The sequence below is a fragment of the Mangrovicoccus ximenensis genome (assembly GCF_003056725.1).
GTDB classification, from domain to species: Bacteria; Pseudomonadota; Alphaproteobacteria; order Rhodobacterales; family Rhodobacteraceae; genus Mangrovicoccus; species Mangrovicoccus ximenensis.
In genome coordinates, this window is sequence record NZ_QBKZ01000013.1 from 53,725 (window position 1) to 108,844 (window position 55,120).

The 55,120-nt window shown below is 68.7% G+C and carries 50 protein-coding genes and 6 pseudogenes (2 of these 56 running past the window's edge); 31 read left to right on the forward strand and 25 right to left on the reverse strand.

The features are described from left to right. Positions 1-182, forward strand: partial view of a ketosteroid isomerase-related protein gene (locus tag C7T91_RS13675; RefSeq protein ID WP_108259724.1) — the 3' end only. 211 nt of this gene lie to the left of the window's left edge; the window shows 182 of its 393 coding nt (coding positions 212-393); its start codon lies off the left edge, out of view; the stop codon is at positions 180-182. A 65-nt stretch (positions 183-247) separates the two neighbouring features. Here C7T91_RS13675 and C7T91_RS13680 read toward each other — a convergent pair. Beyond that, positions 248-1,423: pseudogene (locus tag C7T91_RS13680) on the reverse strand (carboxypeptidase M32); the annotation flags it as partial. Between the two features lie 91 nt (positions 1,424-1,514). On the opposite strand from C7T91_RS13680, the gene C7T91_RS13685 reads away from it, so the two are divergent. Continuing rightward, positions 1,515-2,633 carry a hypothetical protein gene (locus C7T91_RS13685; RefSeq protein ID WP_108259726.1) on the forward strand — a complete coding sequence of 373 codons (1,119 nt, stop codon included), beginning with the start codon at positions 1,515-1,517 and terminating at the stop codon, positions 2,631-2,633. On the opposite strand, the gene C7T91_RS13690 is transcribed toward C7T91_RS13685, so the two are convergent. After that, positions 2,612-3,358 (reverse strand): cache domain-containing protein, encoded by a 747-nt coding sequence (locus C7T91_RS13690; protein WP_108259727.1) that lies wholly within the window; start codon positions 3,356-3,358, stop codon positions 2,612-2,614. The genes C7T91_RS13685 and C7T91_RS13690 overlap by 22 nt on opposite strands. A 77-nt stretch (positions 3,359-3,435) precedes the next feature. On the opposite strand from C7T91_RS13690, the gene C7T91_RS13695 reads away from it, so the two are divergent. Then, entirely contained in the window at positions 3,436-4,626 is a 1,191-nt protein-coding gene (locus C7T91_RS13695; protein WP_108259728.1) for a cytochrome P450, read from the forward strand. 165 nt (positions 4,627-4,791) lie between these two features. Here the strand turns inward: C7T91_RS13695 and C7T91_RS13700 are convergent. The 4 genes and pseudogenes from C7T91_RS13700 to C7T91_RS13715 form a co-directional block, all read right to left on the reverse strand. Then, positions 4,792-6,238, reverse strand: a pseudogene (locus C7T91_RS13700) (replicative DNA helicase). Then, a pseudogene (locus C7T91_RS13705) lies at positions 6,231-6,551 on the reverse strand (cytochrome b); the annotation flags it as partial. The pseudogenes C7T91_RS13700 and C7T91_RS13705, both read right to left, overlap by 8 nt. Positions 6,552-6,646: 95 nt before the next feature. Beyond that, positions 6,647-7,588, reverse strand: coding sequence for an AEC family transporter (locus tag C7T91_RS13710; RefSeq protein WP_108259730.1), 942 nt, complete (start codon positions 7,586-7,588; stop codon positions 6,647-6,649). A gap of 51 nt (positions 7,589-7,639) precedes the next feature. Beyond that, entirely contained in the window at positions 7,640-8,620 is a 981-nt protein-coding gene (locus C7T91_RS13715) for a LacI family DNA-binding transcriptional regulator (RefSeq protein WP_161555890.1), read from the reverse strand. 237 nt (positions 8,621-8,857) lie between these two features. Here C7T91_RS13715 and C7T91_RS13720 point away from each other — a divergent pair, with 237 nt between their 5' ends. Genes C7T91_RS13720 through C7T91_RS13740 form a run of 5 tightly spaced genes read left to right on the forward strand, consistent with a single transcriptional unit; the run spans position 8,858 to position 15,173 of the window. Next, the gene (locus C7T91_RS13720) at positions 8,858-10,207 is read left to right on the forward strand and encodes an ABC transporter substrate-binding protein (RefSeq protein WP_108259732.1); all 1,350 of its coding nucleotides are present in this window, start codon (positions 8,858-8,860) and stop codon (positions 10,205-10,207) included. Between the two features lie 60 nt (positions 10,208-10,267). Further along, entirely contained in the window at positions 10,268-11,260 is a 993-nt protein-coding gene (locus C7T91_RS13725) for a carbohydrate ABC transporter permease (RefSeq protein ID WP_108259733.1), read from the forward strand. Then, positions 11,260-12,390: a carbohydrate ABC transporter permease gene (locus C7T91_RS13730; protein ID WP_108259734.1), complete on the forward strand. Its 1,131-nt coding sequence runs from the start codon at positions 11,260-11,262 to the stop codon at positions 12,388-12,390. The genes C7T91_RS13725 and C7T91_RS13730 overlap by 1 nt, the downstream gene beginning before the upstream one ends. Positions 12,391-12,408: 18 nt before the next feature. Then, complete coding sequence (locus tag C7T91_RS13735) at positions 12,409-14,055, forward strand: alpha-amylase family glycosyl hydrolase (RefSeq protein WP_108259735.1); 1,647 nt, start codon at positions 12,409-12,411, stop codon at positions 14,053-14,055. A gap of 23 nt (positions 14,056-14,078) precedes the next feature. Further along, positions 14,079-15,173, forward strand: a complete 1,095-nt coding sequence (locus tag C7T91_RS13740) for an ABC transporter ATP-binding protein (protein ID WP_108259736.1) — start codon at positions 14,079-14,081, stop codon at positions 15,171-15,173. Between the two features lie 15 nt (positions 15,174-15,188). Here C7T91_RS13740 and C7T91_RS13745 read toward each other — a convergent pair whose 3' ends face one another. Further along, positions 15,189-15,692 (reverse strand): hypothetical protein, encoded by a 504-nt coding sequence (locus C7T91_RS13745; RefSeq protein ID WP_108259737.1) that lies wholly within the window; start codon positions 15,690-15,692, stop codon positions 15,189-15,191. A 229-nt stretch (positions 15,693-15,921) separates the two neighbouring features. Here C7T91_RS13745 and guaB point away from each other — a divergent pair, with 229 nt between their 5' ends. Then, complete coding sequence (gene guaB / locus C7T91_RS13750; protein ID WP_108259738.1) at positions 15,922-17,373, forward strand: IMP dehydrogenase; 1,452 nt, start codon at positions 15,922-15,924, stop codon at positions 17,371-17,373. 57 nt (positions 17,374-17,430) lie between these two features. Here guaB and C7T91_RS13755 read toward each other — a convergent pair whose 3' ends face one another. Then, positions 17,431-18,174: a LysR substrate-binding domain-containing protein gene (locus C7T91_RS13755; protein ID WP_145962880.1), complete on the reverse strand. Its 744-nt coding sequence runs from the start codon at positions 18,172-18,174 to the stop codon at positions 17,431-17,433. Next, positions 18,069-18,317, reverse strand: coding sequence for a hypothetical protein (locus tag C7T91_RS32575; protein ID WP_161555891.1), 249 nt, complete (start codon positions 18,315-18,317; stop codon positions 18,069-18,071). Before C7T91_RS32575 ends, C7T91_RS13755 begins: the two co-directional genes overlap by 106 nt. 111 nt (positions 18,318-18,428) lie before the next feature. Here C7T91_RS32575 and C7T91_RS13765 point away from each other — a divergent pair, with 111 nt between their 5' ends. Further along, positions 18,429-19,649, forward strand: a complete 1,221-nt coding sequence (locus C7T91_RS13765; protein ID WP_236638228.1) for a PA0069 family radical SAM protein — start codon at positions 18,429-18,431, stop codon at positions 19,647-19,649. Next, positions 19,646-21,673, forward strand: a complete 2,028-nt coding sequence (locus C7T91_RS35700) for a mechanosensitive ion channel domain-containing protein (RefSeq protein ID WP_108259741.1) — start codon at positions 19,646-19,648, stop codon at positions 21,671-21,673. Before C7T91_RS13765 ends, C7T91_RS35700 begins: the two co-directional genes overlap by 4 nt. Before the next feature lie 25 nt (positions 21,674-21,698). Here the strand turns inward: C7T91_RS35700 and C7T91_RS37885 are convergent. From C7T91_RS37885 to C7T91_RS13800, 6 genes and pseudogenes are all read right to left on the reverse strand, one after another. After that, positions 21,699-21,995 (reverse strand): annotated as a pseudogene (locus C7T91_RS37885) (sensor histidine kinase N-terminal domain-containing protein); the annotation flags it as partial. Then, entirely contained in the window at positions 21,982-22,236 is a 255-nt protein-coding gene (locus C7T91_RS13780; protein ID WP_108259809.1) for a helix-turn-helix domain-containing protein, read from the reverse strand. The pseudogene C7T91_RS37885 and the gene C7T91_RS13780, both read right to left, overlap by 14 nt. A gap of 16 nt (positions 22,237-22,252) precedes the next feature. Then, a complete protein-coding gene (locus tag C7T91_RS13785; RefSeq protein ID WP_108259743.1) occupies positions 22,253-22,837 on the reverse strand; it encodes a ribonuclease T2 family protein in 585 nt (194 codons plus the stop codon). Between the two features lie 47 nt (positions 22,838-22,884). Then, complete coding sequence (locus tag C7T91_RS13790) at positions 22,885-24,153, reverse strand: bifunctional folylpolyglutamate synthase/dihydrofolate synthase (protein ID WP_108259744.1); 1,269 nt, start codon at positions 24,151-24,153, stop codon at positions 22,885-22,887. After that, the gene (gene accD / locus C7T91_RS13795) at positions 24,150-25,064 is read right to left on the reverse strand and encodes an acetyl-CoA carboxylase, carboxyltransferase subunit beta (protein WP_108259745.1); all 915 of its coding nucleotides are present in this window, start codon (positions 25,062-25,064) and stop codon (positions 24,150-24,152) included. Before accD ends, C7T91_RS13790 begins: the two co-directional genes overlap by 4 nt. A 67-nt stretch (positions 25,065-25,131) precedes the next feature. Further along, complete coding sequence (locus tag C7T91_RS13800; RefSeq protein ID WP_108259746.1) at positions 25,132-25,725, reverse strand: CPBP family intramembrane glutamic endopeptidase; 594 nt, start codon at positions 25,723-25,725, stop codon at positions 25,132-25,134. Positions 25,726-26,017: 292 nt separating this feature from the next. Here C7T91_RS13800 and C7T91_RS13805 point away from each other — a divergent pair, with 292 nt between their 5' ends. From C7T91_RS13805 to C7T91_RS13835, 7 genes are all read left to right on the forward strand, one after another. Further along, positions 26,018-26,689, forward strand: a complete 672-nt coding sequence (locus C7T91_RS13805; protein ID WP_108259747.1) for a GntR family transcriptional regulator — start codon at positions 26,018-26,020, stop codon at positions 26,687-26,689. 255 nt (positions 26,690-26,944) lie between these two features. Further along, positions 26,945-27,295 (forward strand): antitoxin Xre/MbcA/ParS toxin-binding domain-containing protein, encoded by a 351-nt coding sequence (locus C7T91_RS13810; RefSeq protein WP_108259748.1) that lies wholly within the window; start codon positions 26,945-26,947, stop codon positions 27,293-27,295. Beyond that, positions 27,292-27,828, forward strand: coding sequence for an RES family NAD+ phosphorylase (locus C7T91_RS13815; protein WP_108259749.1), 537 nt, complete (start codon positions 27,292-27,294; stop codon positions 27,826-27,828). The genes C7T91_RS13810 and C7T91_RS13815 overlap by 4 nt, the downstream gene beginning before the upstream one ends. 130 nt (positions 27,829-27,958) lie before the next feature. Further along, the gene (locus C7T91_RS13820) at positions 27,959-28,813 is read left to right on the forward strand and encodes a MaoC family dehydratase (RefSeq protein WP_161555893.1); all 855 of its coding nucleotides are present in this window, start codon (positions 27,959-27,961) and stop codon (positions 28,811-28,813) included. A gap of 284 nt (positions 28,814-29,097) precedes the next feature. Next, on the forward strand, positions 29,098-29,550 hold the full coding sequence (locus tag C7T91_RS13825; protein WP_161555894.1) for a tripartite tricarboxylate transporter TctB family protein: 453 nt from the start codon (positions 29,098-29,100) through the stop codon (positions 29,548-29,550). Further along, a complete protein-coding gene (locus tag C7T91_RS13830) occupies positions 29,550-31,052 on the forward strand; it encodes a tripartite tricarboxylate transporter permease (protein ID WP_108259752.1) in 1,503 nt (500 codons plus the stop codon). The genes C7T91_RS13825 and C7T91_RS13830 overlap by 1 nt, the downstream gene beginning before the upstream one ends. A gap of 92 nt (positions 31,053-31,144) precedes the next feature. Then, a complete protein-coding gene (locus tag C7T91_RS13835; RefSeq protein ID WP_161555895.1) occupies positions 31,145-32,122 on the forward strand; it encodes a Bug family tripartite tricarboxylate transporter substrate binding protein in 978 nt (325 codons plus the stop codon). A gap of 293 nt (positions 32,123-32,415) precedes the next feature. Here the strand turns inward: C7T91_RS13835 and C7T91_RS37890 are convergent, their stop codons facing one another. From C7T91_RS37890 to C7T91_RS13850, 3 genes are all read right to left on the reverse strand, one after another. Then, a complete protein-coding gene (locus C7T91_RS37890) occupies positions 32,416-32,733 on the reverse strand; it encodes a M10 family metallopeptidase C-terminal domain-containing protein (protein WP_108259754.1) in 318 nt (105 codons plus the stop codon). A gap of 91 nt (positions 32,734-32,824) precedes the next feature. Then, positions 32,825-33,022, reverse strand: a complete 198-nt coding sequence (locus C7T91_RS13845) for a DUF1127 domain-containing protein (protein WP_108259755.1) — start codon at positions 33,020-33,022, stop codon at positions 32,825-32,827. A gap of 137 nt (positions 33,023-33,159) precedes the next feature. Further along, positions 33,160-33,372, reverse strand: a complete 213-nt coding sequence (locus C7T91_RS13850; protein ID WP_108259756.1) for a hypothetical protein — start codon at positions 33,370-33,372, stop codon at positions 33,160-33,162. A 97-nt stretch (positions 33,373-33,469) separates the two neighbouring features. Here C7T91_RS13850 and C7T91_RS13855 point away from each other — a divergent pair, with 97 nt between their 5' ends. The 3 genes from C7T91_RS13855 (at position 33,470) to C7T91_RS13865 (ending at position 36,878) form a co-directional block, all read left to right on the forward strand. Then, positions 33,470-33,769: a CcdB family protein gene (locus C7T91_RS13855; RefSeq protein WP_108259757.1), complete on the forward strand. Its 300-nt coding sequence runs from the start codon at positions 33,470-33,472 to the stop codon at positions 33,767-33,769. A gap of 1,259 nt (positions 33,770-35,028) precedes the next feature. Then, entirely contained in the window at positions 35,029-35,757 is a 729-nt protein-coding gene (locus C7T91_RS13860; protein ID WP_108259758.1) for an ABC transporter ATP-binding protein, read from the forward strand. A 50-nt stretch (positions 35,758-35,807) separates the two neighbouring features. Next, positions 35,808-36,878, forward strand: a complete 1,071-nt coding sequence (locus C7T91_RS13865) for a type I restriction endonuclease (RefSeq protein WP_108259759.1) — start codon at positions 35,808-35,810, stop codon at positions 36,876-36,878. 69 nt (positions 36,879-36,947) lie between these two features. Here C7T91_RS13865 and parE read toward each other — a convergent pair whose 3' ends face one another. The 4 genes and pseudogenes from parE to C7T91_RS13895 form a co-directional block, all read right to left on the reverse strand. Next, on the reverse strand, positions 36,948-38,906 hold the full coding sequence (gene parE / locus C7T91_RS13870) for a DNA topoisomerase IV subunit B (RefSeq protein ID WP_108259760.1): 1,959 nt from the start codon (positions 38,904-38,906) through the stop codon (positions 36,948-36,950). Between the two features lie 669 nt (positions 38,907-39,575). Continuing rightward, positions 39,576-39,759, reverse strand: a pseudogene (locus C7T91_RS35715) (hypothetical protein); the annotation flags it as partial. Positions 39,760-41,346: 1,587 nt separating this feature from the next. Then, positions 41,347-42,981 (reverse strand): hypothetical protein, encoded by a 1,635-nt coding sequence (locus tag C7T91_RS13885; protein ID WP_108259762.1) that lies wholly within the window; start codon positions 42,979-42,981, stop codon positions 41,347-41,349. A gap of 830 nt (positions 42,982-43,811) precedes the next feature. Beyond that, the gene (locus C7T91_RS13895; RefSeq protein ID WP_108259764.1) at positions 43,812-44,021 is read right to left on the reverse strand and encodes a zinc-finger domain-containing protein; all 210 of its coding nucleotides are present in this window, start codon (positions 44,019-44,021) and stop codon (positions 43,812-43,814) included. A 107-nt stretch (positions 44,022-44,128) separates the two neighbouring features. On the opposite strand from C7T91_RS13895, the gene C7T91_RS13900 reads away from it, so the two are divergent. The 3 genes from C7T91_RS13900 (at position 44,129) to C7T91_RS13910 (ending at position 46,444) form a co-directional block, all read left to right on the forward strand. After that, positions 44,129-45,067, forward strand: coding sequence for an ABC transporter ATP-binding protein (locus C7T91_RS13900; protein WP_108259765.1), 939 nt, complete (start codon positions 44,129-44,131; stop codon positions 45,065-45,067). 175 nt (positions 45,068-45,242) lie between these two features. Further along, on the forward strand, positions 45,243-45,779 hold the full coding sequence (locus C7T91_RS13905) for a hypothetical protein (protein WP_108259766.1): 537 nt from the start codon (positions 45,243-45,245) through the stop codon (positions 45,777-45,779). 122 nt (positions 45,780-45,901) lie between these two features. Then, positions 45,902-46,444, forward strand: a complete 543-nt coding sequence (locus C7T91_RS13910; protein WP_108259767.1) for a hypothetical protein — start codon at positions 45,902-45,904, stop codon at positions 46,442-46,444. A 7-nt stretch (positions 46,445-46,451) separates the two neighbouring features. On the opposite strand, the gene C7T91_RS13915 is transcribed toward C7T91_RS13910, so the two are convergent. The 3 genes from C7T91_RS13915 to C7T91_RS13925 all read right to left on the reverse strand — a co-directional run bounded on the left by C7T91_RS13915 (position 46,452) and on the right by C7T91_RS13925 (position 50,267). Next, positions 46,452-47,519, reverse strand: coding sequence for a linear amide C-N hydrolase (locus C7T91_RS13915; protein ID WP_108259768.1), 1,068 nt, complete (start codon positions 47,517-47,519; stop codon positions 46,452-46,454). Between the two features lie 129 nt (positions 47,520-47,648). Further along, on the reverse strand, positions 47,649-48,026 hold the full coding sequence (locus tag C7T91_RS13920; protein ID WP_108259769.1) for an HIT domain-containing protein: 378 nt from the start codon (positions 48,024-48,026) through the stop codon (positions 47,649-47,651). A 1,506-nt stretch (positions 48,027-49,532) separates the two neighbouring features. Then, positions 49,533-50,267, reverse strand: a complete 735-nt coding sequence (locus tag C7T91_RS13925) for an NYN domain-containing protein (protein WP_108259770.1) — start codon at positions 50,265-50,267, stop codon at positions 49,533-49,535. Positions 50,268-50,441: 174 nt separating this feature from the next. Between C7T91_RS13925 and C7T91_RS13930 the strand changes: the two genes are divergently transcribed. The 7 genes and pseudogenes from C7T91_RS13930 to C7T91_RS13955 all read left to right on the forward strand — a co-directional run. Then, on the forward strand, positions 50,442-50,753 hold the full coding sequence (locus tag C7T91_RS13930) for a hypothetical protein (protein WP_108259771.1): 312 nt from the start codon (positions 50,442-50,444) through the stop codon (positions 50,751-50,753). Between the two features lie 106 nt (positions 50,754-50,859). Beyond that, positions 50,860-51,111: a GlsB/YeaQ/YmgE family stress response membrane protein gene (locus C7T91_RS13935; RefSeq protein ID WP_108259772.1), complete on the forward strand. Its 252-nt coding sequence runs from the start codon at positions 50,860-50,862 to the stop codon at positions 51,109-51,111. Between the two features lie 292 nt (positions 51,112-51,403). Continuing rightward, a complete protein-coding gene (locus C7T91_RS13940; protein WP_201742103.1) occupies positions 51,404-52,372 on the forward strand; it encodes a TRAP transporter substrate-binding protein in 969 nt (322 codons plus the stop codon). A 140-nt stretch (positions 52,373-52,512) separates the two neighbouring features. After that, positions 52,513-52,956: pseudogene (locus C7T91_RS35720) on the forward strand (TRAP transporter small permease); the annotation flags it as partial. Between the two features lie 138 nt (positions 52,957-53,094). After that, entirely contained in the window at positions 53,095-54,420 is a 1,326-nt protein-coding gene (locus C7T91_RS13945) for a TRAP transporter large permease (RefSeq protein ID WP_236638236.1), read from the forward strand. Next, complete coding sequence (locus tag C7T91_RS13950) at positions 54,417-54,596, forward strand: hypothetical protein (protein ID WP_108259775.1); 180 nt, start codon at positions 54,417-54,419, stop codon at positions 54,594-54,596. Before C7T91_RS13945 ends, C7T91_RS13950 begins: the two co-directional genes overlap by 4 nt. A 172-nt stretch (positions 54,597-54,768) precedes the next feature. Further along, positions 54,769-55,120, forward strand: partial view of a YfdX family protein gene (locus tag C7T91_RS13955; protein WP_108259776.1) — the 5' end (the start) only. The gene runs 437 nt beyond the window's last position; the window shows 352 of its 789 coding nt (coding positions 1-352); its start codon is at positions 54,769-54,771; the stop codon falls past the right edge of the window.

Here is a 55,120-nt window from a genome sequence, read left to right on the forward strand (position 1 = left end):
ACCGCGCCGCTGCGGAATTCACCGTCAACGGCACCTACAAGGCCGATGACGAGGGGCTGCCGCCTGCCAAGGGCCAGACCTACCGTCTGCCCGCGGGCACGTTCTTCACCCTGCGCGACGGCAAGATTTCGCGGGTGACGACCTATTACAATCTCGAGGACTGGATCGCCCAGGTCTCCTGAGACCGTCCTTCTCCGCCTGGCGCGGGGGAGGGGCCGGGAGGGGGCGCGCCCCCTCCCGGCCTTGTTCAAAGCGCGTAGATCGCGCCGAATTTTCCTTCCAGATAGTCCAGAAGCGGCCCGGCATCCGGCTCGAAGCCGCAGGCGCGGGCGATGGTCTCGCGCGGCAGGTAGCGGCTGCCATGCTGCTGCAGGTTCTCCGCCAGCCAGCCGAGCGCCGCCGACAGATCGCCCTCGGCCATCTGCGCATCCAGATCCGGCACCGCCGCGCGCAGCGCCTTGTGCAGGCAGCCGGCATAGACATTCCCCAGCGCATAGGTCGGGAAATAGCCGAACAGCCCCACCGGCCAGTGCACGTCCTGCAGCACGCCGTTCGAGGCCCGGTCGACCGCCACGCCGAAATCCCGGGCGAAGCGCTCGTTCCAGGCGCCGGGCAGGTCGTCGACGGCCAGCTCGCCCTCGATCAGCGCACGCTCCAGATCGAAGCGCAGCATGACATGCAGGTTGTAGTGCACCTCGTCCGCCTCGGTGCGGATATAGCCCGAATGCACGCGGTTGACGGCGGCGTGGAAATCTTCCGGCCCGCCGACCCGCAGGTCGCCGAAGCTCTCCTGCATCCGGTGGAACAGCCAGGAGGTGAAGGCCTGGCTGCGGCCCAGCTGGTTCTCGTAGATGCGGCTCTGGCTCTCATGCACGCCCATCGAGGCGCCCGAGCCCAGCGGCGTCAGCAGATAGGCCGGATCGACCTTCTGCTCGTAGGTGGCGTGGCCGACCTCGTGGATGGTCGAGTAGAAGCAGTTGAACGGATCGGCCGGATCGGTGCGGGTGGTGATCCGCACATCCGTGCCCGAGCCCGAGGAGAACGGATGCACCGCCTTGTCGATGCGGCCGCGGGTCAGGTCGTAGCCGAAGGTCACCGCGAGCGTTTCCGACAGGGCAAGCTGCGCCGCCTCGGCGAATTCGCCGGACAGCCTGGGCGGCGTCACCTCGCTGCCGAGGATGCGCTCGCGCAGGGCGACGAGCCGCGGGCGCAGCCCGTCGAAGAGCGCCGCGATTTCGGCGCCGGTGCTGCCCGGCTCGTAATCCTGCAGCAGCGCGTCATAGACATCGCCGCCCCGGGCCAGCGCCTGGCCCTCTTCCTGCTTCAGCGCCACAACCTGGGCAAAGCGGTCGCGGAAGGCGGACCAGTCATCGGCACGCCGCCCCGGCCCGCCGCACGGAACGCCTGCCGCGGCCAGGCGCGCCCGGCCGCCCCGCGGCAGAAGCGCTTCGACATTCCCCCCGGGCCCGTGGTATCGCCCGGGATGCAGTCCCCTTACTCCGACTGGCCATGACATGACCCAGACCGACGTCACCATCGTTCCGCTCGCAGGCTTCCGGCTGCCCGAAACCGCCCCGCTGCGCCGCGACTACACCCGCCCGCCCGAACGGCGCAGCGACTACTACATCGCGGAATATGACGACCGGACGCTGTTCTACGACTGCGTCCGTCTCGCACGCGAGGGCGGCTACCTGTTCACCGCGCCGCGCTTCCTGAATCTCTGGAAACCGTTCCGCGACGGGCTGCGGCTGGACGGCAAGCCCGTCGGCCGACTGCGCCGGGTGAAATGGCTGCGCTGCGAACAGGTCTTCCTCAAGGCGCCCGAGGGCCGCCTGACGCTGGACATCGCGGGCGAGACCGTCGAGATCGCGGCGCGCAAAGGGCTGGCGGAGGACTTCGCCGGGATGAACGCGCTGGTGGCGGTGTCGAAGAACAACCGGCTCGACTGGATCGCCAACTGGGCCAGGTTCCACGCGACCGACCATGGCGCCCAGGCCATGGCGCTGTTCGACAACGGCTCGACCGACTACGCGCCCGAGGATATTGCCGCCGCCCTCCGCGGCAGCGGCCTGAAGCACGCGGTGATCTACTCGGCGCCCTTCCCCTACGGCCCCGCGGACAAGTCCGGGCGCTTCGATGTCAGCCCGCGCTTCTTCCAGTCGGCGATGCTGAACCTGGCACGGCGCGATGCGCTCGACCGGACCCGCGCGGTGCTGTCGATCGACATCGACGAGCTGGTGCTGGGTCCGGAAGGAAAATCCGTCTTCGACATGGCGGCGGCGCATCCCGCGGGGATGGTGACGATCCAGGGCTCCTGGGTCTATCCCGCCGAGACCACCGAAGGCCCGGCGCCGCAGCAGGCCCATGTCTGGCGCGCGGTTCCCGACCGCAAGTGCAACCGCAAATGGTGCATGGCGCCGCGCGGGCCGATGAGCCGCCTGTTCGGCTGGGCGGTCCACCAGATCGGCGGGATTTCCCAGAACCTCTTCACCATGCAAAGCACGTTCCGGCTTGCGCATTGCCGCGCCTGCTCCACCGGCTGGAAGAAGAACCGGTTCCGCTTCCCCGACGAAATGGAGAAGGACCCCGCGCTGGTCGCGCTCATGACCCGTCACTTCGGCGGCGCGGACTGAGCGTCACCGAGAGCGGCGGCTCCGAGCGCAGCGTCAGCCGCGCGAAGGGCCGCGGCCGCGCGCCTGCGGGCCTGAGCATCCAGTCGCGGCAGATCATCGCCGAGAGCAGCACCAGCTCGGCCATGGCAAGCCCCGCCCCCGGGCCACTCGGCCTCGATCGCCTCCAGATCGACCGCCACGACCAGAACGCCGGTCGGCGCCGCGCCGCGCTGGCCGAAGACCGGCGAGGCGAAGGCGAAGCTGCGCCGTCCGGCCTCGGGATCGACGCCGGTGACGAGGCCAAGCGCCCCCTGGAAGGCCCGCTCCGCCGCCTCCTGCCACAAGAGCGGCAGCGTTTCGCTGCGGTTCTGGTCGCTGCGCGCGGTGACATGGCCGTCCCGGCGGTAGACCCCGATCCTGAGCGCCCCGGTCTTGTCGGCGATGGATTGCAGCAGCTCTTCGGCCTCGCGCAGCGTGACCTCCTGCAGCGTCTGGCCGAGCGCGGCGAAGCCCGGGCGCAAGAGCGCCTCGACCTCCGGATGGTCCGACAGCAGGACCGCCAGTTCGCGGTAGCTCTGCAGCTGGGCGATCAGCCGTTCCGAGGTCTGGGTCAGATCGGTCTCGGCCCGGGCGGCGACGAGGCGCAGCGCGGCCGACCAGCTGAGCTGCCAGGCGGCGAGCCCGACCGCGGCCGAGCCGCAGAGCACGAGGAGGAACAGCAGCAGGCGGCGGCGGATCAGCGTCATGCCCGGACCATAGGCCGCCCCCGCCGCCGGGCCAAGGCCCGCTTGGCAAGCCGCTGAGCCTGGCCTATCGGAAGGACATGCAGACCTTCCGCCAGCCGCCCGCCGATCCCGCCTTCGTCCAGGACCCCTATCCCGCCTACGAGGCGATGCGCGCCCTCGGCAGCATCGTGATGTGGGAAGAGTACGGCATGGCCGCCGCCGTGTCGCATGACGCGGTGCAGGCGATCCTGCGCAGCCGCGATTTCGCCCGGCTGCCGCCCGCCGGGCACGAAGCGGCAACGCCCTGGGACAGCCTGCCCGCCTTCCGGCGGCTGGAGGAGGCCTCGATGCTGTCGAACGAGGCGCCGCGCCATCCGGTGCTGCGCCGGTCGGTCGTGACCGCCTTCACCAATGCCCGCGTGCAGGCGATGGCCGAACAGATCGAGGCGCTCTGCCACCGGCTGATCGACGGCTTCCCGGACGGGCCCTTCGACCTGATCGCGGCCTATTGCACGCCGATCCCGGTCACCGTCATTGCCGAGATGCTGGGCGAGCCGGTCTCGCTGGCGCCACGGCTCCTCGACTGGTCGCATGCGATGGTGCGGCTCTACACCCAGGCGCCGGGCGCGGAGGACTCCGCGGCGGCGGAACGCGCCTCGGCGGAGTTCGCGGCACATCTCGAGGCGTCGCTTGCGGCGAAGGCGGCACGTGCCGACGGCGATCTGGCCCAGGCGCTGAAAGCCGAGGCTGAAGCCGGGCGGCTAAGTGCGGACGAAGTTCTGGGGACCTGCGTACTGCTCCTGAATGCCGGGCACGAGGCAACGGTGCATTCGATCGGCAATGCGGTGAAGCTCCTGCTGGCCGAAGCGGACGCGGCATCGCTGGCGGGACCGGAGGCGGTGGCGGCCAGTGCCGAAGAGGCGCTGCGGCTCGACCCGCCGCTGCATCTCTTCACCCGCTACGCGCAGGTCGCGACCGAAGTGGCGGGCGAACGATTCGCCCCGGGCCAGCAGGTCGCCTGCCTTCTCGGCGCCGCCAACCGCGACCCGGCCGTGTTCCCGGACCCGGCCGCCTTCCGCCCCGGACGCGCCAGCAAGGCACTGACCTCCTTCGGCGCGGGCGTTCATTTCTGCCTCGGCGCGCCGCTGGCGCGGCTGGAACTGCAGATCGCGCTCAGGGTGCTCTTCGCCCGCTGTCCGGGACTCGCGCTGGCCGAACCGCCGGTTTTCGCGCCGACCTATCACTTCCGCGGGCTGGGGCGGCTGATGGTCACGCAGGGGACGGCATAAAGCCGCCCACAATCCCTTGTGGACAGAATCCGGCCAGCCCCCTAATCTGGACGCGAGCAGTTATACAATCTTATCCACAGGATATCCGCCTTGCGCCTCACAGGCGCATGGGGCTATCCCGCCCGGCACGGGTGACAATGAGGCAGGAACCATGAACGACATGGGTCAGATCGGCGCGCAAAGCGCCGAGGAAGTCAGCGACGCGCTACCGCGCCATGGTTTGATGAGGTTGCCGAAGCGGGTGAAGCGGCCCTCGAAGCTCAGCTCCACCGTGCCGATCGGCCCGTGGCGCTGCTTGCCGAGGATCACTTCGGCCTTGCCGTGGCAGCGCTCCATCGTCTCCTGCCACTTTGCCATGGCTTCGAGATTGTCGTCTGCCGGCTTCTCGCGTTCCTTGTAGTACTCCTCGCGGTACACGAACATCACGGCGTCGGCATCCTGTTCGATCGAGCCGGATTCCCGGAGGTCGGAAAGCTGCGGGCGCTTGTCCTCGCGGTTCTCCACCTGGCGCGACAGCTGCGACAGGGCGATCACCGGGATGTTCAGTTCCTTGGCGATCGCCTTCAGGCCCTGCGTGATCTCCGAGACCTCGTTCACCCTGCTGTCCTTGGCGGAGGCAGGGCGGACCAGCTGAAGGTAGTCGACGAAGAGCACGTCGAGCCCGTGGGTCCGCTTCAGCCGCCGCGCGCGGGCCGCGAGCTGCGAGATCGGCAGGGCGGGCGTGTCGTCGATATAGAGCGGGCAGGATTCCAGCGTCTTCGCGGCTTCGACGAAGCGGCGGAACTCGGCCTCGGTCATGTCGCCGCGGCGGATCTGTTCCGACGGCACCTCGGAGGCTTCCGAGAGGACCCGCGCCGCCAGCTGCTCGGCCGACATCTCGAGGCTGTAGAAGCCCACGACGCCGCCATTGACCGCGCCTTCGGAGCCGTCGGTCAGGGTGCCCTTCTTGTAGGCCTTGGCGACGTTGAAGGCGATGTTGGTCGCCAGCGAGGTCTTGCCCATCGACGGACGCCCGGCGAGGATCAGCAAGTCCGAGCGGTGCAGGCCGCCGAGCTTCTTGTCGAGATCGTCGAGCCCGGTGGAGATGCCCGCCAGCCCGCCGTCGCGCTGGTAGGCGGCATTGGCGACGTTCACCGCCTCGGTCACCGCGCGCAGGAACGACGTGAANGCCTTTCGAGGCCTGGCCCTGTTCGCCCATCGCATAGAGCGCCTGCTCGGCCTGGACGATCTGGTCCTTCGGTTCGCTGTCGGTATCGACGCGGCGCGCCCGTTCGGAAATGTCCCGGCCGAGCTGCATCAGCTGGCGGCGCATGTACATGTCGTGGATCAGCTGCGCATAGTCCGACGCCGCGAAAGTCGAGATCGCCGCGCCCGCCAGCCGCGCCAGATAGGCCGGTCCGCCGAGTTCGCGCAGCCCCGGATCGTCCTCCAGGAAGGCGCCCAGCGTCACCGGGCTGACCAGCGCGTTCTTGGCGAAGCGGCTGGCCGCCACCTCGAAGATCCGCCCGTGCACCGGGTCGTAGAAATGGTCCGATTTCAGGATCGACGCCACGCGGTCGAAGACCCGGTCATTGGTCAGGATCGCGCCCAGAAGCTGCTGTTCGGCTTCGATGGAATGCCCAGTGCACGGTTTCGGCGGCGAAGCTCTCGAGCTTGCGTCCCGGGTGCAGCAGCCCCGGCTTCGGCTGGGACAGGGCCCAGAGGATGCGGGCGAGCGCGACGAAGAACACGGCCACGCCCAACGTTTTGTGGACCGAGAACAGCACCGCCTTGACGGCCAGCTCGTCTGCCGTGCCATAGGGCCATTCATGGGCGATCAGGCCGAGCGGCCAGAGCGACAGGATCAAGAGCGCGGTCAGCCAGTGGAAGCTCTTGGCGACGCTGCCATAGCGGTCGCGCGTGTTGCGCAGCGGAGAATCGGACATGGGAGGGCTCCGGGAGGTCTGGGTACATCTCTGGGTAGCGCGGATCGGACGGCCGCCCAATCCGCGCTCTGCGCACGGGCAGTCTGCATTTCCGCTCAGAGAGAAGAAATCGCGAGGAAAAGCAGGAAGTTGATTGTCACGAGCGAGGCCGCCGTCGCCATCACCTGCGCCGCCGAAGCGAGGGTCTCGCCGCCATGGCGGGCGGCGAAGAGCGTGTAGATGGTGAACATCGGCACTCCGGCATAGAGCATGCCGCCGATCACCGTCGCATGGTCCAGCCCGGGCAGCGCCGACAGCACGAGATAGGCGGCCAGCGGGTGCAGGAGCAGCTTGGCGAAGGTGATCGCCGCGACCGGCACGCCGGCGCCGCGCACGCTTTCATGGGCGATGAAGCCGCCGACCAGCATCAGGGACAGCACGGGCGCCGCCGAGACGATCATCGCCATGGTCCGCGCGATCGGCGCTGGCGGCTCCAGCCCGGTCACGGACACGGCGAGCCCGGCGACCAGCGCGATCATCAGCGGCGAGCGCGCCATCCCCGCCAGCACGCCGCGCAGCGAGGCGAGGAAGCTGCCCTCGCGCTGGTCGGCGCTTTCGGCGAGCGAGACGCAGAACGGGATCACCACCATGTTCTCGGCCAGCAGGATCCAGGCGAAGATCGTCGCCGCCTGGTCGGGCCCCAGCGCGATCGCCGCGACCGGCAGGCCGAAGAAGGCGCTGTTCGAGCTGCCGCAGCCGAGCCCGAGGATGATCGACCGTCCCGGCGGGTGGCCGTAGATCCGGCGCATCACCTGGGTCATCGTGCCGATCACGAGGAAGGAGGCGGCGGAATAGCCCGCGACGAAGCTCCAGTTCAGCAGCCTCAGCTCGCCGGGTTTCGACACCGCGGCGAAGATCAGGACCGGCAGGCAGACCTTCAGCGCGAACTGCCCGACGCCGCCCAGGTTTTCGGGGGGCAGGTAGCCCGACCGCACCGCGGCGAAGCCGCCGGCGATCAGCAGGTAGAGGGGAACGGCCAGCAGGAAGACGTCCAGCATGTCAGGACGGCCTTTCCGGCCGGAGGCAGCGCGCCGCAGCGGGGGGCAGGGTCATCGGAACTCGTCAGGCAGGGCGGGGCCGCACCCCGTCATCGAGCCATCGGTAGCATCCCCCGGCGGGCGGCGTCGATGGCGGGGCGCGGCGGGCGGCGGCTCTGGGGGCGGATCGCCGTTCGGCACGAAGGACAGCACGTCGTCATGGGTGGCGATGGACACGTCGCCCGGCACCGACAGCCCGGCCTCCAGCACCGCGCGGTGGATGCCGATCGCCACCAGCATCGACCCGGCGAGGAAGGCGGTCGGCTGCACCGGCTGCGCGCAGAGCCGCCGCGCCGTGCGGTAGCCGCATTCCTCGGTCATCTCGCCGTCGAGCATCCACAGCCGGTTCGGCACCAGGCCCTGCGCTTCCATCACCGACAGGAAGCCCGCCTCGCGCTGCCGCGCAAAATTCAGCCCCTTGGGGGCGTTGAGGAAGGCGATGCGGGAATGGCCCAGCCCGGCCAGATGGCGCGTCGCCAGCTCCGCTGCGGCGCGGTTGTCCAGCTCGACGAAATTGTAGCCCTCGCGGCGGCCGCCCAGCATGCCGTGCACGCCCCAGACCAGCTCCAGCCCGGCCAGCGCCTCGGCCCGCTCGTCCGCCTCGCGCGGCGCATGCAGCACCACCGCATCGACCATCCGCTGCCGGGTCAGCCAGCGGTAGTGCTCGGCCTCCCGTCCCGGTTCGGAGAAGGACAGGTGCACGCCGTAGCCGCGCCGCGTATAGACCGCGCCCGCGCCCGCCAGGAAATCCGCGAAGACCGGATTCGCCATGTCGGAACTTTCCGCGATCGGCAGCACATGGCCGATCGCCATGGCGCGCCCCGTCGCCAGGCTGCGCGCCCGCGGATTGGGCATGTAGGCATGGCGCTGCGCGGCGTCGATGACCCGCTGCCTCGTGGCCTCGCTGACCTCCGGATAGCCGTTCAGCGCGCGGCTCACCGTGGTCTGCGACAACCCCAGGAGCAGCGACAGCTGCTTGAGGGATATGCTCATTTCCGCGTCTCTCCTCCCAAAGAGCGCAAGGTCGCGTCCGGGCTCCTCCGCCCGGACCGAGTCCATTTCTTCAGACCGTAAAAAAAATGCCCACCCCCCGCAAGCGCGGTTTGACATGCAAGGCGACTCATCTAAGTGTTGCATTGGCCAAGGCGTTTTGAAAGCCTTCGGACCATCGCGGCGCGGGGAGCGGACAGGATCGCAGCTGCGGAACAACCGACTTGGGAGGGTCGCCATATGTCACGGATTCTTGGCAGCAGCGCGCTTGCGCTGGTCTGTCTGTCGTCCATTGCTACTGCCCAGGACCTGCCGTTTCCGCCCGGCGAGGGCGGTTTCCACTGGGACGCCTACGAGGCACTGAAATCCACCGATCTGAGCGGCCAGGTGATCACCGTCGCCGGGCCCTGGCTGTCGCAGGAGCGCGACTATTTCGAGACCGTGGTGGCCTATTTCGAGGCCGCGACAGGGGCGGATGTCCAGTACAACGGTTCCGACAGCTTCGAGCAGCAGATCGTCATCGACACCGCCGCGGGCTCGCCGCCCGACATCGCCATCTTTCCGCAGCCGGGCCTCGCCGCCGATCTCGCCGCCAAGGGCTTCCTCGTGCCGCTGCCGCAGGCGACTGCCGACTGGGTGGCGGAAAACTATGCCGCCGGGCAGAGCTGGGTCGATCTCGCGACCTTCCCCGGCCAGGACGGCTCGGATGCGCTCTACGGCATCTTCTACCGCGTCGACCTTAAATCGCTGGTCTGGTACGTGCCCGAGAATTTCGAGGATCTGGGGCTCGAGATCCCCGGAACGATGGAAGACCTCAAGGCGATGACCCAGGAGATCGTCGACGAGGGCGAGACGCCCTGGTGCATCGGGCTGGGCTCGGGCGGCGCGACCGGCTGGCCCGCGACCGACTGGGTCGAGGATCTGATGCTGCGGATGTATCCGCCGGAGGTTTATGACGACTGGGTGGCCAACCAAATGCCCTTCGACGATCCGAAGGTGATCGCCGCGATCGAGGAATTCGGCTGGTTCGCGCGCAACGACGACTTCGTCGCGGGCGGCACCGGCGCGGTGGCCTCGACCGATTTCCGCGACAGTCCCAAGGGGCTCTTCGCCATTCCGCCGCAATGCTACCTGCACCGCCAGGCCTCCTTCATCCCGTCCTTCTTCCCCGAAGGCACGGTCGTGGGCGAGGACGCGGATTTCTTCTACTTCCCGTCCTATGCCGACAAGGATCTGGGCAATCCGGTGCTGGGCGCGGGCACGCTGGTGTCGATGACCAAGGACAGCCCCGGCGCGCGCGCCTTCGTAGAGTTCATCCAGAACCCGATCGCGCACGAGATCTGGATGGCGCAGCGCGCCTTCATCTCCGCCCATCTGGGCACCAATGCCGAGCTCTACGGCGATCCGACCATGGGCAAGATGGCCGAGATCCTGCGCGGCGCCGACACGTTCCGCTTCGACGGCTCCGACATCATGCCGGCCGCGGTCGGCGCGGGCGTGTTCTGGACCGGCATGGTGGATTATGCCGGCGGCGCCGATGCCGCCGAGGTCGCCTCCGCCATCCAGGCCACATGGGACGGCATCAAATGAGCCCTGTCCGGCCCCGGACCTGATCCGGGGCCTCCCCTTCACTGGAACGGAGCGCCAGCCATGGGCCAGATCCTCTATGCCGCCGCGACCATCGTCGTCGGGGTGTTCCTGTGCGTCGCCTATTTCTGGGGCTCGAATGCGCTGCTCGACCGCGCCCTGCCGATGAAAGGGCCGAAGGCGGCGGCCAATGTCCGCAAGGCCAACGCGATCCGGCCCTGGCTCTTCCTCGGCCCGTCGATGATCGTGCTCGGGCTCTACCTGGTCTATCCGGTCTTCAATTCGCTCTGGCTGTCGCTGCACGGCAGCGGCGGCCGGGACTTCGTCGGTCTCGACAATTACGTGTGGCTGTTCGGCGACGCGAAATTCCTCGAAAGCGTCCGCAACAACCTCCTGTGGCTGGTCTTCGTCCCCGCGATGGCGACCTTCTTCGGGCTGGTTGCCGCCGCGCTGACCGACCGGATCAGATGGGGCAACCTCGCCAAATCGCTGATCTTCATGCCGATGGCGATCAGCTTCGTCGGTGCCGCCGTGATCTGGAAGTTCGTCTATGACTACCGCGGCGCCGACCAGGAGCAGATCGGCCTGCTCAACGCCATCGTGGTGGGCTTGGGCGGCGATCCGGTCGCCTGGATCACCGTGCCTTTCTGGAACAACTTCTTCCTGATGATCATCCTCGTCTGGATCCAGACCGGCTTTGCCATGGTGATCCTCTCGGCGGCGCTGCGCGGCATTCCCGAAGAGACCATCGAGGCCGCGATCCTCGACGGCGCCTCGCCGCTCCAGATCTTCTGGCGCATCAAGATCCCGCAGATCTGGGGCACCATCGCCGTCGTCTGGACGACGATCACCATCCTGGTGCTGAAGATCTTCGACATTGTCTTCGCCATGACCAACGGCCAGTGGGGCAGCCAGGTGCTGGCCAACATGATGTATGACTGGTCGTTCCGGGCGGGCGATTTCGGCCGCGGCTCGGCGATTGCCGTCATCCTGATGCTGGCCGTCACGCCGATCATGGTCTGGAACATCCGCAACGCGCGCAAGGAGGGCAACTGATGGAAGGCCATGCCGGACAGAAGGCGGCGCTGACCTGGGCCGTGCATATCGCCGTGGTCGTGCTTGTCGTGCTCTGGACCGTGCCGACCTTCGGCCTGCTGGTTTCGTCCTTCCGCGACAAGGACCAGCTTGCCGCCACCGGCTGGTGGACTTCGCTCGCGGCCTCGGAACAGACGATCGCTGCCCGCACCGACAGCCCCGAGGCGCAGGCGCGCGAGGGCAATCTCTGGGTGATCCGCGGCAATGTCTTCGAAAGGGGCGAGGGCCGGGTTGCCTCCTGGGGCACCTCCTCGCGCGCGCCGGCCGCTTTCGGGCCGGGCGAAACGGCCGATCTCGGCGACGGCGAGACGCTGGCGGTCGAGGAAGACGGCAGCTACCTGCTGAGCGCCTCGGCCGAGATGACCGGCAGCCGCGGCCAGCGCATCTATGTCCAGTCGCTGGTGCCGCCGCGCTTCACCACCGACAACTACGCGACGGTGGTCGGCGCCGAGGGCATCGGCCGCGCCTTCCTCAACACCTTCACCGTGACCATCCCGGCGACGGTGATCCCGATCCTCGTCGCCGCCTTCGCCGCCTATGCGCTCGCCTGGATGCAGTTTCCCGGGCGCGCGCTGCTGATCGCCTGCGTGGTCGGCCTGCTGGTCGTGCCGCTTCAACTTTCCTTGATCCCGCTGCTGCGGTTCCACAATGCAATCGGCCTCGGCAAGGGCTATTTCGGCATTTGGCTGGCGCATACCGGCTTCGGCCTGCCGCTGGCGATCTACCTCTTGCGCAACTACATGGTCGGCCTGCCGAAGGACATCATCGAGGGCGCCCGCGTCGATGGCGCCACCGACTTCCAGATCTTCCGCAAGATCGTGCTGCCATTGAGTTTTCCCGCGCTGGCAAGCTTCGCGATCTTCCAGTTTCTCTGGACTTGGAACGACCTTCTGGTGGCCAAGGTCTTCCTCGGCACCTCCGACAGCCAGCTGGTGATGACCGGCCGCATCGTCGAGCTCCTGGGCTCGCGCGGCGGCAACTGGGAAATCCTGACAGCCGCGGCATTCCTGTCGATTGCCGTCCCCTTGGTGGTTTTCTTCGCCATGCAGAAATACCTTGTCCGCGGGCTGCTTGCCGGCTCGGTGAAGTAACGACAGGAGAGCGTAGCGATGGGAACGACCCTTCCGGTGGCCACCGGACAAAGCATCGACAAGGACTGGTGGCGCGGCGCGGTGATCTACCAGATCTATCCGCGCAGCTTCCAGGACTCGAACGGCGACGGCGTCGGCGACCTTCTCGGCATTGCCGAGCGCATGCCGCACATCGCCTCCCTGGGCGTCGATGCGGTGTGGATTTCGCCTTTCTTCCCGTCGCCGATGAAGGACTTCGGCTATGACGTCTCGCATTACTGCGATGTCGACCCGCTGTTCGGGACGCTCGCGGATTTCGACTGGCTGGTGGAGCGGGCGCATGAGCAGGGGGTGAAGGTCATCATCGACCTCGTGCTCAGCCACACCTCGGACCAGAACCCGTGGTTCGTGGAAAGCCGGTCCAGCCGCACCAATCCGATGGCCGACTGGTATGTCTGGGCCGATCCCAAGCCGGACGGCACCGCACCGAACAACTGGATGTCCTTCTTCGGCGGCTCGGCCTGGCAGTGGGATCCGCGGCGCTGCCAGTATTTCCTGCACAATTTCCTGGCCTCGCAGCCGGATCTGAACATGCACAATCCCGAGGTGCAGGAGGCCATCCTCGAGATGGCGCGGTTCTGGCTCGACCGCGGCGTCGACGGCTTCCGCCTCGACACGATCAATTTCTACTTCCACGATCAGGAGCTGCGCAACAACCCGCCGCTCGAACCCGAGGAGCGCAACGACATCTTCGCCCCCGCGGTGAACCCCTACAACTACCAGCGGCATGTCTACGACAAGAACCGGCCGGAAAACCTGGAGTTCCTCGCGCGGCTCCGGGCGCTGCTCGACACCTATCCGGCCGCCACCCTGGTCGGCGAGGTCGGCGAGGCGCAGGGCGCGATGGAGCTGCTCGGCGAATACACCAAGGGCAACGACCGGGTGCACATGTGCTACGCCTTCGAGTTCCTCTCGGGCGAGTTTCCCTCGGCGGACCGGGTCGCGGACATCATGGATCTGGTCGACCGCGTCGCGTCGCAGGGCTGGGCCTGCTGGGCCTTCTCGAACCATGACGTCGAGCGCCATGTCAGCCGCTGGGGGCTCGACCATGCGGCGTCGCGCGCCTATGCGCTGCTGCTGATGTGCCTGCGCGGATCGGTCTGCATCTATCAGGGCGAAGAGCTTGGCCTGCCCGAGGCCGACGTGCCCTTCGAGGCGCTGCAGGATCCTTACGGCATCGAGTTCTGGCCGGAATACAAGGGCCGCGACGGCTGCCGCACGCCGTTTCCCTGGGACGGAAAGCTGCAGAATGCCGGCTTCTCGCCGGTGCTGCCCTGGCTGCCGGTGCCCTACGAACATCACGGCCACGCGGTGGCGCAGCAGGAGCTCGATCCGGGCGCGCTGCTGCACCACTACCGCCGCGTGATCCAGCTCCGCCATGACCACCCCGCGCTGCGCAACGGCAAGCAGTCGAAGCTGCATGTCGAGGGCAACGTGGTGATCTTCGAGCGCGAGCAGAATGAAGAACGCCTCTTCCTGGCCTTCAACCTCTCCGAGGAGCCCGCCGATCTGGCGGTGCCCAAGGGCGAGTGGCAGGCGCTGGGACAGGATGTGAACGGGGCGATACCGCTGGACGGCTGGCTGCATCTGGGGCCATGGCAGCCCTGCATCCTGTCCGCCGTCTGACCGCAGGGAGGGAGGAGACGGCGATGGCCGACCTGAAGCTGACGAACGTGGCCAAGGCCTATGGCGCGGTGGAGGTGCTGCGCAACATCAACCTCGAGATCGATGCGGGCGAGCTGATCGTCTTCGTCGGACCCTCGGGCTGCGGCAAGTCCACGCTCCTGCGGATGATCGCCGGGCTGGAGAAGATCACCGGCGGCACGCTGGAGATCGGCGGCCAGGTCATGAACGACGTCCCTCCCGCCCAGCGGGGGATCGCCATGGTGTTCCAGAGCTATGCGCTCTATCCGCATATGACCGTGCGGGACAACATGAGCTTTTCCTTGCAGCTCGCTGGAAAGTCGAAGGATGAAATCAACCGCGCCGTCGAGGAGGCGGCGCGGAAGCTTCAGCTGGAAAACTATCTCGACCGCCTGCCCAAGGCGCTGTCGGGCGGCCAGCGCCAGCGCGTCGCGATCGGCCGCGCCATCGTGCGCGACCCGCAGGTCTATCTCTTCGACGAGCCGCTTTCCAATCTCGACGCGGCGCTGCGCGTCGCCACGAGGATCGAGATCGCCCAGCTGAAGCAGTCCATGCCCGACAGCACGATGATCTACGTGACCCATGACCAGGTGGAGGCGATGACGCTCGCCGACCGGATCGTGGTTCTGGCCGGGGGCGGCATCGCGCAGGTCGGGGCGCCGCTGGAGCTCTACGAGCGGCCCGCAAACACCTTCGTGGCGCAGTTCATCGGCTCGCCCGCGATGAATCTCTTCGAGGCGGAGATCGCCGCAACTGGGCAGGAGACCCGGTTGCGTCTTGCAACCGGCACCGAGATCTCGGCCGCCGTGCCGTCGCCTGGGCATCTCGCCGGAGCCAAGGTCCAGTTCGGCATCCGTCCCGAGGATCTGGTGATCGCGGAGAACGGCGCCATGCCCTTCATCGAGTTCCGCACCGACATCGTCGAGAAGCTGGGCGATACCACCGTGCTCTACAGCAATGATCCCAGCCAGAATGACGGCCAGATGATCGCCAAGCAGCCGGGCATCGTGAATGTCGAGCCGGGTTCGGTGCTGCAGATGACGGCTGTGCCGCAGAAGATCCATGTCTTCCACAAGGGCAAGTCGCTTCGCTACCTGTGACCCGGGCCGCTGCGCTCAGCGCGCCATCCAGATGATCCTGTCGCCATCGACCGGCCCGGTGGGGCGCATCTTCTGCGGGTCATGCACCGATTTGTTCCGGCCGCCCGCATCCGCGCGAAGCCAGATCGCATGCCACAGGATCTCGTCGAAATCCGGATCGGTGAACATCCGCCGGGCATCGAACCCCTTCGAGAAATCATAGGAATAGGCCGCGCCGGCACGGCTCGTTGCCGGGATCATGGAGCCGCCCATGCCGGTGCAGACCAGGACGATGAATTCGGTTGCCTCCTCGAGGCCGGCGACCATCGCCTTGAAGGCCTTTCCGGTGCAGCCGCGCGGTGTCTGGGCGAAGCCGTGGCGTTTCGCCAGGATCAGGACCGCCTCGGTCTCGTCCGCGTCGATCCCGGCTGCATTCACCTCGCTGCCCAGATGCGCGCCCGCGATGCCGGTCGCCTTGGTGAAGCTGTCATAGATGCAGCGCTGCCTGGGGCCGAGCTCTGCGAAGGTGGTGGGCGGCATGGGCGGCACTCCTGTTCCTGCCGCTCCGGGGCCGGGCCCGCAGGCGGCGCATTCCCTCCTGACGCATGGGAATGCTGCCGGGGCGGGAGGCGGCCGTCAAGCCGCGCGTCGCCCGGCCGGTCGGCGACGATCACGCGGATGTTTCTTGCAAAGAGGCGATTATGCGGTTGCCCCGGTTCCGGGTCCATGCAAGAGGGACGTGCCAAACGCAAGCTCCAGGAGACCGAGCATGGAGATTCGTGAGGCACTGACCTTCGACGATGTTCTGCTGCAACCCGCCGCCAGTTCGGTGCTGCCCTCGACGGCAGACACCACCACTTTCGTGACGAAGTCGATCCGGCTCAATGTGCCGCTTCTGAGCTCCGCCATGGACACCGTGACCGAAGCCCGCATGGCGATCGCCATGGCGCAGACGGGCGGGATGGGCGTCATTCACCGCAACCTGACCGTGCAGGAGCAGGCCGACGAGGTCCGCCGCGTCAAGCGCTTCGAAAGCGGCGTGGTCTACAACCCCGTGACGCTGTCGCCGGACCAGACGCTGGCCGATGCCAATGCGCTCTGCGAGCGCTACAAGGTCACCGGCTTCCCGGTGGTGGATGCAGATGGCCGCGTCGTCGGCATCGTGACCAACCGCGACATGCGCTTCGCCGAAGACCCGCGCACCCCGGTCAAGGCGATGATGACCGCCGACAACCTGGCGATGCTGCGCGAACCGGCCGATCTGGAATCCGCCAAGAGCCTGATGAAGGCCCGCCGCATCGAGAAGCTGCTGGTGGTCGATGCCGCCGGCAAGCTGACCGGCCTGCTGACGCTGAAGGACACCGAGAAGGCGGTCCTCAACCCGCATGCCTGCAAGGACGAGCTGGGCCGCCTGCGCGTCGCCGCGGCGACCACCGTCGGCGATGCCGGCTTCGAGCGCGCCGAGGCGCTGATCGATGCCGGGGTCGACATGGTGGTGGTCGATACCGCCCATGGCCATTCCCGCTCCGTCGGCGAGGTCGTGGCGCGGATCAAGGGCCTGTCGAACTCCGTCCAGGTCGTGGCGGGCAACGTCGCGACCGGCGACGCGACCAAGGCGCTGATCGATTCCGGCGCGGATGCGATCAAGGTCGGCATCGGTCCGGGCTCGATCTGCACCACGCGGATCGTGGCGGGCGTGGGCGTGCCGCAGCTGACCGCGATCATGGATTGCGCCAACGCGGCCTCCGCTTCGGGCACGCCGATCATCGCCGATGGCGGGATCAAGTTCTCGGGCGATTTCGCCAAGGCGATCGCGGCCGGCGCAAGCTGCGCGATGGTCGGCTCGATGATCGCGGGCACCGACGAAAGCCCGGGCGAGCTGATCCTGTACCAGGGCCGCAGCTTCAAGTCCTATCGCGGCATGGGCTCGCTCGGCGCCATGGCGCGCGGCTCGGCCGACCGCTACTTCCAGAAGGACGCGGCCTCGGACAAGCTGGTGCCGGAAGGCATCGAGGGCCAGGTCCCCTACAAGGGCGCGGCCGGGGCGGTCATCCACCAGCTGGTCGGCGGCCTGCGCGCAGCGATGGGCTATACCGGCTGCGCGACCGTCGAGGAGATGCGCAAGAACTGCACCTTCGTGCGGATCACCGGCGCCGGGCTGAAGGAAAGCCATGTCCATGACGTGCAGATCACCCGCGAAAGCCCGAACTATTCGGGCTGATCCGCGGGGCTGACCCGACAAGATCCAAGCGCGCGCTTACACGACGTAAGCGCGTGCTTATGCGTTGCGGCAGGCCGCCTCCAGCAGCGCGACCTTGCGGCCGATGAGGCCGAAGACCCGCTCGGCCGCGGCCGACATATCCCGGTCGCGCCGCCGGATCAGCGAATAGGGCGCCACCGCCATGTCCGAGTCGATGTCGAGGATCTCGATATTGCCGCCCAGCGACTGGCTGCCGGCATAGAACTGGGCCACTGCGCGGGCGACCGGAGCGATGGCATTGGTCTCCGAGATCAGCGCCAGCGTCAGCAGCAGCGACGCGGTGCCGAGGATGCGGCCGGGCAGGGGCAGCCCGTGCTCCAGCAGGTATTGCTCGACCGTCTGGCGCTGCATGCCGCCGGGCGGCTGCATCACCCAGTCATAGCCGAGGCAGTCGCCGAGCGACGGCGGCGCGCTGCGGGTCAGCGGATGGCCGCGCCGCACGATCAGCGCCACCGGCTCCGGGCCGATCACCTGCATCTCGACCAGGCGGCTGTCGATATTCTCGTGCAGGCGGCCGATGTAGAAATCGAGCCCCCGTACCGACAGTCCCTCGGCGAGCTTGTCCGAGGTGTCGACCTGCACCGAGATGCGGATCTCGGGGAAGGTCACGCGCAGCTCGCGGATCGCGGGCAGGACCAGCTCCAGCGCGGGGCCGGTCACCGCGCCGATGCGCACCTCGCCCTGCGCGCCATGGGCCAGATCCTGCATCTCGACATGGGCGTCGTCGAGCTGCGCCAGCACCGCCCGGGCGCGCCGCGCCACGCTGCCGCTGCGATGGCCAGCGGCAGCGCGAAGGCAAAGGCCGAGCCCGGCAGCGGGCCGAACAGCGCCCAGACCGCGGCGATGGTGACAGCGGCCGCCGCGATGGCAAGGCCGAGAACGAACAGGAACTTTCCGAACGGCATGGCATCCTCCTGCATCCCATCTGGGGCGCGGCGGTCCGTCCTGCCAGAGGCGGTTCGCCGCCCTTGCCAATGTTCCGCAAATGTTCCATGCTTCGCGGCATGGAGACCGCCATGCGCAGACACGAGATCGCAACCGAACGGCGCCGCGGCCGGGGTGCCGCGACGAATGACACGCCCCGCTTCGAGGCGCTGGCGCATGTGCCGTTCAACGACGGCTGGGACATTCCCGAGGATCTGCCCTTCCTGCGCACCCATGTCGTGCACGAGGACGCGCGCAAGGTCCTGACGCGGAACCAGTCTCCGGACATCCCGTTCGACCGGTCGGTGAATCCGTATCGCGGCTGCGAACATGGCTGCATCTACTGCTATGCGCGGCCGAGCCATGCCTATCTGGGCCTGTCGCCCGGTCTCGATTTCGAAACGCGGCTGACGGTGAAGCCGAACGCGCCGGAACGGCTGGCGAAGGAGCTGTCGGCCAAGGGCTACGAGCCGCGCCCGATTGCCATCGGCACCAACACCGATGCCTACCAGCCGATCGAGCAGCAGCACCGGGTGATGCGCCGTCTCCTCGAGGTGCTGCTCGAATTCCGTCATCCGGTGACGATCACCACGAAGGGCACGCTGATCGAGCGCGATCTCGATCTGATCATCCGGCTGGCGGAGCGGAACCTGGTGCAGGTCGGCGTTTCGGTCACGACGCTGGACCCGGGGGTCGCCCGCAAGATGGAGCCGCGCGTGCCGGCGCCTGCACGGCGGCTCGGCACCATCGCGCGGCTGTCGCGGGCGGGCGTGCCGGTGCGGATCATGATGTCGCCGGTTATCCCGGCGCTGACCGACCACGAGATCGAGCGGGTGCTCGAGGCGGGCAAGGCCTCCGGGGCGAAAGCGGCGAGCTGGATCATGCTGCGCCTGCCGCTGGAGGTGGCCGGGCTCTTCCGCGACTGGCTGGATGAGCATTTCCCGGACCGCGCCGACCGGGTGATGGCCCGCGTGCGCGAGACCCAGGGCGGCCGCGACTACCGCCCCGATTGGGGCAAGCGGATGAAGGGCGAGGGCGTGCATGCCAACCTGGTGGCGCGCCGCTTCGACATTGCCTGCCGCAGGCTCGGGCTCGACGGCCCGCTGGCGCCGCTCGACGTGTCGCAGTTCCGCGTCCCGCCACGCCCGGCGAGGACGCGGCGCAGGAAAATGACGCCTCCGGCGAGGCCGCCGCCTCCGGTTCGGGGGACGGCGCCGCCGCCGAAGGCAGCGGCGATGGCGCGGAGGGCGGCGAAGAGACCTTTGCCGCGCCCGACATCCACGGATTTGCCCAGCAGGCCGCCGAAATCATGACCGATTTCGCCAATGACCTGCAGAACCGCAGCCTTGCGCTGCTGGGCGACGTGCAGCGGCTGGCCTCGCTCCCGGAAGTCCTGTCGGAGACGCGCCGCGAGCGCATCATGAACGAGGGCCCCGCGCTCCTGGCCACGATCGTCGCGACGGTGGCGATCTACCGGCTGCTGCGCATCCTCGCGCGCATGGCGGTGCGCCGCCCCGAGACACGCACCATCCGCCGCGTCGCCAAGGCGGTCGCCATCCAGTCGGTGCTGCGCCTCGTCGGGCTGGTTCTGGCCTGGGTCGCGGGCTATGCCATGGCCTCGGCCTTCGGCGGCGGCACGGTCGCGGTCGTCCAGGCCTATTATCTCAACGCCTTCCTCGTCGTCGGCGCGATCACGCTGATCCTGAGCCTCTTCGTGTCCTACAGCCCGCGCGACGTGACCTTCTCGCAGCTGCCGCAGGACATCGACACCACGATCTTCCGCAGCGTGAAACGGGTCTCGGGCCTGCTGGTCTACACCCTGGTCGCCATCGTGCCGATCGCCCGGGTCTGGTCGAACTTCACCATCGCCTCCTCGCTGCGCTCGGTGCTTCTGACGCTGACCATGATCTTCGCGCTTCTGGCGATCCGGCGGCTGCACCGCGAGCTGCAGGACTGGCTGGAAGAGAAGAAGGCGGAAGAGGATGCCCGCAACGGCAGCGCCTCCGGCGAGGACGAATTCGCCAATGTCGTCTCCGACACCACCCAGACCATCTGGAACAAGGCCTGGCCGCCGCTGGCGACGTTCTACGTGCTGACCTGCTACTGGATCGCGCTGACCCGGCCCTATGACATGGTCGACGTGCTGGGCAAGGCGACGCTGTGGAGCCTCGGCGCGCTGGTGCTGTTCCTCGGCTGCCTGCGCATCCTGTCGAAGGCCGGCGAGGCCGCCTTCCCGGTGCCGAAGGGCAAGGGGCGGCTGCTGCAGCTGTTCATCGAGCGGGTGAACGGCTTCCTGCCGACGCTGTCGGTGCTGCTCGGTCTCGCCGGGGTGATCGTCGCGATCATCTGGGGCCTCGCAGCCTGGGATCTCGCGCATTTCAGCAACCTGCTGCAGGCCGAGCGGATCTGGGGTCTGGCGACGGCATTGGTGATCGTGCTGATCGCGCTGGCGATCTGGGCAACGATCAGCGCCTGGATCGACGACCGGCTGACCTCCACCTCGCCGTTCCGCACCGTCTCGGCGCGGCAGCGCACGCTCCTGAGCCTGGCGCGCAACGCCATCACCATCGCGGTGATCGTCTTCGCGGGCATGATGGCGCTGAGCGAGCTCGGCATCAACATCGCGCCGCTGATCGCCGGTGCCGGGGTCATCGGCCTTGCCATCGGTTTCGGTGCGCAGAAGCTGGTGCAGGACATCATCACCGGCGTGTTCATCCAGCTGGAGAACGCGATCAACGAGGGCGATGTCGTCACCGTGGCGGGGATCTCGGGCTCGGTCGAGAGCCTGACCATCCGATCGGTCGGCATCCGCGACCTGTCGGGCACCTATCACCTGGTTCCGTTCTCGGCGGTGGACACGGTGTCGAACTTCATGCGCCGCTTCTCCTACCATGTCGAAGTCGCGGGCGTCAGCTACGGCACCGATATCGACCTGGCGCGCGACGCGATGTTCGAGGCTTTCGAGAACGTCAAGAAGGGCGAGTTCGGCGCCTTCATCCTGGGCGACCTGGAGATGCACGGCGTCGTCAGTCTGGGCGACAGCTCGGTCAACATCCGCGCCCGGATCAAGACGCTGCCCGGCCAGCAATGGGGCGTCGGCCGCGCCTATACCGAGGAGATGAAGAAGGTCTTCGACCGCCACGGCATCGAGATCCCCTTCCCGCACCGCGAGCTGAAGATGCCGCCCGAGCTGTTCGAGAAGCTCGGCGACATGGCGAAGCGGCGCGAGGCGGAAAGCCTGCCGGCCTCGGCACCGCCGCACGATCCGTCGCATGCGCCGAAGCCGCTCGGCCCCGAAGCCGGACCGGCCCGCGACGAAGGCCCAGACGCCGACTGATCCCCCGGCCGGGGCCGGGATCGCCGGTCACCTCGGTGCCGCCCGCCGGCGCCACCCGGTAGACCACCCGGTCGTCGGCCGCGAAGGCCAGGGTCGCGAAGGCCGAGGCGGGAAGGTCGATATCCGGTCCCTCCGGCCCGGCGATCGCGTGGTCGAGCATCGCCATTGCGGCGCTTTCCAGCAGACGGTCATAGGTCCGGTCGGCCCGCATCCCGGCCTGGACCCAGAAGAGCAGCAGGAGCAGGCTGAAGACCGCGGCGATCCCGGCGCCGAGCGCCGCGAAGAGCCGTCCGGAAAGAGACGCCGCGTCAGGCGTCCTCATCGAAGACCGCCATGTAGCCCAGCCCGCGGAAGGTGCGGATCGCCAGCGGCCCGCCCGCGGTCTTGCGGCGCAGCCGGGCGACGAACTGCTCGACCGCGTTCAGGCTCGGCGCTTCCTCGAAGGTGTAGAGCCGGTCGGCCAGCTCCTCCTTGGTCAGGACGCGGCCGAGATTGTCGAGCAGGATTTCCAGCAGCTGCAGCTCGCGCGCCTGCAGGACGACCTCGGCGCCGCCAAGCTCCAGCCGCCGCGCCGCGCGGTCATAGCGGAAGCCTTTCGCCTCGACGGCGTTGCTGGCCCGACCGGCCCGTGCCGAAGCGGTCCTCCAGCGCGCGGCGCAGCTCCGCCAGCGTCACCTGCCGGCCAAGCCGCTCCGCCATGACCGGCCCGAGCGCGGCGTTGACCTCCTCGGTCAGCCAGAGCGCATCGCGGAAATAGCCGGGCTGGCCGTCCGCGTCCCCGTAGCAGCTGCCGTGCTTGGTCCATTCATGGCGCTCGAGCTGGCCGCGCACGCCGGGCATCAGCCGGATGAGCTTCACGGCGGTCCCGCGGTCGAGCGCGACCCTCGGCAGATCCTCCCAGTCGCCGTCGCGGTCGGCCTGCATGTCGGTGCGGGAGATGCCGCAATACTGGGTCCCGCGCGGCTGCGGCCAGAGCCCGTGCAGGGTGAAGCCCGCCTCGGTCCAGGGCAGCTTGCCGTCATTGACGAGGCGGCATTCCGGCTTGCCGGGATTGCGGCCGAGATCGCAGAAGGCCGGCTGCCAGCTCAGCGCCAGCAGGTTCTCGGTGCTTTCCGCCTGGGCGGCACCGGCAAGGCAGAGGAAAAGGGCAAGGCAGCGCAGCATCGGGGGACCTCCTGGTCCCCCGTACCTAGCGCGGCGGCCGCCCGGCGTCACGCGTCGCGCAGCACCGATCCGGCAAGGTAGAGCGAGCCGCAGATCAGGATCCGCGCCTTCGGGGCCACGTCGTTCAGCGCGGCCAGCGCCGCCGGGACCGAGGCCGCGGCATTGGCGTTCATCCCGGCCGCTTCGGCGGCGGCAGCGGTTTCCTCGGCGCTGAGCGTCGCGGGCGCATCCGGGATGCCGACCGCGATCACGTTGCGCACATGCGCCGCTAGCGGCTTGAGGTAGCCGACCGGGTCCTTGGTGTTGAGCATGCCGCAGACCAGGATGGTCTCCTTCTGGGGCATGGTCGCCAGCGTTGCCGCCAGCGCCTCGCCCGCAGAGGGGTTGTGGCCGCCGTCGAGCCAGAGCTCGGCCTTCGGAACCAGCGCGTTCAGCTTGGTGTCCACCAGCGGCTGCATCCGGGCGGGCCATTCGGCCCCGGCCAGCGCGGCCTCGCAGCCTTCGGCGGAGACGCCCAGCTGGCGCAGCGCGGCGACGGCCATGCCGGCATTCTCGATCTGGTGGCGGCCGCGCAGGACCGGCTTCGGCAGGTCGACGAGCCCGGTGCTGTCCTGGTAGACCAGCTTGCCCATCTCTTCCCAGGCGTCGAAATCGCGTCCGCAGACGATCAGCGGCGCGCCGATCTCGGCGGCGCGGGCCTCGATCGCGTCCATCGCCTCCTCGGGCTGGCGCGCGACGATGCAGGGCACGCCGGGCTTCAGGATGCCTGCCTTCTCGCGGGCGATGTCGGCCAGCGTCTCGCCGAGGAACTGCTGGTGGTCGAGGCTGACCGGCGTGATCACCGTCAGGCGCGGCTGGTCGACCATGTTGGTCGCGTCGAGCCGGCCGCCCAGGCCGGTCTCCAGCAGGCACCAGTCGGCAGGCGTGCGCGCGAAGCCGAGGAAGGCGGCACAGGTGGTGATCTCGAAATAGGTGATCGGATCCGGGCCGTTGGCGGCGAGGCAGTCGTCGAGCAGGACGGTCAGCGCCTCTTCCGAGATCAGCTCGCCCGCCAGCCGGATGCGTTCGTGGAAGCGCACCAGATGCGGCGAGGTGTAGACATGCACCGACCCGCCCGCGGCCTCGAGGCCTGCGCGGATCATCGCCAGCGTCGAGCCCTTGCCGTTGGTGCCGGCGATGTGGATCACCGGCGGCAGCTTGCGCTCCGGGTGTCCGAGGGCCTCAAGCAGGCGCTCCACCCGGTCCAGCGTCAGGTCGATCACTTTGGGGTGCAGCGTCATCATGCGCTCGAGCAGCGCGTCGGAGCTCTGGGTCATTCTTTTGCCGGGGTCTCCGCCGAGGGCTCGCCGGGCGCGGGCAGGTCGCCCATGACCGCGGGGGAGAGGCCCATCAGCATGCGGGTGATGGTGATCAGTTCTTCGCGCATCTTGCCGCGCGGGGTGACGCGGTCGAGCATGCCGTGATCCAGCAGGTACTCGGCGCGCTGGAATCCTTCGGGCAGCTTCTCGCGGATGGTCTGCTCGATGACGCGGGGGCCGGCAAAGCAGATCAGCGCGTTCGGCTCGGCGATCTGCACGTCGCCCAGCATCGCGTAGCTCGCGGTGACGCCGCCGGTGGTCGGATGGGTCAGCACGACGATATAGGGCAGGCCCGCTTCCTTGAGCATCTGCACCGCGACCGTGGTGCGCGGCATCTGCATGAGGCTGAGGATGCCTTCCTGCATGCGCGCGCCGCCCGCGGCGGAGAACAGCACCAGCGGACGCCCGGTCTTCACCGCGGTCTCGGCGGCGGCGATGATCGCGTTGCCGACATACATCCCCATGGAGCCCGCCATGAAGCTGAAATCCTGCGCGGCGGCCACGATCGGCGTGCGGCCGATCTCGCCGGTGGCGACCAGCATCGCCTCATGCTCCTGGGTGGAGCGCTGCGCGGCCTTCATCCGGTCGGGATAGCGCTTCTGGTCGCGGAAATGCAGCGGGTCCGGCGTGGGCGCGGGGACCTTCACTTCCTGGAACAGGCCGCCGTCGAACAGCGCGATGAAGCGGTCGCGCGGCGTGATCATCATGTGATGGCCGCAATTGGTGCAGACATTCAGGCTGTCGCGCAGTTCCCGGTGGAACAGCATGGTGCCGCACTCGTCGCACTTGGTCCACAGGTTCTCGGGCATCTCCCGGCGGGAGAAGAGCGAGTTGATCTTGGGACGGACGTAGTTCGAAATCCAGTTCATGGGCCTGCCTGTGTCTCGGGTGGCCTCCAGATAGAGAGACCGCAGGGGAATTGCAATCAGCGCGCGGTCAGCGTCGCGTCGGGCGGGCGAGGACCGCCCAGGCCAGTGCCAGCGGCGCGAGGTCGAGCAGCGCCAGCCAGGGCGCCTCATAGAGCTGCTCCACCGGATAGGGCGCGTGCCACAGGGCGAGGCCCGACAGCTCGCTCTGGCTGGAAAAGACGAGGATCGCGAAGGCGTTGTTGGCGAGATGCAGGCCCCAGGCGGTGCCGAGATTGCCGCTGCGCCGGGTCAGGTCGGCGGCGACGATGCCGAAGGCCAGCGCATAGCCCATGGCGAGCGGCGACATCAGCCCCATGCCCGGCGCGTAATGCGCTGCGGCGAAGAGCAGGGGCGGCAGCCCGAACCAGACCAAGGGCCAGCGCGGCAGCCGCGCCGCCAGCTGCTGCATGAGGAAGCCGCGGAACACCAGTTCCTCGGCCAGGGTCTGCACCGCGACCAGCGCCAGCGTCGCCGAAGAAGGCGGAGCCGTCCTCGCGCCGCATCCACATCGGCACGAAGCGCCCGCCCGTCCCGGCCCAGTCGATCGGCAGCGGCCCGCGTCCGGTCGGCTCGGCGACCCCGTCGAGATCGCCTGCCTCGAAAAGCGGGCTGCCCGCGACATCGGTGCCCCAGATATCGACCCCGGCCGAGGACATCGGCATCCGCATTCCCCCGGCCATCAGCTTGGCGGCCTGCGGGGCGGGCAGCCGCTTGCCGCGGAACACGCCGTTCAGGTCGCAATGTGCGGCCAGCAGAAAAGGCGGGCGGAGCGGCGAAGTCTCGATATGCTCGTGAGCAGTCATGCGGACGGTCCCATGCGGCGGTCGTGTGTTATAAAACATGGGTCACGTGGTATAACATGTGGAAGCATGATATAGCACCTGTGGGAGGTATCTTTGCCGGGTGATGGAAATATGAGCGACTACAAGCCGAACACGTCAGCAGATGTGCTGCATGCGAAGCTGAGGCAGCGAATCTGGGAGGGCCGGTTCCTGCCCGGAGACCGCGTTTCGATCCGCGCGCTGGCCCAGGAAGAGGGCGTCAGCGTGATTCCGGTACGCGACGCGGTTCGGCGGCTGGTGGCCGAGGGGGCGCTGTGCTTTGCCGACAGCCGCACCATCGAAGTGCCGCGGCTGAGCCTCGCAAACCACCGCGACATCCTCTTCGCCCGGATGCAGCTGGAACCGGAGACCGCCAGCCGCGCCTTTCCCGCCCTGTCGCAGAACGACCTCGACACGCTGGTCAGCCATGACATGGCCGTCAACCGCGCGATCGAGGCGGGCGATCTGGACGCCTACATGGCCGCGAATTTCGATTTCCATTTCCATATCTACCGCAAGGCGGGCACGCCGGTGCTGTTCCGCCTGATCGAGATCCTCTGGCTGCAATCGGGCCCGTCCATGCGCTACATCGCCGGGCAGTACCGTGCCCAGGAGATGGCCGCGGATTTCCACAAGGAAGCGACGGACGCGCTGACCCGGCGCGATTGCGACGGTTTCGCGGCTGCGCTGCGCAACGACATCGCGCAGGGCATGGACTTCATCCGCAACGCCGAAACCTCTCCTGAAGGGCATCCGGCGCCATGATCGCGGAGCGGGCCGGCCGGGCCGGCGGTCTCTCCCGCTGCAGTCCCGGTTCGAGGGATGCGCCGCCGGAGCCGAGACACCGCTGCCCCCGTCGCGAACCACTGCTGCCCATATCCGGGGTCAAGGCCCCGAGCGGCTGCGGCCGCGCGCCGGGGAGGGCGGAGCGGGGGCCGCCGGAGAGCCCCATCCGAGTTCCACCCCTTGAACCACACGTTTCATGGCGCTATTTTGCGTCAAGAACAGCGAGGTTTCTGCATGGACTTCCGGACCCTGACCGATGACGGCGCCTTCAGCCCCGATCTGATCTCGGAGGCATTGCGCACCAACCGTGCCGAGATTGCCGCCACGCTCGGCCTCGGCCGCGATGCCTTCAGCCGCAAGGAGCGCGTCCTGGCGGTCAAGACCCAGACCCGGCTGCGCGAAATGGTCGAAATCCTCAACCGCGTCGAGAGGCAGGCGGGCTCGCCGCTGGCCGCCTATGCCTGGTTCCGCTCCGAGCCGCTGCCGGGCTTCGGCGGCATGACCGCCGACCAGCTGGTCCGCGACGGCCATGCCGATTTCGTGCGCGCCCATCTCGACCGGGTGATGGCGGGCGGATTTGCATGACGGAGCTGCCCGGGCGCCGGTTCGCCGGACCCGTTTTCCGCGCCCACAATCCCGAATGGGCCTATGATCCGGCCTCGGGCGAAGGCGCGCGGCGCCATGGCGGCCGGTTCAACCGCAGGGGCAGGGCAGCGCTCTATTCGGCACTGTCTCCGCTGGGGGCCATCCGCGAGGCCAGCCCGCTGGGGCGGCCGATGGAGCCGGTGACGCTCTGCGAATATGCCGTCGACTGCGCCGGGGTCTTCGATGCCACCGATCCGCGGATGCTGGCGGCGGAGGGCGTGGCGCCGCCGGAGCTGGACTGTCCCGACTGGGAATTGCGCATGCTCCGGGGCGATCCGGTGCCGCCGCAGGACCTTGCCGAGCGGCTGGTGGCCCGCGGCTATGCGGCGCTGATGGTGCAGAGCTTCGCGCGCGGCGCCGGTCCCTCGGATGTCAACCTGGTGTTCTGGACATGGACAGGGCGGCCGCCGCACCAGGTCCGGGTCGTGGACAGCATCCAGCGCCTGCCGCGCGACCGGAGCTCCTGGCAGTAGCCGGCGTCTCATGGCCCGGAATTTGCATGGACCCCGGCAGGCATCCTCCCGCCTGCCGGACGCCGTCCCCAAGAGGGGCGGCGTCCGGACGGGCGTGCCGCTTCCGAAATGCCTCGCAAGGAAAAGCAGGATGCTCGATCTCCATAAACTCTCCGCCTACAAGATTCCCGATACCGAAATGACGGTGACCCGGCGGGACACGGTCCTCTACAACCTGTCGGTCGGGCTCGGCGCCGATCCGGTCGACGAGGCGCAGCTGCGGTTCCTGCGGCCCGGCGACCTCTCGGCGGTCCCCAGCATGGCGACGATGATCGCCATGCCCTACGCTTGGATCCGCAAGGCCGATGCCGGCTTCTCCGGCAAGAGCGTCCATGCCGGGATCCGCTTCCGCCTGCATGAGCCGCTGCCGCCCGAGGGCAGCTTCGTCTCGGTCAACGCGGTGGGCGAAATCCTCGACAAGGGGCCCGGCAAGGCGGCCATCGTCTCGAACGAGCGGCGCATCCACGACAAGGCAACGGGCCGGCTGCTGGTCTCGATCCGCTCCACCAACATGTTCCGCGGCGATGGCGGCTTCGGCGGTCCCGGCCAGCCGGCCGAGCCGCCGGTCGAGCTGCCCGACCGCAGCCCGGATGCCGTGCACGAGATGCCGACGCTGCCGCAGCAAGGGCTGCTCTACCAACTCAACGGCGACTGGAACCCGCTGCACAACGATCCGGAAACCGCCCGCAGCCAGGGATTTCCGCGTCCGATCCTGCACGGGCTGTGCACCTACGGGATCACCTGCCACGCCCTGCTGCGCCATCTGTGCGGCTACGACCCGGCGCGCATCCGGATGATGACGGCGAATTTCACCCGTCCGGTCTATCCCGGCGAGACCCTGGCCGTGCGCATCTGGCACGCGCCGGGCGGCGTCTTCTTCCAGACAGCCGTTCCGGCGCGCGGCGAGACGGTGCTCGACCGGGGCTTCGCCGAGATCGGCGGCTGAGACCGCGGGCCGCCGCTGCCGGATAATTCGGAGATTCCGCACAATCCCCGGAAACTCCGCATGATCGGTCCAATGTTGCGTTGGCAGGACCGGGCCCGGCGGCAAGGATGGTCCCAGGTGGTGCCGCAACCCCGCCCTTCCGCCGCCGCACAGCGCTGCGGCCGGAGGCGGGCACGGGCGCTCCGGAGCGTTTGGAGGAGCGTTTCCGGGGCGGACGGACCGGGCGGCACATGCCTGCGCGACGCCAGGGCGGACGGGAGATCCGCGGCGGTTGGGAGGAAAAAGTGCTGGACCGAAACTACCGTGATGCCGCCGCCGGCATCGTGATCGCGCTGATGGGCACGATGATCGCGGCGCATGCATATTTCAACCTCGAGATGGGAACGGCGCGGCGGATGGGGCCGGGCATGGTGCCCTTCTGGCTGGGTCTGCTGATGCTGGCGCTCGGTGCCGCCATCGGCCTCAAGGGCTGGCGCGAAAGCGGCGGGCGCGACCTGGCGCTGCCGGTCAGGCCGCTCGCCGTCGTGGGACTGGCCATCGCGGCGTTCGCGCTGGCCGTGCCGCATGTCGGCGTGCTGCCGGCAGTCTTCCTGCTGGCTTGCATCGCGACCGCCGCCGAACCCGGCATGCCCCTGCCGCGGCGGCTGATGCTGGCCGCCGGGCTCTCGGCCTTCTGCTATGTCGTCTTTTCGCTGCTGCTGCAGCTGACGCTGCCGATGATCGATTGGAGGCTCTGATGGACATGCTCGCGAATGTCGCCCTCGGCCTCGAGACCGCGCTGATGCCGGTCAACCTGGCCTACTGCCTGCTCGGCGTGTTCCTCGGCATCGTCGTCGGGGTCATCCCCGGCATCGGGGCGCTGGCCACCATGTCGATGCTGATCCCCATGACCTTCGTGATGGAGCCGGCCTCGGCGCTGATCATGCTGGCCGGGATCTACTACGGGAGCTGCTTCGGCTCCAGCGTGTCGGCCATCCTGATCAACATCCCCGGCGCGCCGCACAGCGCGGTCACCTGCCTGGACGGCAATCCGATGGCGCGCAGCGGCCGCGCCGGAGTGGCGCTGTTCATGGCCTCGATCGCCTCCTTCGCCGGCGGCTCGCTCGGGATCGTCGTGCTGATGGCCTTCGCACCGGCCCTGGGCAAGTTCGCCCTCCAGATCGGCCCGGCGGAGTATTTCTCGCTGGTGCTCCTCGGCATGGTCGCGTCTTCCGCGATCGGCTCGGGGTCGATGCTCAAGAGCCTCGCCATGGCGGCGGCCGGGATCTGGCTGGGGCTGATCGGCACCGACCCCAATACAGGCAGCTACCGCTACACTTTCGGCGCGCTCGAGCTGACCGGGGGCGTGCACCTGATCGCCCTGGCGATGGGCTTCTTCGGCGTCACCGAGGTGATCTGCTCGATCGGCCGCCTGTCGCTGAGCCATGTCACGCCGGGCAAGGTCAATTTCCGTTCGATGCTGCCGACGCGCGAGGACCTGCGCCGCTCGGCCGGGCCGATCCTGCGCGGCACCGGGCTCGGCGCGTTCTTCGGCGCGCTGCCGGGGACGGGACCGACGGTGGCCGCCTACATCTCCTACGCGGTGGAACTGCGGGTCACGAAGACCCGCGCGCGCTTCGGCAAGGGCGCCGTCGAGGGCGTCGTCGCGCCGGAGGCCGCCAACAATGCCGCCGACCAGACCTCGTTCATCCCGACACTGTCGCTGGGTATCCCGGGCAGCGCCACCATGGTGCTGCTGCTCGCGGCGCTGATCATCCAGGGGATCACCCCCGGGCCGACGCTGGTGGCCAACCATCCCGACATCTTCTGGGGCCTGGTCATGAGCTTCTGGGTCGGCAACATCCTGCTCGTGGTGATGAATATCGGCCTCATCGGCTTCTGGGTGCGGCTGCTGCTGATCCCCTACCGCTATCTCTATCCCGCGATCCTGATGTTCGTCTGCGTCGGCACCTATTCCATCGCCGCCTCGCCCTTCGACGTCTGGCTGATGCTGCTCTTCGGCGTGGCGGGCGCATTCATGCGGCTGGCCGGCCTGTCGCCGACCTCGCTGCTGCTCGGCTTCATCCTCGGGCCGATGCTCGAGGAGAACTTCCGCCGCGCCATGGTCATTTCGCGCGGGGATTTCGCCTATTTCGTCGAACAGCCGATCAGCGCCGCGATCCTCGCGGCCACCGCGATGATCGTCCTGTTCGGCGCCTGGAGTTCCGTCCGGTCGGCCCGCGCCCTGCGCACCGCCTGACGCCCCCCATGCGGCCGCCCGCCCGGAGGAGGGGCGGGGCCGTTCGAAGCCCGGGCGGAGATCCGGGCACATCCCGAAGGAGGAGAACCGACATGAACCGCAGAACCGCCTTGCTCGGCGCCGCGTCCGCGCTTGCCGCCATCGCCGCTCTCGCCGGCGCCGCCGCCGCGCAGGACGATGATTTCCCGCAGAAGCCGATCACGCTGATCGTGCCATCGGCCCCCGGCGGCTCGACCGACGTCACCGCGCGCAAGACCGCCGAGCTGATGGGCGAGCATCTCGGCGTGACCATCGTGGTCGAGAACCGGCCCGGCGGCGGCACGCTGATCGGATCGCGCCATGTCGCCCAGTCCGATCCCGACGGCTACACCCTGCTGGCCCAGTCGAGCGCGGTCAGCATGTTCCCCTTCACCTTCCGCGATCCCGGCGTGTCGCTGGACGACCTGCGGCCGATCGGCGTCATGCTGCGCCAGGCCAATGTCTTCTCGGTCGGCCAGGCCTCCGAATTCACCTCGATGGCCGATCTCATCGCGCATTCCGAGGCGCATCCCGAGGATCTGACCTTCGGAACCGGCGGTCCGGCCAGCCCGATCAGCTACACGGTCGAGATGTTCAAGCACGCCTCGGGCGCCAACCTGTCGCCGGTGCAGTACAAGGGCGCCGGCGACACCTTCCCCGACGTGATCGCCGGGCGGGTGACGATGGTCTCCTCGGGCTATTCGGGGCAGTCGGGATTCTACGAACAGGGCCAGCTGCGCCCGCTCGCCGTCTCGGGGCCCGAACGGATCGCCTCGCTGCCCGACGTGCCGACGCTGCGCGAGGTCGGCGTGCCGCTCGACGTCTCGGTCTGGCTCGGCATCTTCGCCGTGGCGGGCACGCCGGACCCGGTGGTCGCGAAGCTGTCCGGCGCGCTGCAATACGCGCTGGAAGACGAGGCGCGCCGCGCCGAGATCATCGAACAGGGCGGCGATCCGGCCTTCCTGGCGCCGGAGGAATTCGAGGCGCTGCTGGCCAGGGAGGCCGAGACCTTCCGCGAACTGGCGGACGTGACCGGGATCGAACCGCAGTAACCTCCCGCCGGGCGGCCGCGGCCTGCCGCCGCCCGGTCCCTGCGTCGCACATGGGCCACAGCGCGCAGGCCCGATTGCGGAGCGCAAGGACGCTCCGCCGTCCCCCACCGCAGAGCGCGCGGGGCGTTTCGGTCCTTCGGCCGCGAAGCGGCCCCCGCTGCCTGCCATGAGCGGAAAGGCGAGCGGAGCGCGTGCCATGGCAAGCGGCCCTGCCGCCATGCAGAGGCGCCGCCAGCCGCCGCGGCACCGGCGGAGCGGAGAGCCGGAGAACCAAAGCGGCTCCCCGGTCCGGATCAGAGCAGGAAACCGATCTCCTCGGGGTCCAATCCGCCTGCTCCGCGCAGCAGCACCGCGCCGCCGGACCCGGCGAGGCCGATCACCAGGTCATCGCCTTCGCGGACCACGTCAATCGCTGTCTCGCCGTCCAGGGCGAAGGCAGCCAGGTCCAGAAGGTCGGCCCCGGCGTCGAAATCCGTCACCGTGTCGCGGCCGCCGCCCGGAGCGAAGACGAAGACATCCGCGCCCCCGCCGCCGGTCAGCAGGTCGTCGCCGGCGCCGCCCGCCAGCGTATCCGCACCGAAGCCGCCGTCGAGGGATGCCCGAAACGACAAAGGCGGCCCGCAGGGGACCGCCGATGGCATCCGCAGGCAGGCTGCGGGAGGTAGTCACGGTCCGTCCCCGGAGCTCCGGGGGCGCGCCGTCTCAGCGGGCGGCGCGCAGTGCGGCAGCGTCGATCTCGTCGCGGCTCAGGCCGATGTCGCGCAGGGTCTCGTCCGAAAGGGCGGACAGGGCGCGGCGGGTCTTCTCGACGCGGGCAGCCTTGGCGAAGCCGGCGGCAAGGGATTCGTAGACGCGCAGGGTGTAGGACGGCTTGCGCGCTGCAAGGGTAGCGGTGGTCATGGCAATGCTCCGAAGGTTTTCACATCGCAGAAACGGCAATCATTCCTGCCTTCGGGATGCACATATGTTGCGCAGTTTGAAAACACCAATGCCGGATCGGCCAAGCGGGATTGCACCGGACGCATGGCCCTGCGGGATCAGCCGAAGCCCTGCGACGCCAGCCCCCAGACCTTGCCGGACACGGGCACCGCTCCGCGCTGCATGACAGTTCCCTCATGCTCCCGCAAGAGCCCGAGAGCAGCCAGATCGGCCCCCAGCCCGGCGCCGTCCGGCACGTCGATCCGCAGGTAGCCGCCCGCCGCCAGCGCCGCGCCCTGCCGGATCAGCACCGCCGCTTCGGCGCGGTCCACCCTGGGCCGCTTCGGCCCGGGCAGGACTCGACGACGAGGCCCGCCATCTCGAGGCCTCCGGCCCCACCCTCGCGCGGTTCCGCCGCTTCTGACCGGCATGGCCCAAGGCGATATCCACCGCACCCGCGACGGGCGCGACCTGATCTGCCGCGTGCAGACCGATCTTGGCGTCGACACGCCCTATGTGCTCTGCGCGCCGGTGCTGCCGCGGGCCGAATGGGGCGCGCTGGTGCCGAAGCTGCACATCCCCGTCCGCCTCGGCGGCGTGCCGCATGTCATCCTGATGTCGCAGATGGTCGCCATCCCCGCGCGCGAAATCGGCCCCGTCACCGGCAGTGCCGCCGCCTGGCGGGACGAGATCGTCGCGGCGGTGGACCTGCTGGTCTCGGGGTTCTGATCACGGCTCCGGAGCGCCTGCAGCGCCCGGCCCGCGATACCTGTTTGCGTCACGCCCGTAGCGGACGTGACGCACCCTCCCTCCGAATGCGGTGCCTGTGCGCGTTGCGGCCAGACGGCAGGAGCCGAGCCGACGCCCCAAGCGACGGGCGGGCCGCGCAGGAAAGCGGCAGTTCCCGGCCTGCGCCAACCGGATCGCATCGGAGCAAGGCCCACCGGCGCTCCGCCGGTGACAGGGTCTTGGCTGTGCGGGCGGACTTTGCTGGACACAGGGGATCGGGGGCGCCCTGTGACTCAAATGCAGCAGCCGGATGGCATGGGCAGTTCTCCGGAGACGACCGACAGGACCGCCGACCGGCAGTCCTGCAACCAGGCGCTGGGGCAGCCAAGCTCTCCGACGGTCCGGTTCGCGCGGCATTGTTGCCGAAGTCATCTCCGGGACGTGATGCCGGCCCCGCGTTGCCCGAACCCGAAGCCGTTCGGGGCGCGGGCCCCGACATCCCCGCCAATGCGCGATCGCCCGGCCGGAGCACACCGTCTGGGCGCGGCCAATCTCCGCCTTGCAGCCCTTTTTTCCGGCCGCCGTTCCGCGGCGGCCGCAGCAACGCCCCGCGCAGCCGGAAGGGATCGGACGAGGCCGGCGCACAAGCGACCGCGACCCATGGTGCGCGGATACCCCGGAGCACGGGTCGGGCCATCAGCCGCATTCCGGCGGTCAGGCCGGACGTGCAAGCCGGAACCATCGCGATCGGGCGAATCCGCATCGTGACCACGAACCGGAAGGCATCCGGACGGTGCGGCGTTCCTGCCCCCCTCGGGACCGCTGGTCCGGAGACCGTAGCCCCGCGTCGCACGGCCCGGCCATGGCGGCATCCCGAGAGCCGGGCCGGCCGGGACAACCGGAAACGGTGGGCCGCCAAAGCGCGGCCCGGCGGCTGGTCCGTCCAGCGGGTCAAGGGGGACCCGGCACCGTCAGCGGATCCTGCCCCGCAGGACACGGCCTTTGCCCGCCTCAGACCTGAGCCGTCCCGGTCCCGCCCGCCAGCGGACAGCACGGCGGCCTGACCCTGCTGCGATGTCCGGCCGCTCTGCGCGCCCGCAGACGCAATGACGGCGGATAAGTGTGATCTTAGGCCAAATTTCCGCCGGATGGTGACCGGCGCATCAATGTCCGGTAACCTACGTCTCTCCCTGACTGTTGACGCAGGTCAGGGACAGGCCGACCATCCGGAGCGAGACTGCCCGGCGGGGGAGCGCTACATGGCGGCAGCAGGCGACATCATCCGGACCGCGGGGCTGGGCAAGACCTACCGCAGCGGCGCGCTGGAAGTGCAGGCGCTGCGCAGCGTCGATTTCGCGGCCTCCCCCGGCGAGTTCACCGTGATCCTCGGCCCCTCCGGCTCGGGCAAGTCGACCTTCCTCAACATCCTCGGCGGGCTCGACACCGCCACCTCCGGCCAGGTCTGGTTCCGCGGCCAGGAGCTGACCCGGCTCTCGGAGCGCGGCCTGACCCGCTACCGCCGCGACTATGTCGGCTTCGTCTTCCAGTTCTACAACCTCGTCCCCAGCCTGACTGCGCTCGAGAACGTGGCGCTGGTCACCGAGATCGCCCGCGATCCGATGCGCCCCGAAGAGGCGCTGGATCTCGTCGGCCTCGCCGCGCGCCGCGACCACTTCCCCGCCCAGCTGTCGGGCGGCGAGCAGCAGCGCGTCGCCATTGCCCGCGCCATCGCCAAGCGCCCCGACCTGCTGTTCTGCGACGAGCCGACCGGCGCGCTCGACAGCGCCACCGGCATCCGCGTGCTCGAGGCGCTGACCGAGGTCAACAGCGCGACCGGCGCGACCACGCGGCGCGTGCCGGGGACCCCATGCCCGCCCGCGTTTCTCGGGCCCGGGCGCGGACGGGGCGGCACCGCCTCCGCATCGCATGGCCCCGCCGACCCGGCCGAAGGGCAAGAAAATGTGAATGTATTTCAGCAAGTTGCATAAAGTTGACCGCCCAATCGGCAGACGCCGTTCCTGCCGAAAGGGTCATTGAAATGAGTGACTTCCACGAACGCGTTGCGCAGCTCTCCAGCCGCTCCAAGCTCGCCGGGCGGCAGGCCCTGAGGGAAGAGGCCACCAAGACCCCGGTCATCCTTCCCTTCCTGCAGGCGCTCGGCTTCGACGTGTTCAACCTTGACGAGGTCATCCCGGAATTCATCGCGGATGTCGGCACCAAGAAGGGCGAGAAGGTCGATTTCGCCGTCAAGATCGACGGAAAGATCGCCATGCTCGTCGAATGCAAGCCGGTGAACGCAAAGCTGGGCGACATCCAATTCAACCAGCTCTTCCGATATTTCTCGGTGACCGAGGCAAGGCTGGCGATCCTGACGAACGGGCGCGAGGCCTGGTTCTTCTCCGACACGGACGAACCGAACAAGATGGACGCGCGGCCGTTCTTCAAGTTCGATTTCCAGAATTTCGACAAGCCGCAGGTCGAGGAACTGGCCCGGTTCCAGAAGCCGAATTTCGCCATCGACGCCATCGTCGAGGCCGCGTCGAACCTGAAATACACCCGGGCGGCGGCAAACTACCTCAGGAAGCAGCTCGACGATCCCGATGACGATTTCATCAAGCTGGCCGGGCGCCAGATCCACGAGGGCTCGATCACCCGCAACGTCGCGGAACAGCTGAAGCCTGCCGTGCAGGCAGCGCTCGACGAGGTCATCCGCGACCGGATCCAGGACAAGCTCGGCGTGACCTTCAGCGGCGAGAAGAAGGCTGCCCCCGAACCCGAACCCGCCCCGCAGGAACCAGCCGCGGAGGACGATGACGGCATCGTCACCACCGAAGACGAGATTTCCGGCCATCTGATCGTGCGGGCCATCGCCGCGCGCCTCGTGCCGGTCGAGCGCATCGCCATCCGCGACGCCCGCAGCTACTGCGCCATCCTGATGGACAACAACAACCGCAAGCCGATCTGCCGCCTCTATTTCAACTCGGCAACCACCCGCCATGTCGGCATCTTCGACCCGGAAAAGACCGAGGCGAAGCACAAGGTGGCAGGCCCCGAGGACCTCTACCGCTTCGCCGACCAGCTGGAGGACGTCATCCGGGCCTATGCCTGAGCAGGCTGCGGAGGCGCCCCGCCGGATGCGGCCGGCCGGGCGCCAGGGGACGCCCGCCGCCCGGCCCCCTCAAACGTCGAGTTCCTCGACGAAGCGGGCGTTCTCCTGGATGTACTGGAAGCGCAGCTCGGGCTTCTTGCCCATCAGCTGCTCGACCAGGATGCCGGTCTCGCCCGGTTCGTCCTCGTCGATCGACACCCGGATCAGCTTGCGCGAGCCGGGATCCATCGTCGTTTCCTTCAGGTCCTTGGCGTCCATCTCGCCCAGGCCCTTGAAGCGCGACACGTCGATCTTGCCCTTGCCGCCGAGGCCTTTCGCCAGCCACTCGTCGCGCTCCGCCTCGTCGAGGCAGTAGACGCGCTTCGCGCCCTGGGTCAGCCGGAACAGCGGCGGGCAGGCGAGATACAGGTGGCCATGGTCGATCAGCGGCCGCATCTGCGAGAAGAAGAAGGTCATCAGCAGCGAGGCGATATGCGCGCCGTCGACATCGGCGTCGGTCATGATGATGACCTTGTCGTAGCGCAGGTCGTCGATGCTGAAGCGCGAGCCCATGCCGACGCCGAGCGCCTGGCAGAGATCCGAGATCTCCTGGTTCGCCGACATCTTCGAGCTGGCCGCGCCGAGCACGTTGAGGATCTTGCCGCGCAGGGGCAGCAGCGCCTGGGTCTTGCGGTCGCGGCCCATCTTGGCCGAACCGCCTGCCGAGTCGCCCTCGACGATGAACAGTTCCGTGCCGTCGCGCTGGGATTGCGAGCAGTCGACCAGCTTGCCCGGCAGGCGCAGCTTCTTGGTGGCCGATTTCCGCGCGGTCTCCTTTTCCTGGCGGCGGCGCAGCCGCTCTTCGGCGCGCAGGATCAGGAAATCGAGAATCGCGCCCGCGGATTTGGTGTCGCCCGCCAGCCAGCTGTCGAAGCGGTCGCGCACCGCGCCCTCGACTAGCCGCGCGGCCTCGGTCGTGGCCAGCCGGTCCTTGGTCTGGCCGACGAATTCCGGTTCGCGGATGAAGCACGAGACCAGCGCGCAGCCGCCGGTCATCAGGTCCTCGCGGGTGATCGAGGCGGCCTTCTTCTGGCCCGCCAGCTCGCCGTAGCTCTTCAGCCCCTTGAGGATCGCCGCCCAGAAGCCGGTCTCGTGGGTGCCGCCCTCGGGGGTCGGCACGGTGTTGCAGTAGGACTGGATGAAGCCGTCGCGCGACGGCGTCCAGTTGATCGCCCATTCGACCGAGCCCGGCACGCCGAACTTCTCCTGGAACTCGACCTTGCCCGCGAAGGGCCGGTCGGCATAGGTCGAGGCGCTGCCCAGCGTCTCGGCCAGGAAGTCGGCGAGGCCGTTGGGGAAGTGGAACACCGCCTCCTTCGGGGTCTCGCCGTCGTCGATCGCGGTCTTCCAGCGGATTTCGACGCCCGAGAACAGATAGGCCTTCGAGCGCACCATCTTGAACAGCCGCGCCGGCTTGAAGCGCTTGTCGCCGAAGATCTCGGCATCGGCATGGAAGGTCACCGAGGTGCCGCGGCGGTTCGGCGCCTGGCCGACCTTCTGCACCGGGCCCTGCGGGATGCCGCGGGCGAATTCCTGCGCATAGAGCTCGCGGTTGCGGGCCACCTCGACGCGCATGAAATCCGACAGCGCGTTGACCACCGAGGCGCCGACGCCGTGCAGGCCGCCCGAGGTCTGGTAGGCCTTGCCCGAGAACTTGCCGCCCGCATGCAGCGTGCAGAGGATCACCTCCAGCGCCGATTTGCCGGGGAATTTCGGGTGCGGATCGATCGGGATGCCGCGGCCGTTGTCGCGGATCGTCACGGAATAGTCGGCCTGCAGCTCGACTTCGATGCGGTTGGCGTGGCCCGCCACCGCCTCGTCCATCGAGTTGTCCAGCACCTCGGCGACCAGATGGTGCAGCGCCCGTTCGTCGGTGCCGCCGATATACATGCCGGGGCGCTTGCGGACAGGCTCCAGCCCTTCGAGCACCTCGATGGAGGAGGCGTCATAGGTATCGGTCTGGGTCGCGGAGAGGAGATCGTCGGCCATCGGTTGCCCCTAGGTCTTGTAGTTCGACGGTCAGGATAGGCTAATTGGGGGGGAGGGAAAAGGGGCCGCATTCCGCGGATGCAACCGAGTTCCGCAGATGCCGGTTTGGCAGGCGATTCCGTTGCGGAAAGGCCGGTCAGGCGGCAGGGCTGCGCAGCCGGATCACCGCCGCGGCGCCCAGCATGGCGCAGAGCGCGCCGGTCACGCCGGTCCAGCCGCCCTGCCCCCAGGCCATTTCAGGCGCGGATCGACACCGCGGCCCTGGCTGCAGGCCCTGATCGGGAGGCGCCCGGCAAATGTGGCCCCGGTGGCCGTCGCGCACAAGACGGCGCGGGCGCTCCGGGCCATGATCCGGCGCGAAGAGGCCTGCAGGCCTCCGGCGGCATTCATGGCCGCCGCCTGACTGGGATCAGCGCCGCCCGCATGGCGGCGCTGGCTTGCGAGGGAAACATGCGATGATGGCAGACCCGGGCAAAAGCGGGTCCGCAAAGGTCCCTGGAACGATGCGGGCCTGCATGAGATCGTCCATCTGACTGGCCGCCGAACCGCGGAAACCGTCAAGGCCGGCGGCGGCAACGCCGCGCAAACAGGCCGGATGCACGACGGCAAGCACCGGCATCCCCATTGTCACGGACATCCCTTGCAAGGACGAGATGGTCCATGCGCGCCGTTCTGCCCGAACAGGACGGTGCCGGTGAGGCGCATGATCGAGGCGCCATCCGGGAGCGAGGCCATGGCTGCCACCGGTCCGGGGGACTGCCCGAACGCCGGCGGCGTCCGCCCGGCGCTTCACCTCCCTGTTGAGGCGTCCGATCGGCTTGGCGCTGCGAAGCTTGGTGCGGTGCTGCCGTGGAGCTCGCGCCGCCGGGCCCGAACCGACGGCGCCGCGATGGCGCCGGTCCGGCACCGCCACGGCAGGATCAGCCCGGTCCGGATCGGTGCCTGGCAGACGGAAGCGCGTCCGCGGGTCCCGGCAAGCGCCGGTGCCGCATCGCCGCATTCCCGCCGGACATGGGGTCTCCGGGCCGGTGGGCCGCCGCGGCAATCCGCATGAGGTCACGCCGGTCCGCACTAGCGGATGGGCGGACCGCACAGGCCGGGCGCTTCATGAAGACGCTGCAGGCGGCGGATGCCCGGCTGATGATACTTGGAGGATTGCCGGAACGGCATGGCGTGTTGCTCGGGCGATTGCCGCTGCGGACAGCCGCCCGGACGATCCGGAGTGCAAGGCAGGGCGACCCTTGTGCGCAGCGGCCTGGTCCGAAAGAGGCCTCTTGCCGCGATCTTCGCGCAGCGTGACAGGACGGCCGGGCAGGGGCCCGGAGGGTGCGCAGGCCCCAGCCGCACCCGGCGGTTGTGGACATGGCGGCGGCGGGAGCCGTTTTTCGATCCCGTCGCGGCGCCGGCATGTCCGGCGCGGTCGCGATGACGGCGCCTCGCCACGCCCCTGACGGGTGACGGCCGCGATCGGTCCGTGCGGCGTTGAAACGGGATGGCTGGCATCGAATGCGCTCCGCCAGCGCGCGGGCGACTGAACCGCCGGGCACTTCCGGAGCGGAAATCGGCGGACAACATCCGATGACAGGCACCGGTAACAGGGCAGCGGTTTTCGGTCACGCCGAAGAAGAGCCGCGGGCGTCCTTTGACGGCATCGGGGCGGAGCAATGTCGCGTGATCCTCCGGCGCCGGCGGATAGCGTCCGTCAAGCAGCGCCTTCGCTGCAGCTTCCGCCAGGAAACGAGGCGCCGGGCTTGCAGACGGATGGCCAGACTTGGTCCCTCGTTTCAAGGCTGGCCGTGCGAACGCATTGCACCGTTCGGGGCGGCCAGGGTGTCGACCTGCGTCCGGGGGCCTTTCCCTGCGGTGCCCCGATGCCGACCAGTCCTGCTTGAGCTGCAACACCTCCGGCTGCTCGCCCGCCGCGCCGCATTCTTGGGGATGTCTGCGCCCGCGCGCCGCCGCTGTGGAGTGCATCCCGTGCTGCGCAAAGAGCGTTCTTTGCCTGCGATCGGCATGCCCGCCGGGCAAACGGTCAAGCGTGCGGCCGCCGAGACGGGCGTCTTGCCCGTTGCCTCTGGATCGGCAGTTGTACCCGCTGATGTCCGGGACTGCGTCTTTTGTCCCTGCCGATGAGGGCAAGCCCGTGGAAGTTGCAGACCGGAGGTTCCTGGAACGGCGCGTCCCCAGCCGACACTTGCCGCCCGACCGCCTGTCGCAGGCCGGAACCGTTTTGGGCGCTGCTTCGGCAGGCGCTCGTCTCGCTTAATCTCTGCGGGGGGACGCATTCCGGCCCGTGCATCGGCGGGAAACCGTCCGCAGCGAAGCAGTGCTGGGTTGTCTGCAAGGCGGTGGGGGTGTCCCGCTTCCTTGATGTGCCCCTCGGCTGCCGTGTGCGGGGGCGTTTGCCCCAGGCGGGCCGGTTCTTGCGGCGATGAGGGAGCTAGGGCCGCGCCGATTTCTCCGGAAGTCCGTGTGCCGTCGATGCACAGCCCGGTTTTGGCTTTCCGGCCCCTGACGCTGTCGCCGCGTCCGGCCGCCAGCGCCCGGCCTTGGGCGCGGCTGCGCCGGTGCCGACCTGGCAATCCGGCCGAGACACCCGGAGCAGAAACGGCATCCCGGACGCCCGGATCGGCTGCAGCCTCCGTCCGAGCCGGATTTCGGCCATTGCAGAGGCTTCCTCGGGCGTGTGCTGTTCCATGGCCACTGCGTCTGGGGCCGGCCCCGAATTGCCCTCAACTCCGCCCTTGGCGGAGACGGGACATCTGGGGCAGCCCGTCCGCCGGCCGCGCTGCCGGTCCCGGGACGGGGGAACTGCGGGGAATGCGCCGGGACCATGCCCCGCCCGTGCTTCGGCCGCGCGATCGCCTGATGCCGCTCCGGGCTGCCGGTGGCGCTCGCCCTGGGCGGCCAGCGCCTGGGCCCGGGTCGAGGAAAAGACCAGCTTGCCCACCGCCGCGCCGGGGCTGGCGGCGATGCCCCCGGCCAGCACGCGGCGCTCGGCCTCGGGATTGACCTGCCAATGCATCAGCTCGTTGAGCGAGCGCGGCGGCACGCGCAGGAGCGCCTCGTCGCGGGTGATGATCCGGTCCTGCGCCAGCCCGACGACGATTTCGACATTGGCGCGGGCGGTGCGGCGGACCCGGACGGCATCGATCACGCAGAGCGTGCTTTCCTGGATGACGAACTCGATCTGCATCTCCTCGCGCAGCTTGGCGCGGGCCAATTCGCCGAGGCCGACCAGCTGGTCGAAGATTTCGGGGGCGAGTTCCTCCAGCGACGGACCGCGCGGGTCGCGTGTCAGGTAGATCGCGGCATGTTTCAGCGCCAGTGCATCGCGGCCCTGGCTCTGGCTCATGTAGCGGCCGGTGATCTGCGCCTTGCCGGTGGTGGAATTGATGAACTGCATCACCCCCGAGCCGCTCTCGTCCTTGCCGACGCCGAGCGCCATGCGCTGGACAACGAGGCCGAGCCCGGCATTCTCCGGTGCGCCGCGCGCCTTGCGCAGCAACCGCGCCGAGGTGCCTTCCCAGGCCCGCGCCATCGAGCGCAGCACGCCTGCGAGCTGTTCGGCCGGCTCCTCCGGGAAGGGCTCGTCGGTCTCCATCTCGTAGATCCGCAGCGCCTCGGCCACGTCGGAGCGCGCCGGGCGCTGCACCGGCGGGAAGAGATCGGCATCGAGATGGGCGACCTGCACGGCATAGGTATGGATGAAGCGCAGGTAGATGGCATTGGCGGCATCCTCGCCGCGGCGCTGCACCATCACGGCATGGCGGCGCTCGTTCATGCCGATATTGAGGATCGCGCCCGGCCCGCCCCAGTCGGCGCCCTCGGCGGAGGGGCGCACCGAGACCAGCGGCGTCTCGCCGAAGAAATCGAGGATCGCCTCGACATCGGTCATCTTGCCCTGCGCGATATGGCGGACGGTCTCGAAGCTGAGCGCGACGGTCGTGAGCACCGGCATGTCGAGCCGGACCAGGCGCTGCAGGCATTTCGCGCGGCCGCCATGCTGGTCCACCGTGATCGTCGCCGTCTTGGTGATCTCGGTGAAGGCCTTGAAGGTCAGGTGTTTCAGCAAGGGCCCGGTCTCCTCCGTCGCGTCCCGGCCCGGAGGCTACACCGCGGCCGGGCGGAGGCCAAGCGCTGCGAAGGTCCCGGGCACAACATGGCCGGACCCGGCCGCCGCCGTGCCGGAATCCCGGAGGGCGCGCGGTCCGCCCCCGGCAGCGCGCCGATCGGAAAAGACATGCGGTCTTACCTTTCGGGCTCATGGCGAGCACATTCCCGACATGCGCAAAGCCCAGACCTTTTGGCGGCAGGCCGCAGACCAAGTCATCGGCGCGCTGGATGTTCAGGACCCAATGCCTGCCCTTCGGCCGCTCCGCCTTCTTGAACGCGCGGATCCGCTGCGTCAGCGGCGAGGCGAAACCGATCGTCGGCCCCACAGGGACGCCCCCACGATCTGCGCCGACGCTGCCCCCAGCGAGTGGCCGATGATCAGCTTGGGCGGCTCCGGCATGCCGGACACGGACGCATGGACCGTCTGCGCATGCTTGAGGAAGCCCGCATGCCATGCATGTTTTCCGCTGTCTCCCGTCGCGGCCTGTCGGACGCCCCTGTCGTCGGCATCCATGTTGATGCCAAGCCAGTCATGGACCTCGTTCGATCCATCGATCAGACGCGAGCCGCCGGACGTCGCTGCCGCCTGGACCCCATTGCTGTCCGGCCGTGCGACGATCTGGCCGTCTGCCCTGCCTCACGGACAGGCCGGCCAGAGCCCCTTGCCGCGGCCGGAGCCTGAAGCCCGCCCCGCCTTGCCACGTCCCGAAGTCCCTGCGCAATCACATGAGGCAAGGATTGCAGAAGGATGACCTTCTGCGGGACAAGGCTTCGCCTGCCCGTCCCGGCTCAGCCCGCCTGGCTCATCCCCATGCTGGCAAGCACCGCCTGGGCGCGGTCTTCCTCGACATAGAGCTTGTCGCAATAGGGGCATTCGACATAGCCGCGGTCGGGGTCGAGCGTCAGCCAGACGCGGGGATGTCCCAATGCGCCCTCGCCGCCGTCGCAGGCCACGCGATGGGCCGAAGTGATCTGGAACTCGGGCGGTCTGATGGCCATGGGGTGCACTCCTCCTGCTTGCCGGGGCGCGCCGATGCGCTTAGGTCGGGGTTACGGGAACGGTCCCTGCCGGGCAAGCGGTCCCTTCAGCTATACTAGAGGCCAGGATGTCACAGAACGCAATCGAGATCGAAGGACTGCGCAAGACCTACGCTGCGCAGAAGGGACAGCCGGCCAAGGAAGCCCTCAAAGGCGTCGATCTGAAAATCCCGCAAGGGTCCATCTTCGGCCTGCTCGGCCCCAACGGCGCCGGAAAATCGACGATGATCAACATCCTCGCCGGGCTGGTCAACAAGACTGCCGGGACGGTGCGGATCTGGGGCTTCGACCAGGACGTGAACCCGCGCCAGTCGCGCGCCTCGATCGGGGTCATGCCGCAGGAGCTGAACATGGACCCGTTCTTCTCGGCCCGCGGCGCGCTCGACGTGCAGGCCGGGCTCTACGGGGTGCCGCGCAGCCAGCGCCGGACCGACGAGATCCTCGAGCTGATCGGCCTGACCGACAAGGCGGACGCCTATTCGCGCACGCTTTCCGGCGGCATGCGGCGGCGGCTGCTGCTGGGCAAGGCGCTGGTCCATGCCCCGCATGTGCTGGTGCTCGACGAGCCGACCGCGGGCGTCGACATCGAACTGCGCCAGATGCTGTGGCGCAACGTGCGGCGCCTCAACGAGCAGGGCATGACCATCATCCTGACCACGCATTACCTGGAAGAGGCCCAGGACATGTGCGGCGAGATCGCGATCATCAACCAGGGCGAGCTGATCGTGCAGGACACCACGCCGAACCTGCTGGGCCGCCTCGATGCCAAGACGCTGGTGATCGAGCCCGAAGAGGCGCCCGCGGCCCTGCCCGCCATCGACGGCGTCGAGGTCACCACCCGCCCCGGCGGCGCCATCGCCTTCGACTACCGCCGCAGCCGCACCGCCCCGGGCGCGATCCTCGAAGCGGTGCGCAATGCGGGCATCCATATCCGCGACGTCCGCACCGAAGAGGCCGATCTGGAGGACGTGTTCCTCGCCCTCACCCGCAAGCCTGCCGCGGCCTGAGCCCCGGCCTTGCGCAACACCGTGCCGCACCGGAAGGGCTTTGGCTTTCGGCGGTACTGTTCCACGATCGTGGCATTGGCGCTTCCTTGCCTCCGGAAGCCGGTTTCCGGAAAGGAGCTCTGCGTGCCACGATTCCCGGAGATGTTTTCCCGCTCGCATGGCCGCGACATGCGGCATGGCCGAAGCCGATACGCTGGATTTCAAGTCCTCCTTCCGGGACAGTGCCTCGCCCGCCACAGTGGATCCGCGGCAGGAGCTGATCCATGTCGAGGGGGTCGTCCACGGGCGCCAGGACAATGCCGCCGGCCCCGCCGTCGGCGTGGAAATCACCTACAGCTCGGGCAGCCATGGCGTCGGCACCTATGACTTCGGCAGCTCCGGCGACCCCAGGTTCAACATCTGGACAGTCGCTGACGGCGCCGTGACGCGCGCCAATGCCGTGTCCTGGGGCCAGGACAACACATCGCCGGACGTGACATGCTGCACCTTGGGGGGCGCGACCTTCAACCTCAGCACGTCCCTGATCGCCGGCGCACTGACCGGCTCCCCGCGGAGCGTCGTTTTCAGCATGCGCTGCCAGGCAACCTTCACGCCGCTTGCGGAAGTGCCGCTGCCAAGGGCTGTCCTGGCGCTGGCAGCGGCACTCCGCATGCTGGGCGCCCCGTGCAGCCGGCGCGCGTTCCGCAGCCGCGTGGGCCTTGCCGGACCCTGATCTGCCCCAGAGGCCCCCGGAGCTAAATTGAACCGAAATTGAACTTGCCTGGCGCGCCATGGCAGGGGAGAGTTCCGGCACCCTCCGCAGGAGGCAAAGACCTCTATCCAAAGGACATTTCGATGAAGATGACACTCCCCCTGGCGGTTGCCGGGGTCGTTGCCCTGTGCGGCGGCGCCGCCCAGGCGACCACCTATACCTTCGGCTTCAGCTTCCTTGACGCGCTGACCGGCAACCAGGTCGAGGGCACGATCTATGGCCTGCGCGAGCACACCCATACCACGGTCGTGGATGCGACGCGGATCGAGGTGACGTTGAACTCAGGCGGCTACGGCCTCGGAACCTATACCGCCGGCGGCATCGAAAACCTGTGGATCGTCAGCGGCGGCCAAGTTGCCGCAGCCGATTTCAGGTCACATGGTCCGGACGGAACCGGCGCGGACGCCGGCTGCTGTTCCCTGATGTTCTGGACCACCTCGCATGACGGCATCTATGCCGGGCTGTCCGACGATGGCGATTACCACATCAGCCCCGCCTCCAAGGTGACCTTCACCCAGCTTTCCGCGACGCCGGTTCCGCTGCCTGCGGCCGGGCTGGCCCTGCCTGCCGCGATCGGCGCGCTGGCCATCACCCGCGCGCGCCGCCGCAAGGCCCGCGCGGCGTGAGCGCCCGCTAGAGTCCCTGGAAGGGAAACGGCGCGGCCGGGACGAAGTCTCCGGCCGCGTTGCCCGAGAAGGTGCGGTCCTGCTCCGGGCCGAGCTCGAGCCGCATCACTTGGCCGGTCTCCGCCGAGAAATCCAGATCGCCGAGCCGCACCCAGAAGGTGTTCGGCGTGCGGGCGCTCTCGAAGAAATAGAGCCCGCGCTTGTGGTCGACCACGGTGCGCCAGCGGGTGGAGCTGATCTCGGGCCGCTCGGGCGTGGCAATGCCGAGCGGCACCGAGACGTTGCGGATCACGCCGAAGACGCTGGCCAGCGCGCGGTCGGGATCGGTGTCCTGCGGGATCGCGTTGACGTAGAAGGACGCCCGGGCGAAGCGGTCCGCGGCCCGCGAGGTGCCGGGCAGCATCGCCGTGCCGCCGATCTCCTGCCAATAGGCGTCGAGCGCCAGCTGCCGGTCATAGCTCGGGGAATTGGTCATCACCTGGAACTCGCGGCCGTGATGGATGACCAGCTTGCCGCCGAGATACTCGAAGATCGCGCTGTCGCCGGACGCATCCGACAGCGACAGGTGCAGCGTCGTCAGCCGGTCCTGCCCCGGCACCGTGTCGGTGACGATGGTGAAGGGCTCCTGCTCCAGCGCCGCGACCGCCTCGGCCACGGTGGCGAAATTGTCGAGCGCATACTGCGCCCAGGCGGCGATGGTCAGGCCGGGCTTCGAGTCCTCGCCGAATTCCGGATACTCGGATTCCGCCAGCCACAGCAGGTTCGCCGCCAGCCCGGCCTCGTTCACCCCGTCGGTGGTCGACACGTCATAGCCCGTCGCCACGACCGAGCCGTATTTCGCGGTCCAGCGGATCGAGTTCGGCCCGGCCTCGCCCGAGCGCTCCATGCCGCGCGGCAGGATGTAGAGATTGGTCAGGATCTGGTCGCTCCAGTCCATCGAGCGTGCCGTGATCACCGTATCGCCGGCACCGAGATAGACCAGCCGCGTGCAGGCATCGGCCAGCGTGGCGCCGAGCGCCAGCGCGGCGGTGCAGGCCATCAGGGGGAAGCGGCGGAAAGAAAATGGGCGCGTCATCGGGAAACCTCCTGTCGCGCCGCCGGACGTCGCGGCGGCGCTTCCGGCTCCGATCATGGCGCGCAGGCAGCCGCAGGCCACCGGACCCGCAGCCGCAGGGCGCTCACATCCGCGTGAGCGCCGGGCGCGTCATTCGGCCAGGATGCGCCCCAGCGGGCGGCCCGCCACCAGATGCACATGCATGTGCGGCACTTCCTGGATCGCGTCCGGCCCGGCATTGGAGATCAGCCGAAAGCCGGTGCCGTCCTTGCCGGGCTGCACGCCGAGCTCCGCCGCGATCTTGCCGACGGTGCGGGTGAAATCGACGATCTCGGCCTCCGAGGCCTCCAGCGCGAAATGGTCATAGGTCGCGTAGGCGCCCTTCGGGATGACCAGCACGTGATGCGGCGCCTGCGGCGCGATGTCGGAGAAGGCCAGCGTGTGCTCGGTCTCCATCACCGTCTTGTTCGGGATCTCGCCGCGCAGGATCTTCGCGAAGATGTTCTGGTCGTCATAGGGATAGCTCATCGCGGCTCATTCTCCGGTCAGGTCAGGATCTGCGCACAGGTCTGTCGCGAGCTCCAGGGGGATGTCAAGCGCGCGGGCCATGGCGACCGCTGCGGCGCCCTGCCCCGTGCCGGGCAGGACCGGCGCGCACCCCAACCGCTACCCCCCCCCGGTCTTGCGGCGCGCCAGCCGAAGCTGGCCGCCGCCGCCGCACCGGCCAACAAGATGGCACGCGTCCGGAGGCTCTCCCGGACCATGGGGTCCGGGTGCTCGCTCCTGGCCATGGCGGGCGATCCGCGGGGGGCTGGCGGCACGGGGTTGGAAGATCAAGCCAGGAGAATTCAGGCCCGGGGCCGGAGCGCCTGCGGCTCTCTGACCCGGCCTTCCGGCCCGTGGCGCCATCGGAGGCCGCGCCAAGAGGCCGAGCGCATGTCCGCTCGAAGCCCCCGCCGCCGATCCGAAGATTGCGGCTGCCAAACAGGGGGCTGCCAAACACGCACGGGGTGCTTGGCACGGCCCGCAAGAACGGCACATCCTCCGGAAGAGGGTTGGAGGGGCGGACGGGCCGCATCCTCCTCCGCGACTGCAACCCAGGCCTGCCTGACCATCAAGCTCCCCTTCAGCCAGCAGATCCGCAGGGCATGTCTTGTTCCGCCGCCAGTCCGGGCAAGCCGCGAGGCATGCTGCGGAGTTGCTTGCCCGGACTGGCGGCGGGCGGGGAGAGCGCTGAGGCTGCCGCCCCTCTCGGCAAATAGCTCCGCAACCGCCTTCCAAGTCAGCGGATGGCGGTGCAGCGGTGCAACATCATCCCTGTCGCCCCGCCGCAAGGCACGGCACCCGAGACCGGAATCGCCGGACCCCTGGCGCGCGACGGACGCCTGCGGACATCAAGCCAACTCGGCCGGGCGCTCTGGCGAGACCGGAACGGCGATCCCCGTGGTGCAAGATCGAGATAGGAGCTGCATCGTGAAAACCTCCTCCGGATCTTGCCTCGGATGTCTGGACGAACCGGGCTGTCCCGCCTCCCGGTCTGTTGCGGCGTCCTGCTGCCATCGGTCCGAAGCCGTTCCCTGGCGGACATCACCCGCTGCAGAGGCGGCGTCGCGACGGTCATCCGGGCGCCGGAAAAAAGGCTCCCGGACTGCTTCCTGATCCGGCGCATCCCCCCACCCTGCCGCACCGGTGGCCCCCGCTCCGAGGCCGAGGCGCGTCCATTCCCGCAGGGCTCGCCAGCGGTGCCGGCGGCGATCCCCCGTCTGCCGGGCACTGGGCCAGCAGGTCCGTCCGTGATCCAGCCATTGCATTGGCGTCACGAAGGCAAGCCCACGGACCCTAGTTGTGCAAAGAAGCCTCTGCGCGCTCGGCCGGGAGGCTGCGCCTTGCCAGCTCCCGCCGCATGCCGCTGGCGCAATCCGCGCGTGTCGCCCGGTCGGGAAGGCCCGGCCTCACTCCCTGCCGGCCAGCTGGAGCGGCAGGTGAGGGTGCGGGAGAGGGTCTCCCTCTCCCGCACCCTCACCCCTCGGCGCCTCAATCAAGCCGGCGCGCTTCCCACTGGTTGCCCGCGCCGCGGCGCAATTCCAGGATCGGCAGCTCGGCGATCAGCTCGGTCAGCTTCTTCTTGCCATAGGTGCGCGGGTCGAAATCCGGGTTGGCCGCGGTGATGTGCTGGCCGATCTGGCCCAGCGAATACCACTCGTCATCCTGGTCGATCGCCTCCATCGCGCGCAGCACCAGCGAGCGCGCGTCATTCGGCGCCAGCTTGCGCTTCGGCGCGGGGGCGGGCTCTCCGCGCTCGGCCGCCAGCTCCTCGGAGGCCCCGTCATCGCCCAGGTTCTCGACATAGATGAAGCGCTTGCAGGCCATGCGGAAGGCTTCGGGCGTCTTCTGCTCGCCCATCCCGTAGACATCGAGTCCGTGTTCGCGGATCCGGCTCGCGAGCCGGGTGAAATCGCTGTCCGACGAGACCAGCACGAAGCCGTCGAACCGGCCCTGGTGCAGGATGTCCATCGCGTCGATCACCAGGCTGATGTCCGAGGAGTTCTTGCCCTTGGTATTCGAGGGCGAATGGATCGGCACGATGGCGAGCTTCGCCAGCTTCTTGGCCCAGGTCTTCAGCCCCTCCCGCGCAAAATCGCCGTAGATGCGCCGCACCGAGGCCTCGCCGAGCGAGGTGATCTCCTCGAATATCGCCTCGGCATAGCTGGCGGGCACGTTGTCGGCGTCGATCAGGACGGCGAGTAGCTTGGAACGGTCGTCTGGCATCGGGCTCTTCCAGTTGAGGGACGCCCCTGTCTAGCGCGCCGGCCCGGCGCTGAACACCCGCCCGCAGCCGCTGCCCTGTCGCAAATGCCACAGCCCGCACCGCACAGCGCGCCACGTCCTTGCGATTCCGCCGGGGCTGCCGCAATTTCGCTGCGTCGATCCGGAGTCCCCAACATGCGCCAGAGCCTCGTTCCCGCCCTCATCGCCTGCCTTTCCCTCGCTGCCTGCGATCCGGCCGGCTCCGCCTATTCCGACGGCAGCGCCTCGGGATCCGCCTCGGCTGCGGCAATCGGCGCCGCCGATTGCGGCGCGGAAGCCTGGCAACACCTGGTCGGCGGCCCGCTCGCCCCGGCGCTGGAGCTGCCCTATGGCGGGCCGAAACGCTATCTCGGCCCCGACCAGTCGGTGACCAAGGACTACAACCCCCACCGGCTGACCGTGACCAGCACCGACGGCGAAACCGTCGGCCGGATCATCTGCAGCTGACGGGGAATTCCGCCGAAGCAGTCTTTCGCAGGGAACGCCGGGACGGGGTTTGCGTTAACCATGCGCAACCTGCCTCGCAGCTCACTGACAATCGGAGGACATCCCCATGGCCGGACTCGGCTGGCTTCTCGCTATCATCATCGGCGCCATCGCAGGCTGGATCGCCGAACAGATCATGGACGCATCCCACGGGCTGCTGACCAACGTCATCCTCGGCATCCTCGGCGCCGTCATCCTGAACGCCGTGCTCGGCATGGTGGTCGGCTGGCAGGCCTACGGCATCATCGCCAACCTGATCGTCGGCGTGATCGGCGCCTGCATCCTGATCGCAGGCGCCCGCTTCCTGCGCCGCGCCTGACGCGCGAACCGGGCCCCGCGCCCCGATTTCCAGCGCCCCCGCCGCCTTCCGCGGCGGGGGCGCTGCCTTTTGCATCCGCGCTGCCGCAGCTTTGCGCGATTCTTCCCGCTCCCGGCCCGCCATGATGCCGCCAAGCCGGTCCGCCATGAGTTCCCGTCATGTCGAACCCAGCTTTTGCGGCGTTTCCAAACTCCGCGAGTTCTGCCAACGTCCCGGGACCACGCCGCCGTCCCGGCCCCGCGGCCGGACCGCGCGGAGAATGGCACAACGAGATGCGACAGAGAGGGAAACCATGAAACTCACCGCAGCAGCGATCCTCGCGCTTTCGACGGCCCTGGCCGGGGCGGCCTCGGCCGAGACCTGGGACATGCCGGTCGCCTATCCCGCCTCGAACTACCATACCGAGAACGCACAGGCCTTCGCCGATGCGGTGAAGGAATGCAGCGGCGGCGAGCTGGAGATCGTGATCCATGCCGGCGGCTCGCTGTTCAAGGGCGACGAGATCAAGCGCGCCGTGCAGCTCGGCGAGGCCCAGATCGGCGAGCGGCTGCTGTCGGCGCATGCCAACGAGAACGCGATCTTCGCCTATGACTCGATCCCCTTCCTGGCGACCTCCTTCGAAGCCTCCGAGAAGCTGCGCGCCGCGGCCGAGCCGACCCTGGCCAAGGTGCTGGGCGAGCAGAACCTGACCCTGCTCTATTCCGTGCCCTGGCCGGCCCAGGGGCTCTACTTCTCGAAGCCGGTCTCCAGCCCCGCGGACATGGAAGGCGTGAAGTTCCGCGCCTACAATGCGATCACCGCCCGTGTCGCCGAGCTGGCCGGCATGGTGCCGACCCAGATCGAGGCCGCGGATCTGAAGCAGGCGCTGGCCACCGGGCTGGTGTCGTCGATGATCTCCTCGGGCTCGACCGGCGTCGACGAGAGCGTCTGGGAAGACATGACCAATTTCTATGACGTGAAGGCCTGGCTGCCGCGCAACACGGTCTTCGCCAATGCCGATGCGATGGACGCGCTGTCCGACACGGCAAAGGCCTGCGTCATTGACGAGGCGGCCAAGGCCCAGGCCCGCGGCGCCGAAAAGGCGGCGGAGCTGGCCGGCGGCTTCGTCGCGACGCTCGCCGAGAACGGCATGGACGTGAACCCGCCCGCCGAGCCGGTGATGGCCAAGCTGGGCGAGATCGGCGAGACCATGACCACCGAATGGCAGGAGACCACCGGCGAGGACGGCAAGGCGATCATCGACGCCTACAAGGCCCAGTAAGCCCCGGACGATCCGAAGACAGGGGGCGCTCCGGCTGGTCCGGAGCGCCCCGCGCCCGTTTCCGGGCCACGGACGCAACTGCGTCCCCATACAGACAGGAACCGCCCGGCAGGCGCCGGGCCCCAAGCGAAGGTGTCCCGATGCGCCGCTTCCTCGACCGGCTCTATGCCCTTTCCGGATATGCGGCCGCCCTGGCCCTGCTGGCCATTCTCGGCCTCGTCGTCGCGCAGATGGTGTCGCGCTGGTTGGGCATCCTGCTGCCCGGGGGCGCCAATTACGCGGGCTACGCGATGGCCGCAGCCTCCTTCCTGGCGCTGGCCGACACCTTCCGCAAGAACGAGCATATCCGCGTCGGCATGCTGGTCGACCGCGCGGGCCGCTGGCGCCGCGGCGTCGAGATCTGGTGCTATGCCGTCGCCGCCGCGGTCGCGCTGTTCTTCGCCTGGCACGCGATCCAGACGCCGATGCTCAGCCACAGGATCAACGACATCTCCCAGGGCCAGGACGGCACGCCGCTGTGGATCCCGCAGCTCGTCATGGCCGGCGGCGCGACGCTCCTCGCGGTGGCCGTGATCGACGCGCTCTTCTCGCTGCTCTTCACCGAAGGCTACGGCGTCGACATGCCGAGAAAGCCGGTCCTGCAGGACGCGCTCTCCTCGGTGAAGGCGCGGATCGCGCTGGGGCTCGGCTGCCTTCTGGTGCTCTATGCCGCGATCCACCTGATGACCGGCTTCGACCGCGACGCGACGGGGCTCAAGATCGGCGTGTTCCTCTTCGTGATGTTCTTCCTTCTGGGCAGCGGCCTCTGGGTCGGGCTGGCGCTGATGGGCGTGGCCTATATGGGCATGATCGGCTTCACCCCGCGCAACCCCGGCAGCTCGATGTCGATCACGGTCTGGACCTCGGCCTCGAGCTGGACGCTGACCTCGCTGCCCTTGTTCATCTGGATGGGCGAGATCCTGTTCCGCACGCGGCTTTCCGAGGACATGTTCAAGGGGCTCGCCCCTTGGCTGGCGCGCTTCCCGGGCGGGCTGCTGCATTCCAACGTGGTCGGCTGCACCGTCTTCGCAGCCGTCTCGGGCTCCTCCGCCGCGACGCTGACCACGGTCGGCAAGATGTCGATCCCGGAGCTCCGCAAGCGCGGCTATCCGGAATTCATGATCGTCGGCACGCTCGCGGGCGCCGCGACGCTGGGGCTGATGATCCCGCCGTCGCTGACGCTGATCGTCTATGGCGTGACGGTGAAGGAATCGATCACCGGGCTCTTCATGGCGGGCGTCCTGCCGGGGCTGGTGCTGGCGGCGATGTTCATGGCCTATATCGCCCTCTGGTCGGTCATCCGGAAGGACCAGGCCCCCGCGCCCGAGCCGCGCCTTCCGCTGAAGGAAAAGCTGCGCGCCTCCACCCTGCTGATCCCGGTCGTGGTGCTGATCCTCGTCGTGATCGGCTCGATGTATGCGGGCATCGCCACCGCCACCGAGGCGGCCGCCTTCGGCGTGATCGGCGCGCTGATCCTTGCCGCGCTTCAGGGCTCGCTCAGCTGGGAGGCCTTCCGCGAGAGCCTCATGGGCGCCACCCGCACCTCGGCGATGATCGCGCTGATCCTGATGGGCGCCTCCTTCCTGACGCTCGCCATGGGCTTCACCGGCCTGCCGCGCAACCTCGCCGCGCTGATCGCCGGGATGGAGCTGTCGCCGATCGCGCTGATCGCCGCGCTGACCGTGTTCTACATCATCATCGGGATGTTCCTCGACGGCATCTCGGCGGTGGTGCTGACCATGGCGATCATCGAACCGATGATCCGCGCCGCCGGGATCGACCTGATGTGGTTCGGCATCTTCATCGTCGTGGTCGTGGAAATGGCGCAGATCACCCCGCCGGTCGGCTTCAACCTCTTCGTGCTGCAGGGGATGACGCGCCATGACATGACCTATATCGCAAAGACCGCGGCGCCGATGTTCCTGATCATGGTGCTGATGGTCGCCATCCTGGTCGCGGTGCCGGGGCTTGCGACCTGGCTGCCCGACACGATCCAGGCCGCGCGATGAGCCCGGTCGCGGCAGCGGGCCGCCATGCCTCGGTGCTGCTGCTCCTCGGCTTCCTGACGGTCCCGTTCCTGCCGGTCGATGCAGAGGCGATGCGCCCGGCGCTGCCGCTGCTGGTCAGCCTCGCCACCGCGCTGGCCGTCTCGCCGATGCGGGCGAGGGCACCGGGCTCGGCCTGACCTTCGTGCGCGCGGTGGCCGAACGGCATGGCGCCGAGCTGCGGCTCGGCGATGCCGGGCCGGGGCTGCGGGTGGACATCGCCTTTCCCGCCCGGCTTACGCATCTGTAAGCTTCGGCGCAGGACGGCGTAAGACCGGCCGCCCAAATGTCTTCCGTGACCAGGAAAAACCCATGGAGGACAAGATGGCACAGCGTTCGAAATTCGGCCGGAAACTCGCGGTTCTGATGGCCTCTGCCGCGATCCTCGCCTCGCCGATGGCGACCGTGGCCGTTGCGGCGGAGAACGCGAAGGTGGCCGAACAGTCCGAAGCGGCCAAGCCCGAGGCGGATTACGCCACCCAGGACGGATATCTCAAGGCATCCGAGGACGGGCTGCATGCGCTCCGGGCGGTCCATCAGGCGCGCGCCGAGCTGAGCGAGGGCCGGAACGACGCGGCGGCCGAGCTGCTCGACGAGGCATCCTCGACGCTGGGCGAGGCGAAGGGCGAGCTGGCGCAATTGCTGGTGGCGGACACGTCCGGCG

What these genes read in the sequence shown, in the direction of transcription:
- C7T91_RS13685 (WP_108259726.1), top strand. Translation starts at nt 1,515, where the DNA reads ATGACCCAGACCGACGTCACCATCGTTCCGCTCGCAGGCTTCCGGCTG.
- C7T91_RS13690 (WP_108259727.1), bottom strand. Translation starts at nt 3,358, where the DNA reads ATGACGCTGATCCGCCGCCGCCTGCTGCTGTTCCTCCTCGTGCTCTGC.
- C7T91_RS13695 (WP_108259728.1), top strand. Translation starts at nt 3,436, where the DNA reads ATGCAGACCTTCCGCCAGCCGCCCGCCGATCCCGCCTTCGTCCAGGAC.
- C7T91_RS13710 (WP_108259730.1), bottom strand. Translation starts at nt 7,588, where the DNA reads ATGCTGGACGTCTTCCTGCTGGCCGTTCCCCTCTACCTGCTGATCGCC.
- C7T91_RS13715 (WP_161555890.1), bottom strand. Translation starts at nt 8,620, where the DNA reads ATGAGCATATCCCTCAAGCAGCTGTCGCTGCTCCTGGGGTTGTCGCAG.
- C7T91_RS13720 (WP_108259732.1), top strand. Translation starts at nt 8,858, where the DNA reads ATGTCACGGATTCTTGGCAGCAGCGCGCTTGCGCTGGTCTGTCTGTCG.
- C7T91_RS13725 (WP_108259733.1), top strand. Translation starts at nt 10,268, where the DNA reads ATGGGCCAGATCCTCTATGCCGCCGCGACCATCGTCGTCGGGGTGTTC.
- C7T91_RS13730 (WP_108259734.1), top strand. Translation starts at nt 11,260, where the DNA reads ATGGAAGGCCATGCCGGACAGAAGGCGGCGCTGACCTGGGCCGTGCAT.
- C7T91_RS13735 (WP_108259735.1), top strand. Translation starts at nt 12,409, where the DNA reads ATGGGAACGACCCTTCCGGTGGCCACCGGACAAAGCATCGACAAGGAC.
- C7T91_RS13740 (WP_108259736.1), top strand. Translation starts at nt 14,079, where the DNA reads ATGGCCGACCTGAAGCTGACGAACGTGGCCAAGGCCTATGGCGCGGTG.
- C7T91_RS13745 (WP_108259737.1), bottom strand. Translation starts at nt 15,692, where the DNA reads ATGCCGCCCACCACCTTCGCAGAGCTCGGCCCCAGGCAGCGCTGCATC.
- guaB (WP_108259738.1), top strand. Translation starts at nt 15,922, where the DNA reads ATGGAGATTCGTGAGGCACTGACCTTCGACGATGTTCTGCTGCAACCC.
- C7T91_RS32575 (WP_161555891.1), bottom strand. Translation starts at nt 18,317, where the DNA reads ATGCCGTTCGGAAAGTTCCTGTTCGTTCTCGGCCTTGCCATCGCGGCG.
- C7T91_RS13765 (WP_236638228.1), top strand. Translation starts at nt 18,429, where the DNA reads ATGCGCAGACACGAGATCGCAACCGAACGGCGCCGCGGCCGGGGTGCC.
- C7T91_RS35700 (WP_108259741.1), top strand. Translation starts at nt 19,646, where the DNA reads ATGACCGATTTCGCCAATGACCTGCAGAACCGCAGCCTTGCGCTGCTG.
- C7T91_RS13785 (WP_108259743.1), bottom strand. Translation starts at nt 22,837, where the DNA reads ATGCTGCGCTGCCTTGCCCTTTTCCTCTGCCTTGCCGGTGCCGCCCAG.
- C7T91_RS13790 (WP_108259744.1), bottom strand. Translation starts at nt 24,153, where the DNA reads ATGACCCAGAGCTCCGACGCGCTGCTCGAGCGCATGATGACGCTGCAC.
- accD (WP_108259745.1), bottom strand. Translation starts at nt 25,064, where the DNA reads ATGAACTGGATTTCGAACTACGTCCGTCCCAAGATCAACTCGCTCTTC.
- C7T91_RS13800 (WP_108259746.1), bottom strand. Translation starts at nt 25,725, where the DNA reads ATGTCGCGGGCAGCCCGCTTTTCGAGGCAGGCGATCTCGACGGGGTCG.
- C7T91_RS13805 (WP_108259747.1), top strand. Translation starts at nt 26,018, where the DNA reads ATGAGCGACTACAAGCCGAACACGTCAGCAGATGTGCTGCATGCGAAG.
- C7T91_RS13810 (WP_108259748.1), top strand. Translation starts at nt 26,945, where the DNA reads ATGGACTTCCGGACCCTGACCGATGACGGCGCCTTCAGCCCCGATCTG.
- C7T91_RS13815 (WP_108259749.1), top strand. Translation starts at nt 27,292, where the DNA reads ATGACGGAGCTGCCCGGGCGCCGGTTCGCCGGACCCGTTTTCCGCGCC.
- C7T91_RS13820 (WP_161555893.1), top strand. Translation starts at nt 27,959, where the DNA reads ATGCTCGATCTCCATAAACTCTCCGCCTACAAGATTCCCGATACCGAA.
- C7T91_RS13830 (WP_108259752.1), top strand. Translation starts at nt 29,550, where the DNA reads ATGGACATGCTCGCGAATGTCGCCCTCGGCCTCGAGACCGCGCTGATG.
- C7T91_RS13835 (WP_161555895.1), top strand. Translation starts at nt 31,145, where the DNA reads ATGAACCGCAGAACCGCCTTGCTCGGCGCCGCGTCCGCGCTTGCCGCC.
- C7T91_RS13845 (WP_108259755.1), bottom strand. Translation starts at nt 33,022, where the DNA reads ATGACCACCGCTACCCTTGCAGCGCGCAAGCCGTCCTACACCCTGCGC.
- C7T91_RS13855 (WP_108259757.1), top strand. Translation starts at nt 33,470, where the DNA reads ATGGCCCAAGGCGATATCCACCGCACCCGCGACGGGCGCGACCTGATC.
- C7T91_RS13860 (WP_108259758.1), top strand. Translation starts at nt 35,029, where the DNA reads ATGGCGGCAGCAGGCGACATCATCCGGACCGCGGGGCTGGGCAAGACC.
- C7T91_RS13865 (WP_108259759.1), top strand. Translation starts at nt 35,808, where the DNA reads ATGAGTGACTTCCACGAACGCGTTGCGCAGCTCTCCAGCCGCTCCAAG.
- parE (WP_108259760.1), bottom strand. Translation starts at nt 38,906, where the DNA reads ATGGCCGACGATCTCCTCTCCGCGACCCAGACCGATACCTATGACGCC.
- C7T91_RS13895 (WP_108259764.1), bottom strand. Translation starts at nt 44,021, where the DNA reads ATGGCCATCAGACCGCCCGAGTTCCAGATCACTTCGGCCCATCGCGTG.
- C7T91_RS13900 (WP_108259765.1), top strand. Translation starts at nt 44,129, where the DNA reads ATGTCACAGAACGCAATCGAGATCGAAGGACTGCGCAAGACCTACGCT.
- C7T91_RS13905 (WP_108259766.1), top strand. Translation starts at nt 45,243, where the DNA reads ATGGCCGAAGCCGATACGCTGGATTTCAAGTCCTCCTTCCGGGACAGT.
- C7T91_RS13910 (WP_108259767.1), top strand. Translation starts at nt 45,902, where the DNA reads ATGAAGATGACACTCCCCCTGGCGGTTGCCGGGGTCGTTGCCCTGTGC.
- C7T91_RS13915 (WP_108259768.1), bottom strand. Translation starts at nt 47,519, where the DNA reads ATGACGCGCCCATTTTCTTTCCGCCGCTTCCCCCTGATGGCCTGCACC.
- C7T91_RS13920 (WP_108259769.1), bottom strand. Translation starts at nt 48,026, where the DNA reads ATGAGCTATCCCTATGACGACCAGAACATCTTCGCGAAGATCCTGCGC.
- C7T91_RS13925 (WP_108259770.1), bottom strand. Translation starts at nt 50,267, where the DNA reads ATGCCAGACGACCGTTCCAAGCTACTCGCCGTCCTGATCGACGCCGAC.
- C7T91_RS13930 (WP_108259771.1), top strand. Translation starts at nt 50,442, where the DNA reads ATGCGCCAGAGCCTCGTTCCCGCCCTCATCGCCTGCCTTTCCCTCGCT.
- C7T91_RS13935 (WP_108259772.1), top strand. Translation starts at nt 50,860, where the DNA reads ATGGCCGGACTCGGCTGGCTTCTCGCTATCATCATCGGCGCCATCGCA.
- C7T91_RS13940 (WP_201742103.1), top strand. Translation starts at nt 51,404, where the DNA reads ATGAAACTCACCGCAGCAGCGATCCTCGCGCTTTCGACGGCCCTGGCC.
- C7T91_RS13945 (WP_236638236.1), top strand. Translation starts at nt 53,095, where the DNA reads ATGACCGGCTTCGACCGCGACGCGACGGGGCTCAAGATCGGCGTGTTC.
- C7T91_RS13950 (WP_108259775.1), top strand. Translation starts at nt 54,417, where the DNA reads ATGAGCCCGGTCGCGGCAGCGGGCCGCCATGCCTCGGTGCTGCTGCTC.